At 73.8% G+C, this 56586-nt stretch carries 51 protein-coding genes (1 of these 51 only partly in view); 30 read left to right on the top strand and 21 right to left on the bottom strand.

Features of this window, described 5'->3' with window-relative positions; all coding sequences use genetic code 11:
* From J4557_RS06600 to J4557_RS06585, 4 genes are all read right to left on the bottom strand, one after another.
* A protein-coding gene (locus J4557_RS06600; RefSeq protein WP_208265541.1) for an AraC family transcriptional regulator crosses the window boundary here: on the bottom strand, positions 1 to 142 show its start. The gene continues 953 nt to the left of window position 1, outside the view; 142 of the gene's 1095 nt are visible here — the first part of the coding sequence; the start codon lies at positions 140 to 142; its stop codon lies beyond the left edge, outside the window.
* The gene (locus J4557_RS06595) at positions 139 to 1236 is read right to left on the bottom strand and encodes an LLM class flavin-dependent oxidoreductase (RefSeq protein ID WP_208265540.1); all 1098 of its coding nucleotides are present in this window, start codon (positions 1234 to 1236) and stop codon (positions 139 to 141) included. The genes J4557_RS06600 and J4557_RS06595 overlap by 4 nt, the downstream gene beginning before the upstream one ends.
* Before the next feature lie 90 nt (positions 1237 to 1326).
* Complete coding sequence (locus J4557_RS06590) at positions 1327 to 1674, bottom strand: hypothetical protein (RefSeq protein WP_208265539.1); 348 nt, start codon at positions 1672 to 1674, stop codon at positions 1327 to 1329.
* Between the two features lie 237 nt (positions 1675 to 1911).
* Positions 1912 to 3348, bottom strand: a complete 1437-nt coding sequence (locus J4557_RS06585; RefSeq protein WP_208265538.1) for an MFS transporter — start codon at positions 3346 to 3348, stop codon at positions 1912 to 1914.
* Between the two features lie 71 nt (positions 3349 to 3419).
* Here J4557_RS06585 and J4557_RS06580 point away from each other — a divergent pair, with 71 nt between their 5' ends.
* Both J4557_RS06580 and J4557_RS06575 read left to right on the top strand, forming a co-directional pair.
* On the top strand, positions 3420 to 4403 hold the full coding sequence (locus tag J4557_RS06580; protein WP_208265537.1) for a GlxA family transcriptional regulator: 984 nt from the start codon (positions 3420 to 3422) through the stop codon (positions 4401 to 4403).
* A 147-nt stretch (positions 4404 to 4550) separates the two neighbouring features.
* Complete coding sequence (locus J4557_RS06575; protein WP_208265536.1) at positions 4551 to 5306, top strand: endonuclease/exonuclease/phosphatase family protein; 756 nt, start codon at positions 4551 to 4553, stop codon at positions 5304 to 5306.
* Here the strand turns inward: J4557_RS06575 and J4557_RS06570 are convergent.
* Entirely contained in the window at positions 5276 to 5713 is a 438-nt protein-coding gene (locus J4557_RS06570) for an ATP-binding protein (RefSeq protein ID WP_208265535.1), read from the bottom strand. The two genes, J4557_RS06575 and J4557_RS06570, sit on opposite strands and share 31 nt — an antisense overlap.
* Positions 5714 to 5868: 155 nt before the next feature.
* On the opposite strand from J4557_RS06570, the gene J4557_RS06565 reads away from it, so the two are divergent.
* The 4 genes from J4557_RS06565 (at position 5869) to J4557_RS06550 (ending at position 8540) form a co-directional block, all read left to right on the top strand.
* On the top strand, positions 5869 to 6678 hold the full coding sequence (locus tag J4557_RS06565; RefSeq protein WP_208265534.1) for a helix-turn-helix domain-containing protein: 810 nt from the start codon (positions 5869 to 5871) through the stop codon (positions 6676 to 6678).
* The gene (locus tag J4557_RS06560; RefSeq protein WP_307799477.1) at positions 6675 to 6869 is read left to right on the top strand and encodes a DUF397 domain-containing protein; all 195 of its coding nucleotides are present in this window, start codon (positions 6675 to 6677) and stop codon (positions 6867 to 6869) included. Before J4557_RS06565 ends, J4557_RS06560 begins: the two co-directional genes overlap by 4 nt.
* Before the next feature lie 77 nt (positions 6870 to 6946).
* Complete coding sequence (locus tag J4557_RS06555; protein ID WP_208265533.1) at positions 6947 to 7141, top strand: DUF397 domain-containing protein; 195 nt, start codon at positions 6947 to 6949, stop codon at positions 7139 to 7141.
* A 181-nt stretch (positions 7142 to 7322) separates the two neighbouring features.
* Positions 7323 to 8540: a lipase family protein gene (locus J4557_RS06550; protein ID WP_208265532.1), complete on the top strand. Its 1218-nt coding sequence runs from the start codon at positions 7323 to 7325 to the stop codon at positions 8538 to 8540.
* A 48-nt stretch (positions 8541 to 8588) separates the two neighbouring features.
* Here J4557_RS06550 and J4557_RS06545 read toward each other — a convergent pair whose 3' ends face one another.
* Positions 8589 to 8939 (bottom strand): YidH family protein, encoded by a 351-nt coding sequence (locus tag J4557_RS06545; RefSeq protein WP_208265531.1) that lies wholly within the window; start codon positions 8937 to 8939, stop codon positions 8589 to 8591.
* A 351-nt stretch (positions 8940 to 9290) separates the two neighbouring features.
* On the opposite strand from J4557_RS06545, the gene J4557_RS06540 reads away from it, so the two are divergent.
* The 6 genes from J4557_RS06540 (at position 9291) to J4557_RS06515 (ending at position 14373) form a co-directional block, all read left to right on the top strand.
* Entirely contained in the window at positions 9291 to 9824 is a 534-nt protein-coding gene (locus tag J4557_RS06540; protein WP_208265530.1) for a DinB family protein, read from the top strand.
* A 154-nt stretch (positions 9825 to 9978) separates the two neighbouring features.
* Positions 9979 to 10773: a hypothetical protein gene (locus J4557_RS06535; protein ID WP_208265529.1), complete on the top strand. Its 795-nt coding sequence runs from the start codon at positions 9979 to 9981 to the stop codon at positions 10771 to 10773.
* A gap of 94 nt (positions 10774 to 10867) precedes the next feature.
* A complete protein-coding gene (locus J4557_RS06530) occupies positions 10868 to 11632 on the top strand; it encodes an aminoglycoside phosphotransferase/kinase family protein (RefSeq protein WP_208265528.1) in 765 nt (254 codons plus the stop codon).
* 118 nt (positions 11633 to 11750) lie between these two features.
* Positions 11751 to 12155: a nuclear transport factor 2 family protein gene (locus J4557_RS06525; protein ID WP_208265527.1), complete on the top strand. Its 405-nt coding sequence runs from the start codon at positions 11751 to 11753 to the stop codon at positions 12153 to 12155.
* A gap of 66 nt (positions 12156 to 12221) precedes the next feature.
* Entirely contained in the window at positions 12222 to 13445 is a 1224-nt protein-coding gene (locus J4557_RS06520; protein WP_208265526.1) for an epoxide hydrolase family protein, read from the top strand.
* 181 nt (positions 13446 to 13626) lie between these two features.
* Positions 13627 to 14373 (top strand): GNAT family N-acetyltransferase, encoded by a 747-nt coding sequence (locus J4557_RS06515; RefSeq protein ID WP_208265525.1) that lies wholly within the window; start codon positions 13627 to 13629, stop codon positions 14371 to 14373.
* A gap of 34 nt (positions 14374 to 14407) precedes the next feature.
* Here J4557_RS06515 and J4557_RS06510 read toward each other — a convergent pair whose 3' ends face one another.
* Positions 14408 to 15166 carry a class I SAM-dependent methyltransferase gene (locus tag J4557_RS06510; RefSeq protein WP_208265524.1) on the bottom strand — a complete coding sequence of 253 codons (759 nt, stop codon included), beginning with the start codon at positions 15164 to 15166 and terminating at the stop codon, positions 14408 to 14410.
* 21 nt (positions 15167 to 15187) lie between these two features.
* Entirely contained in the window at positions 15188 to 15847 is a 660-nt protein-coding gene (locus tag J4557_RS06505; protein WP_208265523.1) for a PhzF family phenazine biosynthesis protein, read from the bottom strand.
* A gap of 97 nt (positions 15848 to 15944) precedes the next feature.
* On the opposite strand from J4557_RS06505, the gene J4557_RS06500 reads away from it, so the two are divergent.
* On the top strand, positions 15945 to 16517 hold the full coding sequence (locus J4557_RS06500) for a cysteine hydrolase family protein (RefSeq protein WP_208265522.1): 573 nt from the start codon (positions 15945 to 15947) through the stop codon (positions 16515 to 16517).
* Here the strand turns inward: J4557_RS06500 and J4557_RS06495 are convergent.
* Together J4557_RS06495 and J4557_RS06490 are read right to left on the bottom strand one after the other, a co-directional pair.
* Positions 16511 to 16708: a hypothetical protein gene (locus tag J4557_RS06495; protein ID WP_208265521.1), complete on the bottom strand. Its 198-nt coding sequence runs from the start codon at positions 16706 to 16708 to the stop codon at positions 16511 to 16513. The two genes, J4557_RS06500 and J4557_RS06495, sit on opposite strands and share 7 nt — an antisense overlap.
* 11 nt (positions 16709 to 16719) lie before the next feature.
* On the bottom strand, positions 16720 to 16899 hold the full coding sequence (locus J4557_RS06490; protein ID WP_208265520.1) for a hypothetical protein: 180 nt from the start codon (positions 16897 to 16899) through the stop codon (positions 16720 to 16722).
* A gap of 88 nt (positions 16900 to 16987) precedes the next feature.
* Between J4557_RS06490 and J4557_RS06485 the strand changes: the two genes are divergently transcribed.
* Positions 16988 to 17446, top strand: a complete 459-nt coding sequence (locus J4557_RS06485) for a MarR family winged helix-turn-helix transcriptional regulator (protein WP_307799476.1) — start codon at positions 16988 to 16990, stop codon at positions 17444 to 17446.
* 41 nt (positions 17447 to 17487) lie between these two features.
* On the opposite strand, the gene J4557_RS06480 is transcribed toward J4557_RS06485, so the two are convergent.
* Entirely contained in the window at positions 17488 to 17850 is a 363-nt protein-coding gene (locus J4557_RS06480) for a winged helix-turn-helix transcriptional regulator (RefSeq protein WP_208265519.1), read from the bottom strand.
* A 57-nt stretch (positions 17851 to 17907) separates the two neighbouring features.
* On the opposite strand from J4557_RS06480, the gene J4557_RS06475 reads away from it, so the two are divergent.
* The 3 genes from J4557_RS06475 (at position 17908) to J4557_RS06465 (ending at position 22604) form a co-directional block, all read left to right on the top strand.
* The gene (locus J4557_RS06475; protein WP_208265518.1) at positions 17908 to 18294 is read left to right on the top strand and encodes a YybH family protein; all 387 of its coding nucleotides are present in this window, start codon (positions 17908 to 17910) and stop codon (positions 18292 to 18294) included.
* A gap of 270 nt (positions 18295 to 18564) precedes the next feature.
* Complete coding sequence (locus J4557_RS06470) at positions 18565 to 21360, top strand: ATP-binding protein (protein ID WP_208265517.1); 2796 nt, start codon at positions 18565 to 18567, stop codon at positions 21358 to 21360.
* Between the two features lie 35 nt (positions 21361 to 21395).
* A complete protein-coding gene (locus tag J4557_RS06465) occupies positions 21396 to 22604 on the top strand; it encodes an FAD-dependent monooxygenase (RefSeq protein WP_208265516.1) in 1209 nt (402 codons plus the stop codon).
* On the opposite strand, the gene J4557_RS06460 is transcribed toward J4557_RS06465, so the two are convergent.
* A complete protein-coding gene (locus J4557_RS06460; protein ID WP_208265515.1) occupies positions 22585 to 24354 on the bottom strand; it encodes a protein kinase domain-containing protein in 1770 nt (589 codons plus the stop codon). The two genes, J4557_RS06465 and J4557_RS06460, sit on opposite strands and share 20 nt — an antisense overlap.
* A 134-nt stretch (positions 24355 to 24488) precedes the next feature.
* Here J4557_RS06460 and J4557_RS06455 point away from each other — a divergent pair, with 134 nt between their 5' ends.
* Positions 24489 to 25121 carry a hemerythrin domain-containing protein gene (locus tag J4557_RS06455; RefSeq protein WP_208265514.1) on the top strand — a complete coding sequence of 211 codons (633 nt, stop codon included), beginning with the start codon at positions 24489 to 24491 and terminating at the stop codon, positions 25119 to 25121.
* Here J4557_RS06455 and J4557_RS06450 read toward each other — a convergent pair.
* Genes J4557_RS06450 through J4557_RS06440 form a run of 3 tightly spaced genes read right to left on the bottom strand, consistent with a single transcriptional unit; the run spans position 25118 to position 27471 of the window.
* Positions 25118 to 25816 (bottom strand): hypothetical protein, encoded by a 699-nt coding sequence (locus tag J4557_RS06450; protein WP_208265513.1) that lies wholly within the window; start codon positions 25814 to 25816, stop codon positions 25118 to 25120. The genes J4557_RS06455 and J4557_RS06450 overlap by 4 nt on opposite strands.
* A 3-nt stretch (positions 25817 to 25819) precedes the next feature.
* Entirely contained in the window at positions 25820 to 26104 is a 285-nt protein-coding gene (locus J4557_RS06445) for a chorismate mutase (protein WP_208265512.1), read from the bottom strand.
* Positions 26105 to 26136: 32 nt separating this feature from the next.
* Positions 26137 to 27471 (bottom strand): GH1 family beta-glucosidase, encoded by a 1335-nt coding sequence (locus tag J4557_RS06440; RefSeq protein ID WP_208265511.1) that lies wholly within the window; start codon positions 27469 to 27471, stop codon positions 26137 to 26139.
* 140 nt (positions 27472 to 27611) lie between these two features.
* On the opposite strand from J4557_RS06440, the gene J4557_RS06435 reads away from it, so the two are divergent.
* Complete coding sequence (locus J4557_RS06435) at positions 27612 to 28235, top strand: TetR/AcrR family transcriptional regulator (RefSeq protein ID WP_307799473.1); 624 nt, start codon at positions 27612 to 27614, stop codon at positions 28233 to 28235.
* A 98-nt stretch (positions 28236 to 28333) separates the two neighbouring features.
* Complete coding sequence (locus J4557_RS06430; protein WP_307799471.1) at positions 28334 to 28942, top strand: LURP-one-related family protein; 609 nt, start codon at positions 28334 to 28336, stop codon at positions 28940 to 28942.
* Positions 28943 to 28982: 40 nt separating this feature from the next.
* Here J4557_RS06430 and J4557_RS06425 read toward each other — a convergent pair whose 3' ends face one another.
* Together J4557_RS06425 and J4557_RS06420 are read right to left on the bottom strand one after the other, a co-directional pair.
* Complete coding sequence (locus tag J4557_RS06425) at positions 28983 to 29588, bottom strand: response regulator transcription factor (RefSeq protein WP_208265509.1); 606 nt, start codon at positions 29586 to 29588, stop codon at positions 28983 to 28985.
* A complete protein-coding gene (locus tag J4557_RS06420; RefSeq protein ID WP_208265508.1) occupies positions 29585 to 30760 on the bottom strand; it encodes a sensor histidine kinase in 1176 nt (391 codons plus the stop codon). Before J4557_RS06420 ends, J4557_RS06425 begins: the two co-directional genes overlap by 4 nt.
* 202 nt (positions 30761 to 30962) lie before the next feature.
* On the opposite strand from J4557_RS06420, the gene J4557_RS06415 reads away from it, so the two are divergent.
* From J4557_RS06415 to J4557_RS50750, 3 genes are all read left to right on the top strand, one after another.
* Positions 30963 to 32066 carry a ferritin-like domain-containing protein gene (locus J4557_RS06415; protein ID WP_208265507.1) on the top strand — a complete coding sequence of 368 codons (1104 nt, stop codon included), beginning with the start codon at positions 30963 to 30965 and terminating at the stop codon, positions 32064 to 32066.
* Between the two features lie 245 nt (positions 32067 to 32311).
* Positions 32312 to 33277, top strand: coding sequence for a hypothetical protein (locus tag J4557_RS06410; protein WP_208265506.1), 966 nt, complete (start codon positions 32312 to 32314; stop codon positions 33275 to 33277).
* A gap of 557 nt (positions 33278 to 33834) precedes the next feature.
* Positions 33835 to 34401: a septal ring lytic transglycosylase RlpA family protein gene (locus tag J4557_RS50750; RefSeq protein ID WP_208265505.1), complete on the top strand. Its 567-nt coding sequence runs from the start codon at positions 33835 to 33837 to the stop codon at positions 34399 to 34401.
* 95 nt (positions 34402 to 34496) lie between these two features.
* Here the strand turns inward: J4557_RS50750 and J4557_RS06400 are convergent, their stop codons facing one another.
* Positions 34497 to 35531 carry an alpha/beta hydrolase gene (locus tag J4557_RS06400; RefSeq protein WP_243775397.1) on the bottom strand — a complete coding sequence of 345 codons (1035 nt, stop codon included), beginning with the start codon at positions 35529 to 35531 and terminating at the stop codon, positions 34497 to 34499.
* A gap of 269 nt (positions 35532 to 35800) precedes the next feature.
* Between J4557_RS06400 and J4557_RS51560 the strand changes: the two genes are divergently transcribed.
* Entirely contained in the window at positions 35801 to 36163 is a 363-nt protein-coding gene (locus J4557_RS51560) for a YkvA family protein (RefSeq protein ID WP_208265504.1), read from the top strand.
* Between the two features lie 47 nt (positions 36164 to 36210).
* On the opposite strand, the gene J4557_RS06390 is transcribed toward J4557_RS51560, so the two are convergent.
* Positions 36211 to 36954, bottom strand: coding sequence for an IclR family transcriptional regulator (locus J4557_RS06390; RefSeq protein ID WP_307799469.1), 744 nt, complete (start codon positions 36952 to 36954; stop codon positions 36211 to 36213).
* 178 nt (positions 36955 to 37132) lie between these two features.
* On the opposite strand from J4557_RS06390, the gene J4557_RS06385 reads away from it, so the two are divergent.
* From J4557_RS06385 to J4557_RS06370, 4 genes are all read left to right on the top strand, one after another.
* Positions 37133 to 38881 (top strand): hypothetical protein, encoded by a 1749-nt coding sequence (locus tag J4557_RS06385; RefSeq protein ID WP_208265503.1) that lies wholly within the window; start codon positions 37133 to 37135, stop codon positions 38879 to 38881.
* Positions 38882 to 39023: 142 nt separating this feature from the next.
* Positions 39024 to 39269 carry a TFIIB-type zinc ribbon-containing protein gene (locus tag J4557_RS06380; RefSeq protein WP_243775396.1) on the top strand — a complete coding sequence of 82 codons (246 nt, stop codon included), beginning with the start codon at positions 39024 to 39026 and terminating at the stop codon, positions 39267 to 39269.
* Positions 39270 to 39537: 268 nt separating this feature from the next.
* Positions 39538 to 41334: a fatty acyl-AMP ligase gene (locus J4557_RS06375; RefSeq protein WP_208265502.1), complete on the top strand. Its 1797-nt coding sequence runs from the start codon at positions 39538 to 39540 to the stop codon at positions 41332 to 41334.
* 100 nt (positions 41335 to 41434) lie between these two features.
* A complete protein-coding gene (locus J4557_RS06370) occupies positions 41435 to 44176 on the top strand; it encodes an MMPL family transporter (RefSeq protein WP_208265501.1) in 2742 nt (913 codons plus the stop codon).
* Between the two features lie 3 nt (positions 44177 to 44179).
* Here the strand turns inward: J4557_RS06370 and J4557_RS51555 are convergent, their stop codons facing one another.
* Together J4557_RS51555 and J4557_RS50740 are read right to left on the bottom strand one after the other, a co-directional pair.
* Positions 44180 to 45412 (bottom strand): glycosyltransferase, encoded by a 1233-nt coding sequence (locus tag J4557_RS51555; RefSeq protein ID WP_307799467.1) that lies wholly within the window; start codon positions 45410 to 45412, stop codon positions 44180 to 44182.
* A 9-nt stretch (positions 45413 to 45421) separates the two neighbouring features.
* Positions 45422 to 48208: an MDR family MFS transporter gene (locus J4557_RS50740; protein WP_307799465.1), complete on the bottom strand. Its 2787-nt coding sequence runs from the start codon at positions 48206 to 48208 to the stop codon at positions 45422 to 45424.
* A gap of 291 nt (positions 48209 to 48499) precedes the next feature.
* On the opposite strand from J4557_RS50740, the gene J4557_RS06350 reads away from it, so the two are divergent.
* Both J4557_RS06350 and ccrA read left to right on the top strand, forming a co-directional pair.
* On the top strand, positions 48500 to 55036 hold the full coding sequence (locus tag J4557_RS06350; protein ID WP_208265500.1) for a type I polyketide synthase: 6537 nt from the start codon (positions 48500 to 48502) through the stop codon (positions 55034 to 55036).
* A gap of 39 nt (positions 55037 to 55075) precedes the next feature.
* Entirely contained in the window at positions 55076 to 56395 is a 1320-nt protein-coding gene (ccrA, locus tag J4557_RS06345) for a crotonyl-CoA carboxylase/reductase (RefSeq protein ID WP_208265499.1), read from the top strand.
* Positions 56396 to 56586 lie beyond the last annotated feature (191 nt).

Raw genomic sequence — 56586 nt, 5'->3', positions numbered from 1 at the left:
CGACCCGTTGGTACGGCGACAGCGGCGGCTCGCCCTCCGCGCCGTGCGGCGGTTCGCCCTCCGCGCCGTGCGGCGGCCCGGCCTCGGCGCCCGGGGGCGGTTCGTCTCCCGCGCGCGGGCACGGTCCGGAGGCGGCGGTCATGGCGGGCCGTCCGGCGCGGCGGTCAGCGGCAGGACGCCGCGGGCGCGCAGCCGCGGCATCACCTCGGCGGCGAAGAAGCCCAGCTCGCCGGCGTAGTCGAGGAAGGACAGCGCGATCCCGTCGAAGCCCGCGCGGGCGAACGCGGCGATCCCGGCGGCGACGTCGTCGGGGTCGCCGACCAGCGGGCAGCTGCCGTGGCCCGCGGCGAACCGGTCCCGGTAGATCTGCAGCATCTCCGGCGTGAACGACTGCGCGTGCAGGCCCTGCAGGCGCATCACCTCGTCCACCGCCGGCCAGTCGGCGTGCTCATCGGCGTAGTAGCGCAACCAGTCCTCCGCTTCGGCTCGCGTGGGGCGGCACACGACGTGACCCAGCGTGAAGACGCCGACGTCCCGGCCGTGCGACGCGGCCTCCTTGCGGATGGCCGCGACGACCTCCGCACCGTCCTCGGGGCCCGCGACGACCGTGAACGCGCGGTCGGCGTTGCGGGCGGCGAACGACCGGCCCTGCCGGGACGACCCGGCGTTGATCACCGGCAGGCTCCGCCCGTTGTACGGCTTCGGCGCGCCGACGACCCGCCGGAGGTGGAAGTACGTGCCGTTGTGGTCGAACGGCTCGGGGCTCGACCAGATGCGCCGGACGATGTCCCACCACTCCTGCGCGTAGGCGTACCGGGTGTCGTGGTCGTCCGGGAGCGTGAGGCCGAACATCGCGTACTCGGGGGCGTGCCAGCCCGCGACGATGTTCAGCCCGACGCGTCCCCGGCTGAGGTGGTCGGCGGTCGCGAGCTGCTTGGCGGCGACGATCGGGTGGTGGAACGCGGTGTGGACCGTGGTGAAGACGCGCAGGCGCTCCGTGCCCGCGAGCATTCCGGACGCCCATACCAGCGGGTCGAGGACGCTCTGGTGGAAGTCGGTGCGGGGCCCCCAGTCGGTCCAGCGGGCGACGGGGAGCAGGAAGTCGATCCCGCTCTCGTCGGCGAGGCGGGCGAGGCGCAGATTGTTGTCCCAGGTCGCCCGCCACCTTTCCGGAACCGTGGTTATCGCCAGTCCCGATTCGGTGTTGGGGGAGAACAAGCCAAGCTGGAATCCCATCGAGATTCACCTTCGTCCGGCCTCGTCCGCATGTGTCCGACTTTGCCCAGTATCGGAAGGGCGTCGGCTGCGGGCAACGGCCGCCGGCGTTCATATCGGGATGATCCCGAGCGCGAGCCGGTCGAAGGGGCCGGGCGTTTCGTTCTCCTCGGGGTGGCGGCCCTCCGGCGTCGCGTACACGACGATCCGCCCCGAGTCGCCGGAGCCCGCACGGCACCGGTGGATCATGCCCTGGACGACGTCGGTGAGGTGCCTGCCGCAGGAGTCGCCGGTGCGGGGCGCCGCGTCGCGGCCGGGAGTCCGGGGACTCCGGGCCGGTGCCGGGGCGCCGCCGCCGGTCTCCAGGCGGATCTGGAAGCGGGACGGGCGGCGGCATCCGGGCATGGAGCAGACGTGCCGGTCGTCGCCGAGCGGGGAGCGGGCGGGATCGCTGGGCATCGAAGGGCCTTCCGGCGCGGTCGCGAACGGGTGGTGGCGGGTCCCAGGTCACATATGTCGCGTTCTTCCGGAAAATCGGTGGCCTTTGGCGGGGGCCGGTGGATCTTCTGTCTTGACGGGGAGGAGAAACGCGAGAACGTGCGGGACCCACTATGCCCGAGCTGTCCTTCGTTCGCAACGCTAACCGGATAGTCGGCCGCGCATTCCGGCTAGCGGGCCAGCCCATTTATGGCATTTCTACTGATTATTGTGACCCGTCCGGAAATGCCGGGAAACCAGTGCCGAGAGCAGCGCCGCGACGACCATGAACAGCCAGCCGTGCCGGAAGTCCGCCACCGACGGGCGCGCCGCGTTCCCGAGCAGCACGGTCAGCACCGCGACGCCGAGCGCCGAGCTGATCTGCCGCGCCATCATCAGCACCGCCGAGCCCAGCGACAGCCGCTCCGCGGGCAGCGACGCCGCCGACCCGAACAGCGGCGGCTGCAGCAGCGCCGTGCTCACCCCGACCAGCACCGCGCCCGGGACGAACATCACCAGGTACGACGGCTCGCCGGACGCGAGCACCGCCCACCAGCCGCAGCCCGCCGCGAGCGCCAGCCCGCCCAGCACCGCCGACGCCCGCCCCCCGATCCGGCCGACGATCCGTCCGGAGAACGGCGACATCACCATGCACGACAGCGGGATCGGCGCGATCCCCACGCCCGCCCGGACCACCGGGTAGTGCCACACCCCCGTGAAGAACAGCGTCGCCGCGACCAGCGTCGCCGCGAACACCAGGTAGTAGAGGAAGACCCCGTACACCGCGACCGCGAACGGCCGGTGCCGGAACAGGTCGAGGCCGATCACCGGGTTCGGGTGCCGCCGCATGTGCGCGACCGCCAGCGCCCCGAGCACGGCCGCCGCGACCGCGCACCCGGCCGTCCGCGCCGACCCGTACCCCCAGTCCGACGCCTGGACGAGCAGTGCCGTCAAAGCGGTCGCCGCGCCCAGCACCAGCGCCGAGCCGAGCAGGTCGAGCCGCTGCCGCGCCTTGGGCGGCGTGTCCGGCAGCAGCCGCCGGCCGGCCAGGATCGCCGCCGCCGTCACCGGCACGTTGATCAGGAAGATCCAGCGCCAGCCCGCCATCAGCAGCAGCCCGCCGAGCACCGGCCCGCAGCCGCCGCCGAGCGCGGCCACCGCCGTCCAGATCCCCATCACCGTCGGGTGCTCGCGCCTGGGGAACGCGGGCAGCGCCAGCCCGAGCGACGTCGGGACGAGCACCGCGCCCGCCGCCGCCTGGACGACCCGCGCCGCGACCAGCGCGGGCAGGGTAGGCGCCACCGCGCACGCCACCGACGCGGCCCCGAACAGCGCCATGCCGGCGAGGAAGCTCTTCTTGCGGCTCGTGTCGTCGGCGAGCCGCCCCGCCGGGACGAGCAGCGCCGCGAGCACGATCGTGTAGGCGTTCAGCACCCACGACACCTGAGGCAGCGGCGCGCCGTCGAACGTGCGCCGCAGCGCCGGGAACGCGACGCTCACCGCGAACAGGTCGAGGATCGCCAGGAACTGCGCCGCCGACGCGACCGCGAGCACGAGCCACCGCCGCGCATCCGGTGCGGCGGCCTCTCCGGCGGTCTCTCCCGCGTCCTTCCGGGCCGGGACGCTCGCCGGCCGGGCCTTCATCCGTGCGTTCATGCCGTCAATGATCGAGAGCGGCCGGGCCCGTCACGAGTGGCAGGATTGACAGCATTCGATAGATTACTGACATGACGCGGACCCTGGCGATCCTGGTCGTCCCCGGCGCACCGATCTTCGAGGTCGCCATCCCCTGCCAGCTGTTCGGCTCGCCGCCCCCGTCGCACACCGGCCCCTGGTACGACGTGCGGCTCTGCTCGGAGGGCTCGTCCCGGCTGCGCGGCTCGTCCGGCCAGGACGACATGCCCGGCGCGTTCCAGATCGTCGCCCCGCACGGGCTGGACGCCGTCGACACCGCCGACACGGTGATCGTCCCGGCGACCGGGAACGTGCTGGCCGACCCGTCGCCGCAGGTCGTCGACGCCGTCCGGGCCGCGTACCGGCGCGGCGCCCGCATCGTGTCGCTCTGCTCCGGCGCGTTCGTCCTCGCCGCCGCCGGCCTCCTCGACGGCCGCCGCACCGCGCTGCACTGGAAGCACGCGCCCGTCCTGCGCGAGCGGTTCCCGTCCGTCGAGGCCGACACGTCCGTCCTCTACATCGACGACGGCGACCTGCTCACCGGCGCCGGGAACAGCGCCGGCATCGACCTGTGCCTGCACCTCATCCGCCAGGACCTCGGCGCGGACGTCGCCAACGCCGTCGCCCGGCAGATGGTCGTCCCGCCGCACCGCACGGGCGGCCAGGCCCAGTACGTCGAGACCCCGCTGCCGCCGTCCGGCCGCGACGACGGCCTCGGCCCCGTCCTGCAGTGGGCGCTGGCGCATCTCGACCGCCCCCTCACCACCGCCGACCTCGCGGCCCGCGCCGGGCTGACCGGCCGCACCCTCATCCGCCGCTTCCACGCCGAGACGGGGACGACCCCGCTCCAGTGGCTCCTCGCCCAGCGCGTCATCCGCGCCCGGGAGCTCCTGGAGGAGACCGACCTCTCCATCGACCTCGTCGCCGAGAGATGCGGCCTCGGCACCGCCCCGAACCTCCGCACCCACTTCGCCCGCGAACTCGGCGTCACCCCGAGCGAGTACCGGCGCGCCCACCGCCGCGTCCCGGTCGGCTGATCGACGAATCTTGAACCCGGGCGGCCCTTGCCGCGACGCCGCGGCGCCTATCGTGGCGTCCATGGCCCCTTGGGACGACGTGCGGCGCATCGCCCCCGCACACGGCTGCCCGACGACCGTCGCCGCCCGGTACCTCGCAGGCCGCCGATGAACATCGGCCTGCTGACGTTCAACACCCTCTTCCGGGGCGACTCCCGCGCCCGGATCCGGGCGCTCGCCGGGATCCTGGAGGACTCGCCGTACGACGTGGTCTGCCTTCAGGAAGTGGTATCCCCGCGCAATCTCGCGGCGCTCCGCGCGGCGACGCCGTCGTACCCGCACATCGCGCACGGCCCGTCCTTCCCGCTCGTCCGCGGCGGCCTCGTCACGCTCTCCCGGCGGCCGATCGTCCGCCGCCACTACCGCCCGTACCGGTTCATCGGCCGCCCTCGCCTCGAAGGGCTCCTGCGCAAAGGCGCGCTGCTGACCCGCGTCCAGCTGGGGGACGAGCACGTCACCATCGTCAACACCCACCTGACGGCCAACAAGGACACCGACTGGGACCTCGCCAACCCGTACACCCGGATAGAGGCCGGCGAACTCGCCCAGCTGGCGGACCTGCTCGCCCACCCGGCCCTGACCGACCCCCTGATCGTCGCGGGCGACCTCAACGTCCCGAGGTCGTCGCCCGTCCTCCGCGACTTCCGCGACGCCACCGGCCTCGCGGACGTCCTGGACGGCGACCCCGCGACCACCTTCCGCCCCACGCCGAAGGTGAGCCTCGAACCCATCGACCAGATCCTCGCCACCCCGCCCCTGCGGGCGACCACGACCCTGGTCTTCCAGGACGAGATCCGCCTCGCCGACGGCCGCTCGTGCTACCTGTCCGACCACTACGGCATAGCCGCCGCCTTCTCCACGTAGAGGAACCGGGCCCACACCCACTTCCCGGCAGGCGGCGTGGGCTCCACCCCGCATTCCGACGCGAGGCTCTGCACGATCGGCAGCCCCCACCCGCCGATCCCGGCGTCGTGCCCGTCGTCCAAGGCCAGCGGGTCGGGCGCGACGTCGTCCGGCTCCAGTTCGATCACGGGCCGCGCCACCGGCATCCCCGCCGCCGGATCCCACACGGCCAGCACCACCCCGCGCACCTCCCGGTCGAACCGCACCCGGATCTCGCGGTAAGGCGCCGCCCGGACGGCATTGGCCACCAGTTCCCCGGCGACCAGGCTCACGTCCCCGATCAGCCCGTCCAGCGCCCACCCCACCAACCGGAATTCGACCAGACTCCGCACCAGCCCCGGCACCGTCGGCGCCGCCAGGCACGTCATGTCCAATTGATTCCAAGTAACGGTATTGATCCCCATTGACCGCCCCTTCTTTCAGCTGCTTTCGGGGACAAGAGTGGCCATCGCGAGTTACCTTTTCGGTGCTCCTTCGAACATCCGTGGATGTTGTGGAAGTTGCTGTGGACGGGAGGCTCTGCGTGAACATCAATGAATCACCGGACCCGCGGTCCTCGATGTGGGCCTTCATCGCCTACTACCTGCGCTTCCAGCGTCAGCAGCACGGGCTGACCGCCGCGCGGCTGTCCGAGATCATGGGATGTGCGCAATCCACAACTTCCAGGTTGGAGAACCTCGAGCAGCGGCTGACCCAGGCGTACGCAGAGAGGGTCGACAAGGCGCTGAACACGGGTGGAGTGTTCAGCGTGCTCGTCTACTACGCGCGGCGGGCGTCTGACCCCGACTGGTTCAGAACCTTCGTCGATCAGGAGCGGGACGCGTTCAAGATTCGGATCTTCGCCGGGCAGTTCGTTCCAGGCCTGCTGCAAATAGAGGCTTACGCGCGCGCACTTCTCGCATCAGGTCGGAATCGGGACGTCGAGAGCGCCCTCGCTGTGCGCATGGCGCGGCAGTCCATCCTGTGGAGACCCGAGCCGCCCGAGCTATGGGTGACCTTGTCGGAGAACGTGCTCGACTGGCCGGTCGGCGGTGACAAAGTACTCAAGGAGCAGCTTGCCTACCTGTTGAGCCTTTCGGAGCTTCCGACTGTGAGGGTGCGTATAGTGCCGAGACGGACGGGAGCCTATGAGGGTCTCGATGGCTCCTTCATGATCCTCACCGGTGATCAGGGAGAGGTGGCGTTCGTGGAGGCGCCCAACGCCGGGAGGCTCGTGACCGACGGCTCAGAGGTGCAGGAGTTCAAGGACAGGTTCGAACGGATCGGAGCCCACGCTCTGGACGTGGACTCTTCCAGGGACCTGATCGCGAAGCTGATGGAGGATCTGGCGTGAAGGTGGCCCCCTGGCGTAAGAGCAGTCACTCCAGCGGAGGGACCTCGGGAGAGTGCGTCGAGTTGAAGGACCTCGGCTCGGCGGTGGGGGTGCGGGACAGCAAAGCGCCGGAGGCGGGCCATCTCGCGTTGACGCCCGGGGCGTTCGCCGATCTCGTGGCCCGCGTGAAGCAGGGCGACCTGTCGGCCTGACGCCCGAGCACCTCGCGAGCCTTTGCTGTCGGCAGGCTGCGCCGGCTGTGTTGATCAGGAATGTGTTGGAGGGCGTCATGACCAGGTGGCGTAAGTCCAGCTACAGCGGTGGCGGCGGCTCGGGCGGCCAGGAGTGCGTCGAGGTCGCCGATCTCATGGATGCGGTGGGGGTGCGGGACAGCAAGGCGCCGGAGGCGGGGTATCTCGCGCTGTCCCCTGCTGCTTTCGCTGAGCTGGTCGCTTGGTTGAAGGGCGACGTGCCGATCGCCTGACGCGCGAGGCGGCCCCAACGGGGTGACGGGACGGGGCGGCGGGTTTGGTGCCGGTGCCCACAAACGGTGGGGTGAGTTGCTCAGTCTCGGCCATAAACACGGCGCAAGCGGGCTCTTACAGTGAGTGGACCTTAGCGGAACGCTGCCGTTTCGGCAGGTTCGTCCCCACCCGGAGGCCGTGATGAGACGCTCCCCCCTCCGCGCCGCGGCGACGCTCGCCGCCGCAGGCGCGCTCGCCGCGACCGCCCTGGCCGCACCGGCCTCGGCCGACACCGTGCCGGGTTCCGTCCCGCCGGACAAGGACCCCTTCTACCAGGCGCCCGCGAACATCGGCGGTTACGCGCCGGGCGCGATCGTCGCCTCCCGCGCCTTCACGCCCAAGGCCGGGAACGTGGCCGACACGGCGAACGCCTGGCAGGTCTCGTACCGCACCAACGACTCGCACGGGACGCCGGAGCTCGCGGTCACCACGGTGCTGGTGCCGAAGAAGGCGTGGACCGGGTCGGGCGCGCGGCCGGTCGTGTCGGTGCAGGCCGCCGAGGACTCCACCGGCTCGCAGTGCGCCCCGTCCTACGGCCTGGCCTCCGGCGACCTGTTCGCATCGAGCGCCGCGATCTACGCCGGGCCGATGCTGAGCAAGGGCTGGGCGGTCGTCATGCCCGACTTCGAGGGCCCGAAGTCGGTGTTCATGGCGGGCCTCCAGGCCGGGCACGCCGTCCTCGACGGGATCCGCGCCGTGCGGCGGTTCGCGGACGCGGGGCTTCCCGCGACGGCGCCGTGGGCGCTCGCCGGGTACTCCGGCGGCGCGCAGGCCACCGGCTGGGCGGCGGAGCTCCAGCCGTCCTACGCACCCGAGGTGAAGCTCGCCGGGGCGTCGATGGGCGGCATCCCCGCCGACCCGGAGGCCGTGGCGCGGTCCCTGGACGGCGGCGTCTTCTCCGGCTTCGAGGCCGCCGCCGCCGTCAGCCTCGGCGCCGAGTACCCGGAGATGGACATCGACGCGCTGATGAACGACAAGGGCAAGCAGGCGATGGCGGACGCCTCCGGCAAGTGCCTGACGGACCTGCTCACGTCGTTCCCGTTCAAGAAGCTGGCCGACTACAGCACCGTCCCCGACCCGCTGGCGGTGCCGCGCGTCCGGGCCGTGCTGAAGGCCAACACCCTCGGCTCCGCGGCGCCCGCCGTCCCCGTCTTCGACTACCACGCCAACACCGACGAGATCGTCCCCGTCGCGCAGGACGACGCGATGGTGAAGGCGTGGTGCTCGCGCGGCGCGACCGTGCACGTCGTCCGCGACGCCATCGGCGAGCACGCCCTGGAGATGGTCGTGCGGCAGAACGACGCGGTGAACTTCCTGGACGACCGGTTCGCCGGGAAGGCGCCCGTCAACGACTGCTGATCGGCGCGCCGTGCGGGCGGGCCGGCGCCGGTCCGCCCGCGCGGCGCTTCACCAGAGCAGCAGGGCCAGCGCGGCGGCCATCGCGACGAGCAGCACGCCGGCGGCGGCCAGCGGCCCCGCCGTACGCCCGGCCGGGGACGGCCGCCGCCCGTCGATCGCGGCCGCTCCCGCCCGGTAGCGCACCCCGGCGTAGACCATGCCGGCCACGCCCGTCACGCCGAGGACGACCCCGGCGGCGACGGGCCGCACGCCGCCGCCCTCGACGAGCTTCGCGACCGCGAGGCCGAGCACCATCACCCCGGCCGCCGTCCGCGTCCAGGCGAGGAACGTGCGCTCGTTGGCGAGGTGGTCGCGGGCGAGGTCGGGGTCGCCGCCGTCCTTGGCGGCGGGTTCCTGCATGGCGGGTCCTCCCGGGGAGAGGCGAGCGGCTTCGCTCCTGTATTCCCGGATATCCGCAGGTCATGAGCCGGTGGCCCGCCCCGGCCACGCCCTGTGGACGGCGGCCGGTCCTGGACACGGGCGAGCCTGGGCGGCGGCGACTTCCCGTGAGCGTGCCGGAACCGGCGCGCCGCCCTCGACCTGCCGGCGGGCGACGTCCAGAGCACCGCGCGCGCGTGGCTTCGCAGGCGCCGTCCAGCCCGAGCCGGCCGTCCGCCCGCAGAATCCCGGGCGCTTCCCGGGTGCGTCTTGAATTCGGCCGTCGTTCACTATTCTCGGTGGCTCGGCGTCGGTGCCCAGAAGGGATATCTCATGAACAGCGTCCGGGATTCGATCGGCCGGGCATTCGACGAGGTATGGCGGCGGACCATCGGCCGCCTCGACGGCCTCACCGACGAGGAGTACCTCTGGGAGCCGGCCCCGGACGGCTGGACGATCCGCCCGGACGCCGCGGGGCGCTGGCTCATCGACGCCGAGGGCGGCGGAGGCCCCGCGCCCGACCCCGTTCCGGTCGCGACCCTCGCCTGGCGCATCGGCCATATCGGCCTCACCCTCACCGACTACGGGATCCGGCTTTTCCAGGGCCGCAACATCACGCTGGACGAGGTCGAATTCTCCGGGACGGCGTCGGGTGGGCTCCGGTTCCTCGAGACGGCCTTTCGCGACCATTGGCGCGGGCCTTTCGCCGCGATGCCCGAGGAACGCCTGTGGGAACCGTCCGGCCCCGCCTTCTTCGGCTACGCCGGTTACCCGGTGATCGACACGGCCCTGCACGTGCTGGACGAGTTCACCCACCACTCCGCCGAGCTCGGCGTCCTGCGCGACCTCTACCCGCACCGTCCCTGAGCAGCCCCGGACGGGCGCGAAAGCCCTATTGACACCGGATCTCTTATCCCGTTGGATCGCTCCATACTCGCGAGTAGCCCGGATCGCCTGTCCGGTCGTCTCGGCACGCCCCCCGCCGCGGTACCACCCCAGCGAGAGGATCCCTGTGTCGTCCATGTTCAAGCGGCTGGCCGTGCTGTCCCTGTCGGCGGGCCTCGCCGCCACCGCCCTGTCCGCCGCGTCCGCGGCGCAGGCCGCCCCGAAGCCGCGCACCCAGGCGGCCGCGACCGCCGACGCGCCGCCCGCCTCGCTGGACCTGTCGGACTGCCCCGACGTCCTGCCGGTCGGCGCCGACCCCGCGAACTGGTACTGCAACGTGCTGGTGACCAACGCCGGCCGGATGAAGATCGGCAACATCGACCAGCAGATCACCGCGCCGATGCGGATCACCCTGCTGGCCGGCTCCGACCCGAAGACCGGGGCGGAGATCTCCAAGTTCGTGAAGATGCGCAGCCCGGCGATGACCGTGGCGGGCGGCGCCCTGGGCATCCCCGGCACCGAGAACATCCCGCTGTTCTCGCTGAAGGTGAAGCCCCAGTACGCCGGGAAGATCGACCTCGACATCGTCAACCGCAAGACCCGTCTCGACCTGAAGCTCAAGCTGATCAACCAGCTGCTCGGCGACACGTGCTACGTCGGCTCCAACACGGCGCCGATCTCCCTCGACCTGGACCTGCCGGACATCACCGGGGCCCCCGGCCCGGACGGCACGTTCTGGGTCAAGATCAACGCCACCGACGACACGTTCGCCGTGCCGAAGACGACCGGCTGCGGTCTGACCGCGCCGATCGCCGACTTCCGCGGCGGCCTCCCGTCCGCGTCCGGCAACAACCACGCGCAGCTCACGTCGTACTTCGGCGGCAAGTCGTACGCGGAGATGTACCCGACGATGGCCGTCCGCACGAAGTGACGGCCGTCCGCTGACGGCGGGCCCGCACCGCGCTCCGCGGTGCGGGCTCCGCCGCGTCCACGCCCCCGCCGTGAGGGCGTGCGACAATCCCGCGATGGACGAGGCCCGCCTCGACGGCGGCAACATCGGCGGCGCCGTACGCGTCGGCGACACCGTCCGCCGCGCGACCGGGCCATGGACGCCCGCCGTCCACGCCCTGCTCGCCCACCTCGCCTCCCAGGGCTTCACCGCCGCGCCGCGCCCGCTCGGGATCGACGAGCACGGCCGGGAGATCCTCACGTTCCTGGACGGCGAGACCGTGGGGAGCGCGCTGCCGTGGCCGCCATGGGTGTACGCGGACGGGACGCTCGAACAGGCGGCCCGGTGGATGCGGGGGTTCCACGAGGCCGTCGCCGGGTTCGTCCCGCCGCCGGACGCCGTCTGGCGCGACGGCGGGCGCTGGTCGGAAGGGCTGATCATCGGCCACAACGACGCGGCGCCCTACAACGCCGCCTGGCGTGACGGCGGGCTCGCGGGCTTCTTCGACTGGGACGTCGCCGGGCCCGTCACCCGGGAGTGGGACCTGGCCTTCGCCGCCTTCGGCTGGGTGCCGCTGCATGCGCGGCATGTCGTCGGGCCGCAGGGGTTCACCGCGTTCGAGGCGCGTCCGGAGCGGCTGCGGCGATTCCTCGGCGCCTACGGCTGGGACGGGTCCGCGGCGGAGCTGCTCGACGTGGTGAGGGAGCGCGTCACCGCGCACGCCGAGGGTGTCCGGAGGCTCGCGGCGGCGGGGGAGCCCGCCTTCGTGCGGCTCCGCGACCAGGGCGTTCCGGCCGATCTCGAGCGGGCGCTCGCGGAGCTGGACGCGCTGCGCGCCTGACGCCGGCCTCTGACGGAGAAACCAGAGAAACCCGCGGAACTCCAAGGAACCCTACGGGGGTGCGGTACGTTGCCGTGGAGACGTAAGCGTATGCCGTACTCCTACGAAGGGGCGTCCCATGGCGATCCGTTCCGCGCACGACCTGACCGACTTCCTCATCGGCTACACCCGGGACATGGCCGTCTCCGACGAGGAGCCGGGCGCGATCCTCGACCGGTACTTCGTGTTCGAGTTCGAGTACTGCAACGACGGGCTCGTGATCGACCGGCGGCGGATGGTCGACCATGCCGGGCCGATCCGCAAGAACGTCGACCGGGAGGCGATGGCCGCCGCCGACCGGGCGGGCCTGGAGGTCCACGAGGCGATGGTCTCCGGCGACCGGTTCGCGGCCCGGTACACGCTCCGCACCCGGATGCGGAAGGGCGTGACGTTCGCGGCGGAGATCTACATGTTCGGACGGCTGGCGGCGGACGGCCGCATCGAGCGGATCGACCAGGTCACCCGGGAGCTCGAGGAAAAATAGATCAGAAATTTAAATAAGCGACTGATATATTCTCCTGGTCCGCTCGACCGGCCGCAGGAGGCGACGATGACCGGCTCGTTCCCGCTGGAACCGGCACCGATCCACGTGCCCGACGACGTGCTCGACGACCTGCGGCGGCGGCTGGCGCTGACGCGCTGGCCGGACGACGTCGGCAACGACGACGGCTACTACGGCGTGAAGCGCTCCTACCTGCAAGGGCTCGTCGAGTACTGGCGGGACGGGTACGACTGGCGCAAGGCCGAGGCCGCCATCAACGCCTACGAGCACTACCGCGTGGACGTCGAGGGCGTGCCGGTGCACTTCATGCGCCGGCCGGGCGCCGGCCCGGACCCGACGCCGCTGATCCTCACGCACGGCTGGCCCTGGACGTTCTGGCACTGGGCCAAGGTCGTCGACCCGCTCGCGGACCCGGGCGCGCACGGCGGCGATCCCGCCGAGGCGTTCGACGTGATCGTCCCGTCGTTCCCGGGGTTCGGGTTCTCCGGCCCGCTGCCGGACCACCCGGACATGAACTACTGGAAGGTCGCCGACCTCTGGCACGCCCTCATGACCCGGACGCTCGGGTACGAGCGGTACGCGGCGGCGGGCTGCGACGTCGGCGCCATGGTCGCCGGGCAGCTCGGGCACAAGTACGCCGACGAGCTGTACGGGATCCACATCGGCTCCGGCCAGATGCTCACCCTGTTCAACGGCGACCGGGGGTGGGACATCACCGGCGGGCGCCCGCTCCCGGAGGGCGTGCCCGCCGACGTCCGCGCCCGCGCCATCGAGATGGAGCGGCGGTTCGCCGTGCATCTCGTGGCGCACATGCTGGAGCCGTCCACGCTGGCGTACGGGCTGTCCGACTCGCCCGCCGGGATGCTCGCCTGGATCCTCCAGCGGTGGACGCGGTGGAGCGACGACGGCGGCGACATCGAGACGGTGTTCGGCCGGGACGACCTGCTCACCCACGCGATGATCTTCTGGGTGACCAACTCGATCGGCACGTCCGTCCGCACGTACGCCAACAACAACCGGTACCCGTGGACGCCGTCGCACGACCGGTGGCCCGTGGTCGAGGCGCCGACCGGCATCACGTTCGTCGCCTACGAGAACCCTCCGGGCGTCACCACCGAGCAGCGGGTCGAGCACTTCGCCCGGAGCGAGCGCGGCGCCTGGTACAACCACGTCAACCTCACGGCGCACGACCACGGCGGCCACTTCATCCCGTGGGAGATCCCCGAGGAGTGGGTCGCCGACCTCCGCCGCACGTTCCGCGGCCGCCGCTGACGCGGTAGATTGCCCCCGTCGATCGATCACGGACTCGAGGAGTGAGGCCTGTGCCTGCGACCCGCTGACGGGCCGCTGCGCACCACCGGACGGGACGCCGCGTCCCGCCTCCGGTGCCGGTTCCGGAGCGGCCCGAACACGCCGTTCCCCTTTTCACCTGCCCAGTTGGGGTTTCCTCACCATGTTCGAATCCGACGTGCACGCCTACCTGCGTGCCGCCGCGGGCGACACCGCCGTCCGCGTTCCGCCGTTCCTGGCCCGTTTCGACGAGCACGGCGACGGCCTCTTCTTCAACTACGCCGTCCCGGACGACGGTGCACGGCCCGGTCCGAGCGACGTCCGCGACCTCGTCGGCGCGTTCGCGGACCGGCGCCGGACGCCGCGGCTGGAGTACCTGCCCGCGGCGGCGCCCGCCGTGGAGGCGGCGCTGCTCGCGGCCGGGTTCGCCGTCGAGCGGCGGCTGCCGATCCTCACCTGCGCCGGGACGCCGCCGATGCCCGCCGTGGACGGCGCGTTCGAGATCGTCCGGGCCTCGGACGACGCGCAGCTGTGGCAGGTCGCCCGGGTGCAGAGCGAGGCGTACGGCATGCCGGAGGCCACGGCTCACGACGTGGCGCGCCTGCGCGCGGTCGCCGACCGGGGCGGCCTGGTCGCCCTCGCCGTGGACGCGGCGACCGGCGAGGGCGCCGGCGCCGGCCAGTTCGGGCCGCCGCACGAGGGCGTCAGCGAGCTCGCGGGCGTCGGCGTGCGCGCGTCGCACCGGCGGCGCGGGATCGCGGCGGCGCTGACGGCCTGGCTCACCCGCGAGGGACGCGGCGCCGGCATCAGCACGCCGTTCCTCATGCCGGACAACGACGGCGCGGAGCGCATCTACCGGCGCGCCGGCTACGAGCGCGCGGCCGAGATCCTGCACATCTCGCTGCGGTAGGCGGTGGCGGGGCCCGGTTCCGGCCGGGCCCCGCTCACAGCGGCCTGCGGGCCTCGACGAGGGACCGGGACGAGTGCGCGACGAACGGCCCGTCGCGCCGGATCCGCTCGTCCAGCTCCCGGAGCCGGCCGCGGTGGCGCTCGACGGTGAAGCCGGGGACGATCCAGATCACCTTGCGCAGGAAGTAGACGACCGCGCCGATGTCGAAGAACTCCATGCGGAGCCGCTCCGTGCGCAGGTCGACGATGTCGAGGCCGGCGGCGCGGGCGTCCGCGCTCTCGATCTCCGGGTCGCGCCTGCGGCGCGCCTCGGGCTGCGGGCCGAGGAAGTACTCGGTCACCTCGAAGGCGCTGGCGGGGCCGACGTGCTGGGCGAAGTAGGTGCCGCCGGGCGTGAGGACACGGGCGATCTCCGCCCACTCGACGACGGCGGGGTGGCGGCTGGTGACCAGGTCGAAGGCGCCGTCGGCGAACGGGAGCGGCGGCTCCTCCGGGTGGACGACCACGGCGGCGCCCCGCGGGTGCAGCAGCCGGGTCGCCTTGGCGACGTTCGGCGGCCACGCCTCGGTCGCGACCATCGTCGGCGGGAACGCGGGGGCCTCGGCGAGCACCTCGCCGCCGCCGGTCTGCAGGTCCAGCGCGGCGGTGGCATGGGCGAGCCGCCCGCTCATCAGCCGCTGGTACCCCCACGAGGGGCGCTGCTCGGTCGCCCGGCCGGCGAGCCAGGAGAAGTCCCAGCCGTCGACGGGGGCGGCGGCGGCCTCGTCCACCAGATCATCGAACGTGCGGTCCATGAGGCCATGCTCGCAGCCGGGTCAACCGGTTTGACCGGGCCCGTCCCGCCGGACCCGCCCGGCCACCTCGATGAGGCCGCCGGGCAGCGGCGCCGTCATGATCTGCGAGCCGCGCCCCTGGGTGACGACCAGCGGGCGGCCGAGCCGGGCCGTGAGCAGCAGCGCGGCGGCGCCGGTCGCCTCGTCCTCGTCGATGCCGTCGCCGCGGCCGGGGAAGCCGCGGGCGCGGACCCGGCCGGACGGCTCGTCCTCCCAGGCCCACGCGTAGATCCACTCGCCGGGCGGCGGGACGGGGAGCGCGTCGACCACCCCGGCGGACCCGTACTCGCGCAGCGTGCGGCCGGGCGCCCACTCGGCCCGCCCGGCGATCCAGGTGAGGTCGCCGTCGCGCCGGACGTCCACCGGGCCCGCCGCCGTGACCAGGGCGGGCACGCCGAGCAGCCAGGCGGCGCCGACGCACGGATGCCCGGCGAACGGCAGCCGGGCGGACGGCGTGTAGATGTCGATCGCGCCGCGCCCGGCGTCGTCGATGAAGATCGTCTCGCTGAAGCCGAGCTCCCTGGCGACCGCCTGGCGGCGGGCCTCGCCGGGGACGGCGGCGCCGTCGCGGACGACCCCGAGCCGGTTGCCGTGCGCGCCGTCCGGGCCGCAGAACACGCGCAGCACCTCGTGGTCGATCATCCGGCCAGTCAACCACGCTGCGGCTACAACCGGCCGTTGTCGATCCGGCCGGGCGGCTGTTGGACGCCGCGTCCCGGCGTGCGGTGGGATGTCCGCCGTGAACGCGAGCATGCAGGCCCTTCTGGTGATGGACGTCCAGCGCGTCGTGGCGGCGCAGCTCGGGGACCGGGCGGACCGGTACCTCGCCCGGCTGGCGGAGACGGTGGCGGCGGCCCGCGCGGCGGGCGTCCCGGTGATCCACGTCCGGGTCGTGCACCGCGACGGGCACCCCGAGATCGGGCCGCTGAACAAGCCGTTCCGGGGGCTGGCCGGCACCGACGCCATCACCGAGTCGAACCCGGAGAGCGGGATCCATCCGGCGGTGGCGCCGCTGCCCGGCGAACCCGTCCTCGACAAGCGCTTCTTCAGCCCGTTCGCCGGCACGGACCTCGACGCGCTGCTCCGCGCGCGCGGCGCCGGGACGCTCGTGCTGACCGGCCTGGCGACCAGCGGCGTCGTCATCAGCGCGCTGCGGGACGCGACGGAGCGGCAGTACGCGCAGATCGTCCTGTCGGACGGGTGCGACGACGCCGACGAGGAGATGCACCGGTTCCTGGTGGAGCGGTTCTTCCCGCGCGAGGCCGACGTCATGACGAGCGCGGAGTGGGTCGCCGGACTCCCGGGTCAGTGACCCATCACCAGGAAGACGATCCCGGCGACGACGTGCGCGACCACGGTCACCACGAGCATGACCCAGAACAGGTACTTGGCGGTCGGGTGGTCGAACTGGGAGCCCTTCCCGGCGGTCTGCGCGGAGCGGTCCTGGGCCTGCTGCTCCAGTTCGTCCAGGGACGGCAGGAAGGACGGCCGTCGGAGCGCCATGCGTTCCCCTCTCAGCCCATGACGGCGAACAGGACGCCGCCGATGACGTGTGCGGCCACGGTGACCACCAGCAGCCCGACGAACAGGTACTTGGCGGTGGGGTGGTCGAACTGGCCGCCGCCGCGGGGGCGGGGGCCGAGCTCGGCCTGACGGCGGGCGATGCGCTCTTCCAGGGGTTCCCTGCGGAACATGCGTCCTCCGTTGCCTCACCAACCGTTGGTGCACAAAACGTTGCGGTAGTAACCTTTATAGCCGAAGCCCCCGGCGAGTGGAGGAACCGTGGCACGTGATCTGGACGACGTCCCCGACCCGCTGGCCCTGGAGAACCAGGTCTGCTTCGCGCTGGTGGTGGCCTCGCGCAGCGTGCTCGCGCTCTACCGCCCGATCCTGGAGCCGATGGGGCTGACGCATCCGCAGTACCTGGTGATGCTGGCGCTCTGGGAGCACGGGCAGCTGTCGGTCAAGGAGCTGAGCCGGCTGCTCCAGCTCGACCCGGGCACGCTGTCGCCGCTGCTCAAGCGGCTGGAGTCCGCCGACCTGATCCGCCGGGAGCGCGACAGCCGGGACGAGCGGCTCCTCGCCGTCACCGTCACCGAGACCGGCCGGGCCCTCCGCGAGCAGGCGGAGAAGATCCCCGCCACGATCATGGACCGGCTCGGCATGGGCCTGGACGAGCTGAAGGACCTGCACGGCACCCTCACCCGCGTCATCGCCGCCGCCACCGACGTCGCCCCCTGACGCCGCCCCCCTGACGCCGCCCTCGGAACGGCACGGCCCCGCTATGGCGCCGCGGCGCCCCAGTCCCACAGGGCCTGGAGCACCGGCCCGAGGCGCCGCCCCCGGTCGGTGAGGCTGTAGCGGGTGCGCGGCGGCACCCCCGGCTCGCGGTGCCGGTCGGCCACGCCGGCGCGGACCAGATGAGCGAGCCGGTCGGCGAGCACCTTGTCCGACAGCGCGGGCAGCGCGTCCCGGAGCCCGGTGAAGGAGCGGTCGCCCCGGAGCAGTTCGCGGATCACCAGCGTCGTCCACCGCCCGCGCAGCGCGTCGAGGGCGATCTCCACCGGGCAGGACGGGTCCGGCGCGGCGGCGTCCGCGCGGGGGTCGGCGGGCAGTCCCGGGCGACTGACCGTTTGGTGAGCCATGAACGGGCCTCCTAGCGTTGCCGCGTCTCAACGATCTTGTCTACCGGAAGGATCGGCATGCGGCGGTCGGCGACGCGTCCCGAGGACGTCCCACGGGTGTTCCAGGAGCGGTTCAACAGCGGGGACACCGCGGCGGTGGCGGAACTGTACGAGGACGGCGCGGTGTTCGTGCCCGAGCCGGGCACCGGCCTGCGCGGCGCGGCGGCCCGCGCGGCCAACGAGCGGTTCGTGGCCCTCGGGGTGCCGATCGAGGTCACGCCGCGGCACGTCTACGCGGCGGGCGACGTCGCGCTGCTGATCGTCGACTGGGTGATCGACGGCACGGGCCGGGACGGCGCCCCGGTGCGCATCGAGGGCACCGCGACGGACGTGGCGCGGCGCGGCGCGGACGGGTGCTGGCGGTACGCGGTCGACAACCCGTTCGGGGTCGCCGGGCTGGGATGATCCGGGCATGCGGTTCGGGATCCTGGGCGAGACCCGGGCGTGGCGGGACGGCGGCGAGGAGGTGCCGCTCGGCGGCCCGGCCCGGCGGGCGCTGCTGGCGCTGCTGCTCGTCCGCCCGGGCGCGGCGGTTCCGGCGGACCGGCTGGCGGAGGGCGGGACGGCGGGCCACGCGCTGCACTCCCAGGTGTCGCGGCTGCGGGCGGCGCTCGGCGCGGGCGCGGCGATCGAGCGGCAGGCGGCGGGTACCGGATCGCGGTCGACCCCGGCGACGTGGACGCGGGACGGTTCGAACGGCTCGCGGACGAGGGCCGGGCCGCGCTGCGCGACGGCGATCCCGAACGGGCGGCCGCGCTCCTCGGCGAGGCGCTGGCCCTGTGGCGCGGACCGGCGCTCGCCGACGTGCCGCGGGCCGAGACCGAGGCCGTGCGGCTCGAAGAGCGCGGGCTCGCCGCCCGCGAGGACCGGATCGAGGCCGACCTGGGCCGGGGCCGCCACCGCGACGTGGTGCCCGAGCTGCGGGAACTCCTCGGACGGCATCCGCTGCGCGAGCGGCTCGCCGGGCTGCTGATGCGGGCGCTGCGGGACGGCGGCGGGCGGGCCGAGGCGCTCGTGGTGTTCGAGGAGACGCGGCGCCGGCTCGCCGACGAACTCGGCACGGACCCGTCCGCGGACCTCGCCGCCCTGCACCGGGACCTGCTGCGCGGCGACCCGGCCCCGGCGCCGGTGCGGCCGCCCGCGCCGCTGACCGCGCTCGTCGGCCGCGACGGCGACGTCGAAGGCGTCGCGGACCTGCTCGGCACGGCGCGCCTGGTGACGCTCACCGGGCCCGGCGGGGTCGGGAAGACGCGGCTGGCCGTCGAGGTGGCGGGCCGGACCGGCGGCCGCGGCGCGGCCGGGCCGGCGTGCTTCGCCGAACTGGCGCCGCTGCGGGACGGCGCGTCGCTGCCGCGCGCGCTGCTCGGCGCCCTCGGCCTGCGCGAGTCGGGCCTCCAGGCCCCGGACGCCGCGAAGGACCCGGAGGACCGGCTCGCCGCGGCGCTCGCCGACCGGACGCTGCTGCTCGTCCTGGACAACTGCGAGCACGTCGTGGACGCGGTCGCCGCGCTCGCCGCGCGGCTGCTCGCCGCGTGCCCGGGGCTGCGGATCCTCGCGACCAGCCGCGAACCGCTCGGCATCACCGGCGAGCACCTGTGGCCCGTCCGCCCGCTGGACGGCGACTCGGCCGTCCGGCTGTTCACCGCGCGGGCGTCGGCGGTGCGGCGCGGGTTCGCGGCGGACCCGCGGGCCGTCCGGCGGATCTGCGCGGCGCTGGACGACCTGCCGCTCGCGATCGAGCTGGCGGCGGCGCGGCTGCGCACCATGGACGTCGCCGACCTCGGGGACCGGCTCGGCGACCGGCTCGGCGTCCCGTCGCGCGGCAGCCGCACCGCGGACGAGCGGCACCGCACGCTGCGCGCGGTCGTCGCGTGGAGCTGGGACCTGCTGACCGGCGGCGAGCGGCGCGCCGCGGAGCGGTTCACCGTCTTCGCGGGCGGCGCGACGCCGGACGCGGCGCGGGAGGTGTGCGGCGACGACGGCGACGCGCTGGAGGCGCTCGTCGACAAGTCGCTGCTGGAGCTGTCGGGCGGCCGGTACCGGATGCTGGAGACGATCCGCGCGTACGGGGCGGAGCGCGGCGGCGACCCCGGCGAGGCCGGGGACGCGCACGCGCGCTACTTCCTGGAGCTGGCGCGGACCGCCGACCCGCAGCTGCGCGGCGCCGGCCAGCTCGAATGGCTGCGGGTCCTCGGGGCCGAGCACGGCAACCTGCTGGCCGCGCTGAGCCGGGCCGCCGAGGCGCGGGACGTGCCGACGGGGCTGCGGCTGTCGGCGGCGATGGCGGGCTACCTGTGGATCCGCGGGGTGTCGGTCGCGGCGCAGGCCGCCGCGCTGCTGGACGCCGCGGGCCCCGTCCCGCCGCCCGGCCTGGAGGAGGAGTACGCGACGTGCGTGCTGCACGCCGGGGCGGACGCGGCGGGCCGCGAGGTGTGGCGGCGGCACCGCACGGCGGCGGAGGCGGCGCTCGAAGCGGTGTGGGCGGACGGGAGGACCGGCCGCCACCCGGCCCTCCCGTTCCTGTGGATGATGCGCCGCGCGGACGAGCCGGACGCGCACTCCGCGTACGCGCTGGTCCTCGCCCGGCGCGACGGGCCGGACCCGTGGGCGCGGGCCGCCGCGCACTTCATCGCCGGGTTCGAGCCGCTCGCCACCGGCGACGCCGAGCGGGCCGGGCGGGACTTCGAGGCGGCGGTGCGCGGGTTCCGCGTGCTCGGCGACCGCTGGGGCACCGCCCTCGCGCTGGACGCGCTCGCCGGGCTCGCCGCCCACCGCGGCGACCGCGCCACCGCGGTCGCGCTCACCGACGAGGCCCTCGTCCTCACCGAGCAGCTCGGCGCCCTGGACGACACCGCCGACCTGCTCGTCAACCGCGGCGACCACCGGATCGGCGACGACCGGGACGCGGCCCGCGCCGACTACGAGCGCGCCGCGGCCGTCGCGCGCCGTGCGGGCAGCGCCACCTACCTCGCGGCGGCGCTGCGCGGCCTCGGCGACATCGCGCTCCTCGACGGCGACCTCGGCACCGCCGAGCGGCTGTACTCGGACGCCCTCGACCGGTTCGACCCGCACTGGATCAAGAGCGTCGGCGGGCGCGCGACCGCGCTGATCGGGCTCGGCCGGGTGGCCGCCGCGCGCGGCGACCAGGGCGCGGCCCGGTCCCGGTTCCGGGAGGCGGCCGGGGGCGCGGCGTCCCGGGGCGCGTTCATGGACGCCGCCCGCGCGGTCGACGCCCTCGCCGGGCTGGCGGCGGCGGAGGGCGCGGCGGAGCGGGCGGCCCGGCTGTCGGGCGCGGCGGCGGCGCTGCGCGGCGCCCCGCCCGGCGCCGCACCGGCGGACGGCGTGTCCGCGGACGGCGGCCCGGCGGCCGATGGAGCGGGCGGCGGCCCGGCGGAGGTGCTGAGCAGGGCGGACGCGCTGCGCCTCGCCGGCCTCGACGAGGAGGTCATCGAGGCGGTGAGCCGGCGGTGAGCCTCCGGTGAGCGCGCCCCGGCACGCTCACCGGCATGAAGAACGTCCTGATCTCCGGCGCCTCGATCGCCGGCCCCGCGCTCGCCCACTGGCTCGCCCGCTACGGCTTCGCCACCACGATCGTCGAGAACACCGCCGGCTTCCGCGACGGCGGCTACGCCGTCGACTTCCGCGGCGAGGCGCACCTGACCGTCCTGCGCCGCATGGGCCTCCTCGGCGACGTCCAGCGCGCGAAGACCGGCATGGGCGCGATGGCGTACGTGAACAAGGCCGGCAGGCCCGTCGCGACGATGGCGGCCGACCTGTTCGCCGGGGACGTCGAGATCCTCCGCGGCGACCTCTCGCGCATCCTCCACGACGCCACCCGCGGCACCACCGAGTACATCTTCGGCGACTCCATCGCCTCCCTCGACGAGGACGCCGACGGGGTGGCCGTCGCCTTCGAGCGGTCCGCGCCGCGCCGGTTCGACCTGGTCATCGGCGCGGACGGGCTGCACTCCAACGTCCGCCGCCTCGCGTTCGGGCCGGAGGAGCGGTACGTCCGCGGCCTCGGCGTGCACTGCGCGATCTTCACTGTCCCCAACCACCTCGGCCTCCGGTACACGGGCCACGTCTACCGGACCGGCGGGCAGCTCGCGTCGGTCTACAGCGCCCGCGACAACACCGAGGCCAGGGCCGCGTTCTACTTCGGGTCGCCGGAGACGGAGGTCGACCGCCGCGACGTGGCGGCGCAGCAGCGGATCCTCACCGAGCGGTTCGCCGGCACCGGCTGGGAGTGCGACCGGCTGCTCGCCGAGATGCGGCACGCCCCCGACTTCTACTTCGACTCGGTCGGGCAGGTCCGCGTGGACGGCTGGTCGCGCGGCCGGGTCGCGCTCCTCGGCGACGCCGCCTACTGCCCGTCGTCCCTGTCCGGCATGGGCAGCGGCCTGGCGATGGTCGGCGCCTACGTCCTCGCGGGCGAGCTGGCCGCCGCGCGCGGTGACCACCGGGTCGCCTTCGCGCGCTACGAGGACGTCCTGCGCGACTACGCGGCGGGCTGCCAGAAGATGGGCGACGGCGTCGCCAAGCTGATGATGCCGTCGAGCCGCGCCGCGATCGCGGTCCTGAACCGGTACTACAAGCTGCTGCCGTACCTGCCGGGCAAGAACATGGCCGCCAAGATCGCCCGCAGGACCGCCGAGGGGATCGACCTCCCCGACTACGCCGGGGTGCCGGCCGCGCCTACGCGGCCGACGTCGTGAGGCGCCCGATGGTGATCTTCAGCTTGGGCCTGCCGTCGTCGGCCCCCACGGCGCTGCCGTCCGTGCCGGCCTTCGCCACCTTGTCGATGACGCCCATCCCGGACGTGACGTGCCCGAACACCGTGTAGTCGGCGGGGATGTCCGCCTCGCCGTACACGATGAAGAACTGGCTCCCGTTGGTGTTCGCCCCCGCGTTCGCCATGGCGACGGTCCCGCGCGCGTACTTGGCGCCGGACGCGTTCTCGTTCGCGAAGGCGTAGCCCGGACCGCCCGACCCGGTCCCGGACGGATCGCCGCACTGGAGCACCTTGAGGGCCGCCGACGTCGTGAGCCGGTGGCAGGACGTCCCGTCGTAGAACTTCTTCCCCGCCAGGTACGTGAAGGAGTTCACGGTGCAGGGCGCCTTGGCGCCGTCGAGGTCCATGTCCACGGTGCCGAGGTTCGTCTTCAGCTCGGCGCGGACGGTCGCGGGGAGTTTCGCGGTGGCCGGAGGCGTCCCGACGTCCTTCACGTCGCCGCTGGACGACGGCGTGTAGCGGCAGTTGCCGCTGATGCCGACGGTTCCGCCCGAGGGGGTCGTCCGGCTCGCCGAGGGGCGGCCGCCGTCGCCGCCGCGGTCCTTGAGCAGCACGGCGGCGGTGGCCGTCCCCGCCGCGAGCAGCGCCACGGCGGCGACCGCGCCCACGATGACCAGTGCCCTGCCGCCCTTCCGCGGGCCCGGCCGTCCGGAGGGGACGGTCTGACCCGGCGGGAGGAACGGCGGCCCGGGAGGCGCGCCGGGCGCCGTCCCCATACCGGGCGGCATGGGCGGCGGCCCGGCGGGCGCCACGGGCGGCACAGGCGGCGCGGCGGCGGGCGGCGGGAGCGCCGCGGCGGTCAGCGTCGCCGCCGCCGACGTGCCCTCCTCCAGCAGGTGGTCCTCGCTCCCGTCCTCGCCGAGCAGCCGGACCAGCACCTGGAGCGCCGTCGGGCGCCGCGCCGGGTCCTTCTCCAGGCACGCCGCGACCATCGCGCCGACCTCGCCGCCGAGCACGCCCAGCGCCGGCGGCGCGTACAGCACCCGGTGCATGATCGCCGGGACGGTGTCGGTGCCGAACGGCGGCGCCCCGTTCGCCGCGTAGGCCATGGTGCAGGCCCACGCGAACATGTCCAGCGGCGGCCCGCCCGCCGCCCCCGACACCTGCTCGGGCGCCATGTACGCGGGCGTGCCGACCGCGCCCGTCATCGTCGCGGACGTGGCCTCCAGCGGCCGCGCGATGCCGAAGTCGATGACCTTGGGGCCGTCCGGGCCGAGCAGGACGTTCGCGGGCTTGAAGTCGCGGTGCACGACGCCCGCCTCGTGGATCGCGGCGAGCGCCGTCGCCGTGCCGATGGCGAGGCGCCGCAGCTCGGCCTCCGGCAGCGGCCCGCGCCCGCCGACCAGCTCCCGCAGGGACGGCCCCTCGATGTACTCGCTGACGATGTAGGGCGCGTCGCCGCCGGGCCCGTCCGCCGGGACGCTGGCGGAGAGCACCCGCGCCGTGCAGAACGGCGCGACCCGCCGCACCGCCGACAGCTCCCGCTCGAACAGCGTCCTGGCCCGCTCGTCGCCGTCGAGCGAGGCGCGCAGCACCTTCACCGCGACGCGCTCACCGGTTCCGGACTCGCCCAGGTAGACGGTCCCCTGGGCGCCCTCGCCGATCAGTCCGGTCAGCCGGTACCCGCCGGCTTCGCGCGGGTCGTTCGGACGCAGCGGGCGTGGTTCCGCCATGCGCGGACCTCCAAGGCAAGGGGGAGCTGGAAAGCCTACCGATCCCGCGCGGAATCCCTCCGCCGAGGCGGTCACATCGGCGCCGCGCCGTCCGTCAGTGCTGTGAACGACCCGATCGGCCTGAGGAGAACGCGATGAGCAAGCTGGACATGTCGTCGATGTACACCTTCCACGACGCGCTGCGCCGGGACCTGCGGCACATCGCCGAGGTCACCGCGCGTCCGGACGACGACCCCCGGCGGGTGCTGGCCACCGCCACCGGGTGGGAGCTGTTCAAGAAGGCGCTGCACGCGCACCACACGGCGGAGGACGAGGCGCTGTGGCCGGTGATGCGCGAGGCCCTCGCCGGACGCCCGGACGGGCTGGCCCTGCTGGACGCGATGGAGGCCGAGCACGCGGCGGTGGACCCCGTGATCGAGGCGATCGACGCGGCGCTCGCCGACCGCGAGTCCGGGCCCGCGCGTCTCGGGGAGCTGACGGACACGCTGGCCACCGCGCTGGGCGGGCACCTCAAGCACGAGGAGGACGAGGCGCTCGCGCTGATCGACGCGACCCTGTCCGAGGCGCAGTGGCTGGAGTTCGGCCAGGCCAGCGGCAAGTACGTCGGCCCGGACGGGCCGCGGGTCATCCCGTGGATGCTGGACGGCGCGTCCGAGGCCGCGGCGGCGGCGATGCTGGCGCCGCTTCCCGAGCCCGTCCGCGCGGCCTACGAGAACGAGTGGGTCCCCGCGTACAAGGCCCTCGACCTGTGGGGTGCCCGCTCCTAGGGGAGGCCGCGGAGCGTCGAGTCGATCTCGGCGAGGAGGGCGAGGGCGTCTTCGTCCTCCGCCCGCTCGAAGGCGTCGCCGACCGCGCGGACGGCGGCGCCGTCGAAGAGCCACGAGACGACCTGGTCGTAGGGCCGGCCCGGGCAGGCGATGCGCGGGGCGAGGTGTCCGCGCCTCCAGACCAGGTCATCGGCGGTGAAGTCGTGCAGGTGCCTGATCGCGGCGGGGGACGCCAGCCGGCCCCATGCGGCGAGGTGCGGCGCCACGTCGCCGGTGGCGCAGCCGAGCGCGCACAGGGCCGTCCGGATCCGGAGCGGTCCGGGATGGCCGGTGAGCGAGCGCGTCCAGAAGGCGTCGAGGAACGCGGCGACCGCGCCGCGCTGCGGCCACCGCTCCCAGCCGGCCCGCGAGAGCTTGCCGAAGACGGCCTCCGGGTCGGGGTAGGCGAACGCGTCGTCGGCGGCCAGCTCCAGCAGGCGAGGGGCGAAGTAGCGGAAGTCCTCCTCGTCGCCCCACGTGCCGAGGGCCTTCGCCGCGTACCTCGCGAGGTCTTCCGCGGTGAGGTCGCGCAGGGGGCGGGCGAGCAGCGGCCGGTCCTCGCCGGCGGCGACGCAGCAGGAGCAGCCGTGGACGCGGGCCGGGCGGGGGACGCCGGCGAACGCCTCGTACAGGGCCTCGACCGCCTCCGCGTACATCGGTCAGGGGGCGGTGCGGCGGGCGTGCTCGTCCAGTTCGAGGTCGATGAACGCGCCGATCATCGCCCGCCAGACCGCCTCGGCGACCTCGGGGGACAGGCCGGCGGACGCGGCGCGCTCGCGCGCCAGGGCGACGACCTGCTCGACGCGGCCGGGCGCGCGGACGGCGCCCGCGTCGGCCTTGGACGCGGCGGCGGCACGGACGAGCCCCTGCCGTTCGGCGAGGAGCCGGACGAGGTCGCCGTCGATGGCGTCGATGCGGGCGCGGACGTCCGAGAGGGAATCCATACCGGGATCCTGGCAGGGACGTCCGGTACGCGTCACTTCGGCGGCACGGTGATGAGGTCCCGGTACCAGGCGTACGACCTCTTCGGCGTCCGCTTCTGCGTCTCGTAGTCGACGTGGACGAGCCCGAAGCGCGGGTGGTACCCCTCGGCCCACTCGAAGTTGTCGAGCAGCGACCAGGCGTAGTAGCCGCGGATGTCGATGCCGTCGTCGATGGCGGTCCGCATCGCGGCGATGTGCGCGTCGAGGAACTCGATGCGGGCGGTGTCGTCGACCGTGCCGTCGGGGGCGACCTCGTCGGGGAACGAGCAGCCGTTCTCGGTGACGTAGAGCGGCGGCAGCCCGTTCGAGTACCGCGCGCGCAGCGTCCGCAGCAGGGACAGGAACGCGTCGGGGACGATCGGCCAGCCCATCCCCGTCACGGGGTACTCGGTGATGTCCACCATGTCGAAGGGGAGCGGGCCGCCCGCGGGCGGCGCCTGGAGGCGGGTCGGCTGGTAGTAGTTCACGCCGAGGAAGTCGATCGGCGAGGCGATGACCGACATGTCCAGGTCGTGGACGTACGGCGCGAGGTCGGGGCCGCCGAGCGCGGTGAGGTCGGGGTAGGCGCCGGTCAGGACCGGGTCGGTGAACATCCGGTTCATGAAGGCGTCGAACGCGAGCGCGGCGTCCCGGTCGGCGGCGGACTCCGGATCGGCGGGCCAGGCCGGCGAGTAGTGGTTGGTCAGGCCGACGCGGCGGGCGCCGCCGCCGCGCAGCGCGGTGACGGCGAGGCCGTGGCCGAGGAGCTGGTGGTGGGCGGTCGGCAGCGCGTCCAGCATCAGGGTCCGGCCGGGCGCGTAGACGCCGAACGCGTACCCGTAGGCGGTGACGACGACCGGCTCGTTCAGCGTGATCCACATGCCGACGCGGTCGGCGAGGCGGTCGGCGGCCCGGTAGGCGTACTCGGCGAACCGGTAGGCGGTGTCGCGGTTCATCCAGCCGCCGGCGTCCTCCAGCGGCTGCGGCAGGTCCCAGTGGTAGAGGGTGACGGCGGGCTCGATGCCGGCGGCGAGCAGGGCGTCGACGAGCCGGTCGTAGAAGTCCAGGCCGCGCGGGTTGGCGGCGCCGCTGCCGGACGGCTGGACGCGGGGCCAGGCCAGGGAGAACCGGTAGGAGTTCACGCCGAGCTCCTTCATCAGCGCGACGTCCTCCGGCCACCGGTGATAGTGGTCACAGGCGACGTCACCGGTGTGCCCGTCCCGCACCCGGCCGGGGGTGTGGGCGAAGACGTCCCAGGTCGACGGCCCGCGGCCGTCCTCGTGCACGGCGCCTTCGACCTGGTAGGCGGCGGTCGCGACGCCCCAGCGGAAGCCCTCCGGAAACCCCATCCGTACCTTTCCCCTGAACGCGAATTCCCTTCGGACTTTACGGGGCGGGGTGGTCGCGGCGGAAGGGTCCCGTGACCGCGGGGTGGGGATCGCCGTGCGGGCCATGACCGAGCATGGCGCGTTCGGGTGACAATGGTGGCGTGACCGAGATCCGCACGCCGCTCCGCCGACGTCCCGCCCAGCGCCGCAGCGCCGAACGCGTCCAGCGGATGCTCGACGCGTGCGCGGACATCCTCGACGAGGACGGCTACGACGGCCTGACCACCACGCGGATCGCGCAGCGCGCCGAGGTCGCGATCGGCTCGGTGTACCAGTTCTTCCCGGACAAGCGGGCCGTCGCGCAGGCGCTCGCGCTGCGCAACCTGGAGGTGTTCGGGCAGCGGATCTCGGCCCGGCTCGCCTCCGGCGCGTTCGCCGACTGGTCCGACACCGTCGGCGTGATCATCGAGATCTTCGTCGAGATGCACCGCACCGTGCCGGGGTTCCGGGTGCTGCGCTTCGGCGACGTCGCCGACGTGAACCTGCTCGACTCCGACGCCGACAACAACGCGGTGGTCGCCGACCGGCTGCGCGAGATGATCGTCGAGACGTTCGGCGTGCAGGACACCCCGGGCCTCGCCACCGCGCTGGCCATCGCGGTGGAGGCGGGCGACGCGGTGCTGAAGATGGCCTTCCGCCGCGACCCGGACGGCGACCCGCTGATCGTCGCGGAGGCGGAGCGGCTGATCCACGGGTACCTCGCGGGGCACATCCAGGAGGCCTGACCCGCGCCCCTCGCCGGACACCTTTTCGTATTTCGTCCGGACATCTCCCTCAACTCGTCGTTTGTGGCAGACTCGCGCGAAAACACGACGGGACGAGGGTGATTTCGCTGGACGCAGAGCGGCTCCAGGCGCAGAACCGGCTGCTGATCCGGCAGCGGGTCCGCCTGATGGTCAACCAGTACGAGGTGCACGCCGAGACCCCGGACGGCGGGGAGGGCGAACTGCTCGCGTTCGCGCAGCAGAAGCGGCTGGCGTTCAAGGAGCAGGTCACGCTCTACGCCGACGACTCCAAGACCCGCCCGATCCTCGGCTTCAAGGCGCGCAAGCGCATCGACCTCGCGTCGGCCTACGACATCACCGACGCGAACGGGCAGCCCATCGGGGTCTTCCGCAAGGACTTCAAGAAGTCGCTGATCGCCTCGACCTGGCATCTGGAGCAGCCCGGCCTCGGCGTGACGACGGGCAGCGAGCGCAACAAGTTCGTCGCGGTGCTGCGCCGGCTGTGGAACTTCATCCCGTACGCGGAGAACCTGCCGTTCGCGTGGCCGTACCACTTCGACTTCCACGCGGGCGACCAGGTCGTCTTCTCGGTGGAGAAGAAGTTCGGCCTCCGCGACCGCTACGTGGTCGACATCAAGGACCCGCGCCTGGACCGCCGCCTCGTCGTCGCCCAGGCCGTGGCCCTGGACGCCCTCCAGTCCCGCTAGCCGCGACCGGCCGCCCGGTCCCGCGGGGCGGGCGGCCCGGTCAGAGCCAGCCCTGGGCGCGGGCGGTGTGGACGGCCTCGATGCGGTTGCGGGCGCCGACCTTGTTGATGGCGGACGACAGGTAGTTGCGGACGGTCCCCTCCGACAGGTGCAGCCGGCCCGCGATGTCGGCGATCGTGGAGCCGTCCGCGCCCGCCTCCAAGACGTCGCGCTCGCGCGGCGACAGCGGGTTCGGGCCCGCGCTGAGCGCGGCGGCGGCGAGCGCGGGGTCGATGACGCGCTCGCCCGCGACGACCCGGCGGATCGCGGCGGCCAGCTCCTGCGCCGGGCCGTCCTTCACCAGGAACGCCGACGCGCCGGCCTCCATCGCGCGGCGCAGGTAGCCGGGCCGGCCGAAGGTCGTCAGGATCATGATCTTGCAGTCGGGGGCGGCGGCGCGGATCTCCGGCGCGGCGGCGAGGCCGTCCCGGTCCGGCATCTCGATGTCCAGCAGCACGACGTCCGGCCGGGTCCGGGCCGCGACCGCGACCGCCTCCGTGCCGCCGGACGCCTCGCCGACGACCTCGAGGTCGGCCTCCAGGCCGAGCAGCGCGGCCAGGGCGCCGCGCACCATCCTCTGGTCCTCGGCGAGCATCACGCGGATCACGTGGCGGACTCTACCGCCGCCCTCTCCGCGCCGACCGGGTCGAGCGGGACGCGCACCGCCAGCCGGAAGCCGCCGCCGTCGCGCGGGCCCGCCGCCACGGTCCCGCCCGCGTCCGCGACCCGCTCCGCGAGGCCCTCCAGGCCGTGGCCCGGCGCGTGCCCCTCGCCGGGCTTCCCGCACCCGTCGTCGACGATCTCCAGGGTGGCCGCGCCGCCGTCCCGGCCGACGCTGATCGTGACGCGGCGGGCGCGGGCGTGCCGGACGATGTTGGTGACGCCCTCCCGGACGGCCCAGCCGAACAGCCCGGCGACCGGGTCGGGCAGCGGCGCGCCGGACGTCCGCACGGCGGCCTCGACCTCGGCGGCCGCCAGCACCGCGCGGGCGCCGTCCAGCTCCCCGGCGAGGTCGCGCTGCCGGTAGCCGGAGATCGCGGCGCGGACGTCGGCGAGGGACTGGCGCGCCACCGACTCGATGTCGCGCACCTCCGCCATCGCGCGGGCGGTGTCCTGCTCGCCGAGCCGCCGCGCCAGCTCGCTCTTCAGCACGATCAGCGACAGGCTGTGCCCGAGCAGGTCGTGCAGGTCGCGGGCGATGCGCAGCCGCTCGTCGGCGGCGGCGAGCCGGGCGACCTCGCCGCGCGCCACCCGGAGCTGCTGGACGAGCGTGCGCGCGTGCCGGAACCCGACCATCATCAGCCCGAGCGACAGCGACGTGACGGCGATGACCGGCAGCGCCCCCTCGGCGCCGTCGATCAGCACGCACTGCAGCGAGGCCAGCGCGGTCGCGCCGCCGATGCCCCACAGCACCCGGTCCATCGGCAGCGCCATCGCGCAGATCATCGACAGGTAGACCGGGGTGCCGACCCACTCGTCCCCGAACGCGAACGGCAGCACGGCGCTGACCACCGCGAACGCGGCGAGCAGCGTGCGGGTGAGCGGACCGATCGGGTCGACCCAGCTGCGCATGCTCAGCGGCGTCGCGTAGTACAGGCCGATGAACGCGCCCGATCCGAGCACGGCGAGGGCGAGCTTGATCCCGGTGTAGCCCGCGACGACGTGGGCGAGCGGGATCATGTAGATGAGCCCGAACGTCGACCAGAACGCGCGGCGCCGCCGGGACCGGCCGGGATTGGGCCCGTCCAGATCCTCGCTGTCGAAGAGCCTCATGGTCATGACGCCTGAATCGTATGCCGGTGCCCAGGTCGGAAGGTTAGTGAGCGTTGTCGTGGCTCCGGCATGACTTTTGTCATGGTCGTCTTGCCCGTGCATGGGGTCTGGTCTGCTCGCGCTTTACATGTTACGAAGGTATGTAAAGCGGTGGGCGGAGCACACCCCGCGTCGCGACGGTGCGGCGCCACCCCGAGGAGGATCCCCCGTGAGTTCCTACGACCTCTACTCCACGCCCGTGCCCACGGAGACGTGGAACGTGCCCATGGCAGGCGACGCCCGGTTCACCTGGGAGTACGACGAGGGCCGCGACCGGCTGCTGAGCCTGTACCAGAAGGGCAAGGACAAGCAGTGGGACGCGACGAAGCGCATCGACTGGGACCTTGAGGTCGATCCGGTCAACGTCGCCGGGCTGCCGGAGAACTTCAACCCCCTCATCGGCTCCGACATCTGGGACAAGATGTCGCAGAAGGAGCGGGACGAGTTCGGCCGCCACCAGGGCTCCTGGCTGTTCAGCCAGTTCCTGCACGGCGAGCAGGGCGCGCTGAACGTGTCGGCGCGCATCGTCCAGTCGGTGCCCGACCTGGACTCGAAGTTCTACGCCGCCACGCAGACGATGGACGAGGCGCGGCACGTCGAGCTGTACGCGAAGTTCGTGCACGAGAAGATCGGCATGTACTACCCGATCAACCAGGACCTGGCGAAGCTGCTCGCCGAGTCCCTGGAGGACAGCCGGTGGGACCTGCCCTACCTCGGCATGCAGGTGCTCATCGAGGGCCTCGCCCTCGCCGCGTTCGGGCTGTACCGGGACATGTCGACGAACCCGCTGGTCAAGCAGCTGCTCGCGTACGTCATGCAGGACGAGGCGCGGCACGTCGCGTTCGGCCGGCTGGCGCTCAAGGACTACTACGCGCAGCTGACCGACAAGGAGCGGGCCGAGCGCGAGGAGTTCGTGGTCGAGGGCTGCTACCTGATGCGCGACCGGTTCAAGGGCCGCGAGGTGTTCGAGCAGCTGAACATGCCGGTCGACAAGTGCATGGAATATGTCGACAACTCGGATATGTACACGCTCTATCAGTCGCTGCTCTTCAGCCGTATCGTGCCGTGCGTCCGGGACGTCGGCCTCTGGGGCGACAAGGTGAAGGCCGCCTATGCCGACATGGGCGTCCTCGACAATGCCAAGGCCGACCTCGAAGCGCTGATGCGGCAGGACGAGGAGATCGCCGAGAAGGTCGACGAGGAGAAGTACGCGGCCGAGCTGGCCGCCCGCAAGACCGAGGTCGCCGACGCCATCGCGCTCGGCGCGGAGTGACGCGGGGCCGCCGGAAGGCCCGCGCGCCGGAGTAACGGCGCGGTGAAACGCGGGGGCGCCCACGGGCGCCCCCGCGTCGCATTTCCGTAGATCTTCCCCGTCCGCCCCCGATCGATTTCCGTATTCGGCATGCGCGGCATCCCGGTTGTACTAACGTGCCCGCTCGACGGTGCGCCGGAGAACGCACGCCACGGGCGCACGCACACCGCGCAGAGTCGATCCGAGAATGTCGGGGGAAAACACGCATGAACCGATCCGCCAGAAATCTGCTGGGCCTCTCCGCGGCGGCCCCGCTGGCCGCGGCGCTGGCCCTGTCGGCGTCGCCGGCGAACGCCGTGCAGGGCCCGGTCGCCGACCTCGTCTACGGGACGGTCGGCCAGGTCGGCCCGGCGCTGCCGCCGGTGGCGCCGCCCGCCCCCGCCTCGGACACCGCGAGCCGCACCGTGGAGTCCGCGACCGGCACCGCGGACGGCGCGGTCGCCTCCGCGACCCGTCCGGGGCGCGGCGCGGGCCTGGGCAAGGGCCTGCCCGTGTCTCGCACCGCTTCGGTGCCGGGCGCCGCCGCCCGCGCCTGCCGGACCGACCCGATGAAGACGGTCGACGGCACCCGCGTCACGCGGCTGCTGCCGCACCAGACGATGGCGCTGACGCCCGGCCGGGACGGCGCGCCGATCTCCGCGCCGCGCAGCGGGAGCTGCCTCCCCGCGACGGACCGCGCCGCCTCCGGGCCTGGCGCCGCGTCCGGGCTGCCGGCACCGGTCGGGGAGGCCGCCAAGGTGCCCGGACGGGTCGTCGGGCGCGTCACGTCCGTCCCGAAGCGGGTCGTGCGCAGCAAGGTCGGGAAGGCGCTGCCGAACGGCCGGTCCGCCGCGCCCGGAGCGTCCGGCGGCGGGCCGCTCGGCGACGCGGTGGCCCTCGGCCTGCCGAGCGACGCCGCCTCGCTGCGCTCCGCCGCGCCGATCTCGATGGTGGTCCCGGACGAGGCGGGGCTGCGGCGCGCCGAGCCGGCGCCGCAGAGCCTCACCGGCGAGACCGGCGACACCGTGAACACGATGCAGTCGCAGGTCGGGAGCGTCGTCAACGTGCTGAAGACGCGCGAGCGGCCGTCCGGCACCCGCCGCGCCGGGGACGGCGGGCTGACGGCCGACGGTCTGGTGGACGGGCTGTACGGTCCGCCGGTCTACCTGCCGAGGCTGCCCGCGCTGCGCTGACCGCACCCGTCGAATCACCTCGAAGCGGGGCGTTCCGGAGATGCAAAGTGCATCCCGGAACGCCCCGTTTTGCTGCCTAACGAACGCTTGTTATATGCCCGAGATCACACCTTCCATGGCGAGTAAATTGGATCTTGAAATGCGCTCACCCAGCGAAGTCGATCGGCTTCGCTGGGCAAAAAGAGAGGTGACAAACCCCACATTGTTCGGGCCTGCGCTTGATTCACTCCGGGCGCAACGTACGGTCAAGGACTTGTGCGGCGCTTTCGAGATCAAAAGTGAAGATGCATCGCAGCCGCACCTGCCGGACGCCGATGCCGCGATGACGCGGCCGCGCTCAGCGAGAGCGCGCAGACGGGCCTTGGAGCCCATGGGCGGTGCGGGACTCGGGGGACGAGGAGGTCGCCCCGGCGCGCCGCGAGAACGGCGCTGAGAAACGCCGGGCGTCCGGGGTCCTGTCCCCTACCGAAGGATTCTTCGTGGGCAACCCTGACGAACGACATCGTCTTCACGCGCGCCTTCGGGCCCGCCTTCCGCGGCCCCGACTGCGCACCCTAATGATCGTTTCAGGCGTCGCCGCCGCCGTTCTCGCGGTGGGCGCGTTCGCCGTCGTCAACGGCCGCAAGGCCCCGGCCGACTCGGCCCAGGCCGCGCAGACCGCGCCGGGCGCGGCCGTCCCGAAGGCGGACCCGCCGAGGCCGGAGCCGTCCCGGGCCAGCCGCGGCGGGCCGCGCGAGGCGGACCCGAAGCACCTCGGGAAGAAGGCCAAGAAGAAGGCGCGGTCGGAGGCCGTCGCCGAGCACAAGGCCAGGCCGCAGAAGAAGGCGAAGGTCCTGCAGTCCGGCACCTGCGAGGCGTCCTTCTACGGCGAGGGGCAGATGACCGCGAGCGGCGAGCCCTTCAACCCGAGCGCCCTCACCGCGGCGCACAAGACGCTGCCGATGGGCTCCAAGGTCCGCGTCATCAACAAGAACAACGGCCGTTCGGTCGTCGTCCGCATCAACGACCGGGGCCCGTACGCGGGCGGCCGCTGCCTGGACCTGTCCACCGCGGCGATGAAGAAGGTCGGCGGCACGGGATCGGGCGTCATCCCGGTCCGCTACGAGGTCCTCTCGAAGGGCTGAGCTCCACCACGCGCAACCCGCCTCGCGGGCGCTCGATGCTGCCCGCGAGGCGGACGACGCGTGCCCGCGCGCCGGCCCGCCGGCGCGGCGGCGCGTCAGCGTGTGACGGGAGCCGGGGCCGGATAGGGCGCGGTGTCGGTGTCCACCTGCGCGGCGGCGGGCGCGGCGTCCTGCTCCTGCCCGGACTCCCACTGCTCGGCCTGTGGTTCCTCGGGCCTGACGTCCGCGAGGCGCTCCCGGAACCAGTCGGTGAGCAGGCCGTCGACGCGGACGGCGTCGGTGATCGGCGGGCGCGGCTCGGTGCCGGGCTCGGCGGCGAGCGCGTGGCCCATCCGGAACGCGGCGTGCTCCACCGCGCCCGCGCCGCGCCGCTGCAGCACGTCGCGGAACGCGGTCACCTCGCCGGCCGGGACGACCCGGTCGCGGGCGCCGCCGACCAGCAGCAGCGGCACGTCCCGCGCGGCGATGTCGCCCGCGAGCGCGCCGAGGTCGAGGCGGTCGGCGAGCTCCTGCGCGGCCTCGCTCCACGCCCGGTCGCGCCCGGCGCGCCGCTCCACCGCGCGCGCCGCCCGCGCCGGGGCGACGACGGGCGCGACGGCGGCGGCCGCGCTCACCGCGACCTCGCCGCGCGCGACGGCCAGCAGCGCCGTCGCGGCGCCCGCGCTGAACCCGGCGAGCGCGACGGGCCCGTCCGGCAGCGCCAGGTCGCGGCGCAGCCCGGCGACCGCGGCGGGCAGCCCGGCCGCGGCCTGCTCGACCGCGCGGCCGTACGCCTCGATGGCCTCGGTCTCCAGGATCGCGCCCGAGCCGAGCCCGCCCGGCGAGCGGCCGGGCAGGTCGAGGTAGACGCGCCACACCGGCACGCCCGTCATCGGGATCGCCGCCGCGAGCGCGGCCGCGGTCCGCGGCGGGTCGAAGCCGGGCCAGGCGAGCATCAGCCGGGTCGGCCCGGACGCGGTCGCGTCGACCGCGGTGGGCGGCAGCGCCACGTAGGCGGCGCCCGCCACGGTGCCGTGGACGGGTCTGTTCAGATGGTCGCCGCTCATGTCGTGGATCAGCTCCTGCGTGCTCGACGGGCGGTGCCGGTCGTGCCCCGGGGAGGCGGCGCCCCTCCCTCGAGGACCTCTCATGCTCGCAGCGGCCGCCGGATCTTGCGCCGCAATCACCGCACGTTGGCCGCGAGAGTGACGAAGACCTCACCTGAGGTAACCCGATCGGTGCCGTGCGGCCATCGTTCCGCCGCCCGTTGACGATCATTACGGCGACCGCCGCGGCGCGCCGGTTGTGATCCGGGCCTCATGATCCGCACAAGGGAACAAAACCGGCATGAGTCGCGTCATAGAGGGACGTGGGCGCTGCGGGGGCGCGCCCTCACGACCCCTGACCGAGGAGCACACCTGTGGACAGGAAGCGCAGGACGGCCGCCGCCGGGCAGGCCTGGCAGATCTACAGCGAGACCCTCCAGCCCGAGGTGCCCGGTTTCTGGGAGCGGTTCCGGGCCGTGCCGCGCATGCTGAAGTCGGTCCTGCGCGGCCAGTACAAGGGCATGTCCTTCGGGACGCTCGGCCTGCTCGCGCTCGGGCTCGTGTACATCATCTCCCCGATCGACGCGATCCCGGACGTCATCCCGATCGCCGGCATCGCCGACGACACCGGGCTCGCGCTGTGGCTCGCGGCGGTGCTCGTCAAGTCCGCCGGCGACTTCGTGATGTGGGAGCGCAGCGGCCGCCCGACCGTCATCGTGGGCGAGCCGATCGACTAGCCGCCCTGGCTCCGGGCGGCGTCAGGCGCCGCCCGGGACGGGACGCGTCAGGCGCCGCCGAGCTCCTTGGCGAAGCGGTCCGCCGCGTCCCGCACGATCGGGACCACGTCGGCGACCGCCTCGTGCGTCATCCGGCCGGACGGCCCCGACACCGACAGCGCCGTCAGCGCGGGGGCGCCCCGCAACGGCACGGCGACGCACCGGACCCCGATCTCCTGCTCCTCGTCGTCCACCGCGAAGCCCTGCTCGCGGACGCGGCGCAGCTCGGCCAGCAGCGCGTCCTGGTCGGTGAACGTGTTCGGCGTGTGCGCGGCCATTCCCGTCCGGCCGAGGATCTCGCGGACCCGCTCGTCCGGCAGCTGCGACAGCAGCGCCTTCCCCACGCCCGTGCAGTGCGGCTGCACCCGCCGCCCCACCTCGGTGAACATCCGCATCGAGTGCTTGGACGGCACCTGCGCCACGTACACGGCCTCGTCGCCCTCCAGCACGGCCATGTTCGCGGTCTCGCCCACGTCGTCCACCAGCCGTGCCAGGACGGGGCGCGCCCACGTCCCCAGCAGCCGGTTCGCGCCCTCGCCGAGCCGGATGAGCCGCGGGCCCAGCGCGTACCGCTTCGACGGCTCCTGCCGCACGTACCCGTGGTTCACCAGCGTCCGCATCAACCGGTAGATGGTCGGCATCGGCAGCCCGGACACCTCGGTCAGCTCCGACAGCGCCATCTCGCCGCCCGCGTCCGCCAGATGCTCCAGCAGCTCGAACGCGCGCTCCAGCGACCGTACGGCCTCCGCCACCCGCGTCTCCTCTCCTCGCGAATCCCCCGATTCTACGGAGATCTGATTTCACTACGCGAAAGAGGGGGTCGGTCGGGTTACTCATGGCCACACTCTGGCAATGAATGACTACGGACTGCGATGAGTCGGCCGCCCCCCTGGACGCCAGAGAGACAGTGAATCCGCGAAAGGGGACCCCGTGCGAACCGGTGGCAGCAGGACACGCAGCAGGGCGCGCGTCGGTGCGATCATGGCGGGCGGCGCGCTCGCCGTCCCGCCGATGATGCTCTCCGGGGCGTCCGCGAACGCCGACCCGTCCGACGTCCGGCTGCTCACCGAGACCTCGACGTCCGCGGGCGCCGTCGCCTGGCCCGCCTACGCGCTCGGGCACACCGTCCGCGTCCGCGCCGAAGGCGGCGTCGCGCACCACGCCGTCCTGCGCCTCCTCGCCGCCGACCCGCTCAGCTGGGCGGACCGCCCGCCGGGCTGCGCCCGGCTGGACTCCGGCCACGAACTGCGCTGCGACCTCGGCGACGTGGGCGGCGCGACGGTGACGAGGACCGCCACCGTCTCCGTCCCGGCCTCCGCCGTGGAGCGCCCGCCGGATGTGCGGCCGTCTATCGTCACCGTCACCGCGGCCGACAACGCCGGACCCCGCACGTCCCGCGCCGTCCTCGACCTCCCGTCCGGCGGCGGCCAGTCCGCCACGGCCGACGCCCCGCCCGCCCAGCCCCAGCCCGCACCCAACGAGGGCGACGCGCACTGCACCGCCGACGCACCGGGCGCGGGCAGGCCCTGCCAGGACGCAGCCCCCGGCGGCAACGCCGCCCCGCCCCAGGGCGCGCCGCAGGGCCAGAGCGCCCGTCCGCAGGAGGCCGCACCCGCCTCGCCCTGCGCCAAGCCCCCGGCGACGACCGGTCCCGACCGGCCCCACCCCGCGAACCAGGGTCGGCCTGAGCACCAGCGGCCGCCGTCGCATCAGGGGCGGCCGGTGCACCATGCCGGACCGCCGCAGCCACCTCGCCCGAAGCCGCGTGCCCACCCCGTCCAGCCGATGCCGCCGGTTCAAGCGCCCACCGATGCCCAGGCCCCCGCACACGGGAAGCCGCCTGCGCACGGTCGACCACCCGCGCACGGTCAGCCGTCCGGGCATGGGAAGCGGCCGCATCACGGGACGCCGGCCGACCAGGGCGCCGCGGCTTACGACATGCCGAGCCACCACGCGGCCCCGAAGCAGCACGCCGCGCCGAGCCAGCAGGCCCCGCTGAGCCAGCACACCGTGCCGAAGCAGTACACCGTGCCGAAGCAGCACAGCGCGACCGTTGACGGGGGCGTGCCGGGCGGTACCGCCGGCGGGAGCGGCGCGCACGGCCATCACACCTGGTCGTACGGCGATGACGCGCCGTCCGAGGTCGGTGCGCCGTGGGACGACGACGCCCCCGCCGCCGGCGGGAAGCACGGGCATCACGGCGGGGCGTCCGCCTGGAGCGATCCGTCGACCGAGGACGGATACCCGGCCGGAGACTGGGCGGGGACGCACGGCGGTGCGGGCTACGGCGGCACCGCCGGAGGCGGGCACGTGAAGCAGGGCCAGGTGCCGGACCTGCCGGTCGTGCCGTCCCCGGGGCGGCCGGGCGTCGCGCTGCCGCCGCTGAACGCGCCGGGCGCGATGCCGGTGCCGAACAGCCAGGCCATGGCGGGCACGACGAGCGACGGCACCGACCGCGGCGACGGCCGGATGACGCTGGTGTCGCCGGTCGGGATGGAGCAGGGCGACGGTGCCGACTGGGCGGTGGTGCTCGGTGTCGCGATCGTCGCGGAGATCGGGCTGCTGTGGGGCGCCGCGTGCTTCGGCCTCTGGCGGCGCCGGATCGCGCTGTACCGCGCGGAGACCCGCGCGGCCGAGGCGAGGGCGGAGGCCGCCGCCCGAGGCGGCGCCTACATCTGACATCCGGCATCTGACACCCGGCATCTGACGCCCGGCCGCAGGCGATTCGTTCGCGAACGTCCCGCACGGTGCCAAATAGGAGATCGTGTCAGTAAGCTGATTCGCTGACAGTAAAGCTGCGGTCACGGACAGGGGATCCGGTATGTCAGACGCGACGATGCAGTGTCCGAAGTGCGCGTCCGCGCTCGACACCCACGAACGGCACGGCGTGGTCATCGAGGAATGCCCGGGATGCAAGGGCGTGTTCCTCGACCGCGGCGAACTGGAGCAGCTGATCGACGCGGAGAGCCGCTACCTGGCCGAACTCCCCGAGGTCGAGAACCCCGACACCACCTACCAGGGACGGCACCGGCGTGGGATCATGCAGCAGATCTTCGCGGACCACTAGCGGTGGACCACTACTGCGCACACGGTCGGTAACGGTGTCGGCGCCCAGACGTGAAAAGGCATTTCCTCTTGTCACGGGGGTGACAAACCCGGCCGCGGCGAATGTGGTGCGCAGCTAATATCGCGCGCTGCCTACCATCCGGTAGCTTCACGATCATCGCCGCATGCCGGGGGGCGCCAGACGAGTCGTCCGGCCGACCGCACGCACCGCCGACGGCGCCCACCCCCCACGATGGCCCGCCCGGCCCGTCCCCTCGGGAGATTGATCAATGGCATTGGGCTCGCTGCTTCCCGAACTCCTCCCCGGCGGTTCCGGCCGCACCCCGCTGATCGAGCGGGTCGCGCGGTGGGCGCGGGAGAAGCCGGACGCCCCGGCCTTCACCTTCGTCGACTACTCGCTGGACCCGTCCGGCAAGCACATCACCCTCACCTGGGCCGAGACCGACCGGCGCGCCCGCGCGACGGCGACCGCGCTGCGGCAGGTGACCGGCCCCGGCGAGCGGGCCGCGCTGCTGCTGCCGCAGACCCTCGAGTACATGATGACGATGCTCGGCGCGATGTACGCGCACGTCATCGCGGTGCCGCTGTTCTCGCCCGACCTGCCGGGGCACGCCGACCGGCTGATCGGCGCGTACGCCGACAGCGAGCCCGCGGTGATCGTCACGACCCGGAACGCGCTGCCGCACGTGGAGAAGTTCCTCGCCGACCACGACGTCCCGCAGCCGAAGGAGATCCTCTTCGCCGAGGAGGTCGACCTGGGGCTCGCCGCGTCCTGGGAGGACGAGCCGATCGGGTTCGACGACCTGGCGTACCTGCAGTACACCTCGGGGTCGACGCGCCGTCCCGCCGGCGTCGAGATCACGCACGGGAACGTGACGGCGAACGCGGCGCAGCTGTGGGCCGGGTGGGCGCCGGAGAAGCCGGACCCTGAGCTGGTGAGCTGGCTGCCGCTGTTCCACGACATGGGCCTCATCGCGACGATGGCGCTGCCGCTGGTGCGCGGTGACCACGCGATCTACACCGACCCGGTGTCGTTCATCATGAACCCGATGCGCTGGCTCCAGCTGATCGCGCAGCGGCCGGGCAAGAACGTGTACACGGCGGGCCCGAACTTCGCGTACGAGTACGTGGCGTCGATGGCGTCCCCGGAGAAGCTGGCGGGCCTGGACCTGTCCGGGCTGACGACGTGCCTGAACGGCGCGGAGCCGATCCGCACGTCGACGCTGTCGACGTTCGCGGAGGCGCTCGCGCCGGCGGGCCTGCGCCCGGGCGCGCAGGCCCCCGGGTACGGGCTGGCGGAGGCGACGGTGTTCGTCACCGCCGCGGCCGAGGACGTCCCTCCGAAGATCATCTCGGTGGACCGGGACGTCCTCACCCAGGGCGAGGTGCGGCTCTGCGACCCCGGCGCGGACCGGGCCAGCACGCTGGTGTCGTGCGGCCGGCCGTCCGGGCAGATCGTCGCGATCGTCGACCCCGACGCGCGCGCGGAGCAGCCCGACGGGCACGTCGGCGAGATCTGGGTGCACGGCCCGAACACCGCCGCCGGGTACTGGCGCAACTCCGAGCGCAGCCAGGACACCTTCGGCGGCGAGCTCGCCGAGCCGGGCGACCTGCCCGCCGGGCCGTGGATGAAGACCGGCGACTACGGCGTGGTCCACGAGGGCGAGCTGTACGTCACCGGCCGCATCAAGGACCTCATCATCGTCGACGGCCGGAACCACTACCCGCAGGACATCGAGGTCACCGCGCAGGAGGCGCACCCGGCGATCCGGCCCGACTTCGTCGCCGCGTTCGCGCTGCCCGGCGAGGAGACCGAGCGGCTCGTCGTGGTCGCCGAGCGGAACCGGCGGGTGCCGCTCGGCCGGCTGGACCTGGACGAGGTCGAGTCGGCGGTGCGCGGCGCCGTGAACGTCGAGCACGAGATGAGCGTGCACGCGTTCCTGCTCGTCGAGCCGGGCGGGGTGTCCCGCACGTCCAGCGGCAAGATCGCCCGCGCGGCGACGCGGCAGCGGTACCTGGACGGCGCGCTGCCGACGACGGCGGCGCGGCTGGCGTCCCGCAAGTAGTCTCGGCCTCGCACGCACGGGGCGAGGCCGCCGCACGGCATCGGCTCGACAGGGGGCCGCGGGGCGCCGCGCCCCGCGGCCGCGACGACACAGGAGGACCATGCTCTCGGGGCTGGGGCGTCTCATCCACCGCCGGCGGTGGATCAGCCTCGTCTGCATCCTGCTGCTGACCGGTGTGGCCGGCGCCTGGGGGCTCGGCGTCTTCGCGAAGTTCAAGGCGGGCGGCTTCGAGGACCCCAACGCGTCCTCGACCCTCGTCGCACGGCTCGGCGCCACCTACTTCGGCAGCACGAACCCCGACGTCCTCGTCCTCTACAAGAGCGACACGATGACGGTGGACGACCCGCGCTACGAGGCCGGCGTCATCAGCACCGTCGCGCGGCTCCCCAAGGACCGCGTCGAGGAGATCATCTCCTACTGGGCGCTGGACGAGAAGGACGCGGTGTCGTTCGCGTCCCGCGACAAGCACGAGACGTTCGTCGCGCTGAAGCTGAAGGGCGACGACCCGACCAAGCTGAAGAACTACCAGGACATCAAGGAGCGGTTGAAGGCGCCGGGGCTGACCGTGCGGTTCGGCGGCGCCGTCCCGCTCGGGCAGGAGTTCGGCGAGCAGGTCACCGCCGACATCGTCCGCGCGGAGACGATCACCGCGCTGCCGCTGCTGATCCTGCTGATCCTGCTGTTCGGCGCGGTCGTCGCGGCGTCGCTCCCGCTGCTGGTCGCGCTGTTCTCGATGGTCGGCGGCCTCGCCGTCCTGCACATCGTCACCTACGCCGCCGACGTGACGTCCTTCGCGCTCGAGGTCGTCACGATGATGGGCGTCGGCCTCGCGATCGACTACTCGCTGTTCATCATCAGCCGGTTCCGGGAGGAACTGCAGCGCGGCATGGCCGCGCAGGGGGTGCCGCCAGGCAAACCCTGGAAGCGGGAACGGGGGAAACAGGCGCGCAAGGCCGCGAAGAAGGCGCACCGGGAGGCGATGCGGCCGCTCCGCGAGGACGCGCTCGCCGCGACGCTCGCGACCGCCGGCCGCACCATCATGGTCTCCGGCGTCACCGTGTCCGCCGCGCTCGCGGGCCTGCTGCTGTTCCCGCAGATGTTCCTGCGCACGATCGGGCTCGCCGGAATCGCCACCGTCATGGTCGCCGTGTTCGGCGCGACCGTGCTGCTCCCCACGCTCCTCGCCATCCTCGGGCCGCGCGTCGAGGGCGGCCGGATGCCGTGGCGGCGCCCCACGTCCAAGCGCGTGCAGCGCGACCACGACAGCGGCTTCTGGTACCGGCTCGGCCACAGCGTCATGAAGCACCCGCTGCCGTACTTCGCGGTGGTGCTGGTGATCCTCGGCGTCATGTTCGGGCCGTTCCTGCACGTCCAGTTCGGCAGCATCGACGCCCGCGTCCTGCCGAAGGACAGCCCGACCCGCGCCGTCGTCGAGAACGTCAAGGCCGACTTCCCGAACGGCACCGCCGAACCCATCGACGTCGTCATCTCCGGCGACCTCATCCCGCGCGACTGGAAGCCGTCCAAGTCGGGCGACAACATCCCGCCCTACCTGGAGGACTTCCGCAAGAAGCTCGCCGCGCTCCCGGGCGTCACCGAGGCGAAGTTCACCGGCTACTCCGGCGCGTACGGCGGCGTCCGCGTCTCCGTGACGCACAAGTACGAGCCGATGGACGAGCACGCCCAGGACCTCGTCAAACGGATCCGCGGCATGAGCCTCGTCAAGGACGGCTACCCGATGCACATCGACGTCGGGGGCAGCACCGCCGCGCAGATGGACCTGATGTCCAGCCTCATGCGCAGCCTGCCGAAGATGGCGATCGCCGTCGGCCTCGCCACGTTCCTCCTGCTGTTCATGTTCTTCGGCTCGGTCGTGCTGCCGCTCAAGGCCATCGTCATGAACGTCCTGTCGATCGGCGCGTCGTTCGGCGCGATCGTCTGGGGCTTCCAGTACGGGCACCTCGCGGGCGTCCTGAACTTCACCCCGACCGGCGGCGTCGAGGCCACCAGCATGATCCTCATCCTCGCGGTCGTGTTCGGCCTGTCGATGGACTACGAGGTCTTCCTGCTCAGCCGCATCCGCGAGGAATGGGACCGCACCCACGACAACCGCGCCGCCGTCGCCCGCGGCATGCAGCACACCGGCGGGATCATCACGAGCGCCGCGCTGCTGTTCCTCGTCGTCATCGGCGCGTTCAGCATGGCCGGCATCACCGTCGTGAAGCTGATCGGCGTCGGCATGTTCGTCGCCGTCGTCGTGGACGCCGCGCTCGTCCGGTCCCTGCTCGTCCCCGCCACCATGCGGTTCATGGGCAAGGCGAACTGGTGGCTGCCGGGCCCGCTCGCGTTCCTGCACGCCAAGATCGACCTGCGCGAGCACAGCGTGGCCGCCGGTGCGGGGGCCGCGGCCGTCGCCGTCCCGCCGCCCCTGCCGGAGGAGCAGCCGTACCCGTACCGGATGCACTGGGAACAGGGCACGGCCGAGACCCCTGCGCCCCCGGCTCCCGTAGCACCTTCACTTGCGGCTCCGCCCGCGCCCGCTACGCCGCCTGCGCCCGCCGCGCCTCCGGCGGCACCGGTGCTGGACGCGAACGGCGCCCTCCAGCCGGCCCTGCAGCCCACCCCGAGCGGACCGCCCGACGGCGAACGCCCGCAGCTGGTGTTCCGCGACCCGCACCCGTCGGCCGCCCGCTCCTCGGCGGCGCGCACGGAGCAGCCGCAGGCGCCCTGGGCCCCGTGGGCGAACGGCCAGCCGCAGCCCCGCCCCGTCCGGCCCCCGCGCGTCAGGCGCCGGATCGTCCCGTCGCCCGACGGGGACGGCTGGACGTGGAGCTCCGACTGACCCTCAGCGCAGCAGCCCGTCGATGACGTCCCGGGCGCGGCCCACGCCGTCCTCCGCCCGGATCCGCCGGCCCACCTCGTAGGCCCGGTCGGCCATCTCCTGGTCCTCGGCGACGCGCCGCAGCTTCCGCGCGAGGCGCGGCACCGTCATCGCGCGGAACGGAAGCGGCGCGGGCCCCGCGCCGAGCGCGGCGACACGCTCCCCCCAGTACGGCTGGTCGCCGAAGAACGGGCACACGACCGTCGGCACCCCGGCCCGCAGGCCCGCCGCAGTCGTCCCGGCACCGCCGTGGTGCACGACCGCCGACATCCGGGGGAACAGCCACGAGTGCGGGACGTCCCGCACCGCGAGGACCTCGTCGTCCGACGTGTCCGGGTCGCCCTGCACCACGCCGCGCACACCGGCCAGCCGCAGCGCCGCCCGGACGGCCCGCCCGGTCATGTCCGCGTCCTTCGGCACCATGCTCCCGAACCCGACGTAGACGGGCGCGGGGCCCGCCTCCAGGAACGCCGCGACCTCCTTCGGCGGCTCCCACTCCGGCTCGTCCAGGAACCAGTACCCGGTCATGTGCACGCTCGCCGGCCAGTCCCTCGGACGCGGCACCACGGCCTCGCTGAAGCACGCGAGCACCGTCGTGCCGTCCCGGCGCAGGCCCCGCAGCGGAAGCCGCGGCAGTCCCAGCCGCTCGTCCCGCCACGGGTTGATGAACGGCCGCGACAGCTGCCACGCGATCTGGTCGACCGCCCCGAAGCTCGCCCGGTTCCCCCACCGGCCCAGCATCCGCGCCTGCGGCACGAACGGATGCGGGAACGCCCCCGTCGGCTGGCTCGGCTGGAAATGGATCAGCGCCCGCGGCACGCCGAGATGCGCGCCGATGTGCTCCGGCAGGAAACCCAGCGTCGGACCCAGGATCAGGTCGGCGCCCTTGCACGCGTCCAGGCACTCGCCCAGCAGCAACTCGGCCATCGGCCCGAGGATGCGCCGGAACCCGCCGAGGAACCTCACCGGATTCCGCCCGCCCGCCAGCAGATCCTGGCCCGCGTCCGACTCCAGGATCTCCGTCGGATCGGCCGTCAGCGGCGCGAGCTCCAGCCCCGCCGCCATCGCCATCGGTGCGTACCGGGCGCTCGCGACGAGCCGGACCTCGTCACCCCGCTCCCGCAGCGCCCGGCCGAGCGCCACGCACGGCTGGACGTCCCCCCGCGAACCCGCGGCGAAGATCACGATTCGGCTCACGGCAGCTCCCTACCAGGCGTCGCTACGCGGACTGGCCGACGGCTCGCCGGACGGGTCCTCGTCCTCGGGCGCGTACGGCGTGTACAGCCATCCGTCCGGCGGCGGCGGGGGCCACCCCGGTCCTCCGACCTCCGGACCCTCCTCGGCGGCGGCCCCGTCCCCCTCGCGCTCGGCCACGGCCACGGCCTCGGCCTCGGCCTCGGCCTCGGCCACGGCCGCCGCGCCTCCGCGCCCGGCCACCCAGGCGTCCCCGGGCTCCCCGCCCGGAACGCCCGCCTCGCGAGGCCCGTCCTCCTGGAGCTCCGCCGGTCCGGGCCGCTCCGCGCCGTCCGCAGGCGCGCCACCAGGCTCAGAACCCCGGGCAGGCGCCGTCGCCTCGCCGGGGTCGTCGGCTGGACGCTCGGGCGTCTCCGGAGGCGCGTCCGTCGTCGTGGTGCCGAGCGGGTCGGCGCCCTCCAGGGTCAACGCGACCGGCGGTGGCGGCACGGCGCTCGCGGCCTCCGGACGTGACGTCCCGAGTGCCGCGTCGGGCTCGGCGCCCTGGGCGGCCGAGGGCACCGGCGGGGCGTCGTGCCCGCCGTTCGCGACCTGGCCGGGGCCGCCCGCGGGCCGGTCTTCCCCGGCCTGGTCGAGAGTGCTGCCGTCCTCGGGCTCGGTGGGGCCCGTGGGTCCGGCGTCCCCGCCGCTCGCCGCCGAGGCGCCCGCCAGGTCGGGGGCCTCCGCGTCAGGCGCGAGGGGGGCGGTTGCCGCGCCGGAGTGCTGGGCGTGAACGGACGGTGCCGTGCCGGGCGCCTCGGCCTGAGGTGCGGTCGCCTCCGGGGACCCGGCGGTCGAGGGGCTCTTGCCGCGGGACGCCAGCTCCTGAAGGAGGGCGGCGGCGATGGGCTCCGAGCTGGGAGTGGGTGCCGCGAGTGGGGAGCCGCCGGGCGTCCAGCGGTCGGGGAGGGTGGAGAGGGGGTCGTCGTCGGGCGGGAGGGTGCCGCGGGAGCGGGCGGCGGATTCGTCGTCGAACCACTTGCTGGTGGGCGGCGGCGGTGGCTCCTCGGCGGGGGTGGTCCAGGTGGGGATGGCGGTGTCGGCCCAGTCCTGCCAGGGGGACGTCGCGTCGGGCGGGGTGGGCCGCCAGGTGGCGGGCGCGTCGTCGTCGGGGGTGTCGCTCCACCAGTGGGGGCCGGGGGTGCGCGGTGCGGCCATGGGATCCGTTTCCGTCCGGAGGGGGATGGGCGCGGGGACGGGGTCGGCGGAGGGGACGGCGCCGACGGGGTCCGGGCCCGGGACGACGGGGAGCGGGTCGCGGGGGGTCGCGGTGGCGGTGGCGGTGACCGTGGCGTTGGCGGTGACCGTGGCGAGGGCGGGTTCGGGGCGGGCGGCGGCGGGTTCGGCGACGAGGGGGGCCTGCTTGCCGTGCTTGGGGCCGATCCAGCCGCGCCGGCTGGGCAGGGTGAGGGCGCTGATGACGCCGCCGACGAGGACGAGGGCGGCGCCGAGGACGAGCCCGGAGGAGGTGCCCTGCCGGAAGGACTCGAGGGCCTTGGCGCTCGCGCCCTCGTCGGGGACGGTCTGGATGAGGAGGCCGACGATGGCGATGCCGAACGCGCCGGACGCCTCGCGGATGACGTTGATGACGCCGCTCGCGACGCCGGCGCGCTTCTCGGGGACCGCCTTGAGGACGTACATGACGAGCGGCATGGCGAGGGCGGCGCCGACGCCGACGAGGAGGACCCCGGGCATGAGGTCGGCGTACCCGTCGCCGATCTCGAGGGTGGAGAACAGGACCATGCCGACGCCCATGAGGGCCATGCCGGCGCCGATGGCGGGGCGCGGGCCGATCTTGGTGGCGAGGAGGAACGCGACCGGGGTCAGCACCATGATCGTGAGGGCGGGGGGCAGCATGACGAGGCCGGCCTCGGGCGGCGAGAAGCCGAGGAAGCGCTGCAGGAACGGCTGGGAGTAGAACATCATGCCGTTGAAGCCGATGCCGTAGAGCATCTGCGAGACCAGCCCGCCGGTGAAGACGCGGTTCCGGAAGAACCGCAGGTCGATCATCGGGTCGGGGGCCCAGCTCTCGACGACGATGAAGCACGCGAGCGCGATGGCGCCGAGGGCGAAGGTGCTGAGGACGGACGGGTCGGACCAGCCGTGCTTGTTGCCGTCCTCCAGGCCGTAGATGAAGGCGAACAGCATCGTCGCGGAGATCAGCACGCCGGGCAGGTCGATGCGGGCGTGCGGGTTCTTGCTGCGGCCGGTGAGGACGACCGCGCCGAGCAGGATGACGAGAATTCCGGGGACGATGTTGATGAGGAAGATCCAGCCCCAGTGGAAGTGCTCGACGATGATGCCGCCGATGGTGGGGCCGAGCGCGGTGGCGCTGGACGCGGCGCCGATGAAGACGATGTTGCCGATGGAGCGCTGCTTGTCGTTGCGCCCGACGGTGACCATGACCTGCGTGGCGGGAAGGACGAGCGCGGCGCCGCCGCCCTGGACGATGCGGGCGAGGATGAGCACCTCGGAGGTGTGGGCGAGGCCGCAGACCGCCGAGGCGGAGGTGAAGACGATCATGCCGGTGGTGAAGGTGACGCGGCAGCCGTAGATGTCGGTGAGCCGCCCGCCGGTGATCATCAGGCAGGAGAACATGAGGATGTAGCCGGTGGCGACCCAGTCCTTGGCGGAGGACGACATGCCGAGGTCGGCCATGATCCTGGGCAGCGCGGTGAAGACCACCGTGTTGTCCATGGTGGTCATGAACGCGCTGACGGCCACCACCGCCAGCGCCCATCGGTATCGGCCCCGGGTCACCTGATCCTGCGGCGGGGGTCCCGTGCCACCGGGAAATCCGCCGCTTCCCCCTAAAAGCGTTCGTGGCTATTGTTACTATTGGTTGGCATCCGGTCACTCGGCCCACTGTTAGGGCAGAGTCCCTCAACTATCCCATCAGGCCACATTGGTTACCGCCGAGTCTTGTCATCGCCGTGACAAGTGGCGGGGGAGAAAAGTGGTCTGGATGCGCATCGTGAGCCGGTCACCGTAGGACAAAGTGGTCCCTCCGCTTCGATGAACGATCCCGGTTTCATGGGGGGAACCCACCGCATGCAGAGCAACGATCGTTCCGGAGCCGCGCGGGACAACGCGGAGGGCGACCCCAGGATCGGCGAGGACGAGATTCGCCGCCACCTGATCGAGCAGATCGCGCGGCGTTCCAGGATCGCCGAGGCCGAGGTCGACCCGGACCGTCCGCTGGAGGAGTTCGGGCTGGCGTCGCGGGACGCGGTGGCGATCGCGGGCGACCTCGAGCAGATGCTGGGCCGGGCGCTTCCCGCGACGCTGGTGTGGGAGCACCCGACGATCAACAAGCTCTCCCGCGCGCTCGCGGGCGGCGCCGGCGCCGCCGAGGCGGAGCCCCCGGCGGCGCCGGCGCGGGCGGCGGCGCGGGACGACGAGCCGATCGCGGTGGTCGGGATCGGCTGCCGGTTCCCCGGCGGCGACCGCGACCTGACCGGGCCGGCGGAGTACTGGCGGTTCCTGACGGGCCGGGGCGATGCGATCCGGGAGGTGCCGGACGGCCGCTGGGACGCGTTCGACGACGGTTCCCCCGAGGTCGGCGACCTGCTGGCGCGGACGACGCGGCTCGGCGGGTTCCTGGACGACGTGGCGGAGTTCGACGCGGGTTTCTTCGGGATCACGCCGCGCGAGGCGGCGGTGATGGACCCGCAGCAGCGCCTCGTCCTCGAGGTGGCATGGGAGGCGTTCGAGCACGCGGGGATCGGGCCGGCGTCGCTGCGCGGCAGCCGCACCGGCGTGTTCGTGGGCGTCTCGGCGCCGGAGTACGCCGCGTTCACCGCGTCGGACCTGGCGTCGCTGGAGCCGTTCACGGCGACGGGCGCGGCGCTGAGCATCATCGCGAACCGGCTGTCGTACCTGCTGGACCTGCGCGGCCCGAGCATGATCGTGGACACGGCGTGCTCGTCGTCGCTGGTGTCGACGCACCTGGCGGTGCAGGCGCTGCGCAGCGGCGAGGCGGACGTGGCGCTCGCGGGCGGCGTGAACGTGCTGCTGTCGCCGACGGTGACGATGACGTTCGACCTGGCGGACGCGACGGCCGAGGACGGGCACTGCAAGGCGTTCGACGCGTCGGCGGACGGGATGGTCCGCGCGGAGGGCTGCGGCGCGGTGGTGCTGAAGCGGCTGTCGGACGCGGTCCGCGACGGCGACCGGATCCTCGCGGTGATCAGGGGGTCGGGCGTCAACTCCGACGGGCGGTCCAACGGCCTGGTGGCGCCGAACTCGGACGCGCAGCGGGCGCTGCTGCGGGACGTGTACGCGGCGGCGGGCGTCGCGACCGGCGAGGTCGACTACGTCGAGGCGCACGGGACGGGCACGTTCCTCGGCGACCCGATCGAGGCGAAGGCCGTCGGGGAGGTGCTGGGCGCGGGCCGCGCGGCGGACGAGCCGCTGCTGATCGGGTCCGCGAAGAGCAACCTCGGCCACATGGAGTCGGCGGCGGGCATCGCGGGGCTGATCAAGACCGTCCTGGCGCTGCACCACGGGCTGATCCCGGCGAGCGCGCACTACAAGGAGCCGAACCCGCACATCCCGTTCGACGAGCTGCGCCTCCGGGTGGTCGCGGACGAGACGCCGTGGCCGGAGCGGAGCCACCCGGCGCGGGCGGGCGTGTCGGGTTTCGGGTTCGGCGGGACGAACGCGCACGTGCTGCTGGAGGAGGCTCCGGAGCAGGAGGCCGTGAGCCATCCCGCGGTCGTGCGGACGTTCCCGCTGTCGGACACGAGCGACGACCGCGTCCGCGACCATGCCGCGCTCCTCGCGGAGTGGGTCGCGGACCGCGATGACGTGAAGCTCGCCGACGTGGCGCGGACGCTGCACCGGCGCGGCGGCCGCGGCCGGTCCCGCGCGGCGGTGTCGGCCCGCGACCGCGCCGGACTGGTCGAGGGACTGAAGGCGCTCGCGGAGGGCCGCCCGCACCCCGGCGTGGTGACGGGGTCGGCGCTCGGCGTCCCGGGACGTCCGGTCTGGGTGTTCTCCGGGTACGGGGCGCAGCGCGCGGGCATGGCGCAGCGGCTGCTGGAGGAGGAGCCGGCGTTCGCCGAGGCGATCGACGACCTGGACGGCCTGTTCGCCGAGGAGGGCGGCCCGGACCTGTGGTCGCTGCTCGAGGAGGGCCGCAAGCCGGACGGCCCCGCCGACACGATGCCGGTGCTGTTCGCGATCCAGCTCGGCCTGGCGCGGATGTGGGCGTCGTACGGCGTCGTGCCGGGCGCGGTGATCGGGCATTCGATGGGCGAGGTCGCGGCGGCGGTCGTCGCGGGCGCGCTCACCCCGCAGGACGGCGTGCGGGTGATCGTGCGCCGGTCGAAGCTGCTGACGCGGCTGGTCGGCGGCGGCGCGATGGCGGTGCTCGGCGCGTCGGCGCAGGAGGTCGAGCGGCTGGCGGACGGCCTGCCCGAGGTGTACGCGGCGGTGCACTCGTCGCCGAAGCAGACGGTCGTGACGGGCGACGCCGGCCAGGTCGAGGAGATCGTCAGGCGGGCGGAGGCGGAGGGCCGCCTCGCCCGGATGGTGCAGGCGGAGGGCGCCGGGCACTCCCCGCAGGTCGACCCGCTGCTGCCCGACCTGCGCGAGCGGCTCGCCGAGGTCGGCCTCGAACCCGGCACGCCGCTCGCCGACGGCATCAGGCTCTACACGACGGCGCTGCCCGACCCGCGCGCGTTCGACGGCGAGGACGCCCGCCTGGACGTCGGGTACTGGGCGGCGAACCTGCGCAACCCGGTCCGGCTGACGGACGCGGTGTCGGCGGCGGCCGAGGACGGGTTCCGGACGTTCGTCGAGGTCAACGCGCACCCGATCCTCGCGCACGCGGTCGGTGAGACGCTCGGCGGCAGCGGCGCCCTGGTCACGCACACGCTGAAGCGCGCGCCGAAGGGGCAAGAGACCGACGACACCCTGACGTTCCACGCGCAGCTCGCGACGCTCGCCGCGCACGGCCTCGCCGTCGCGCCCCCCGCGGACGGCCGGATCGTGGACGTCCCGCAGTCGCCGTGGCGGCACGAGCGCCACTGGGTCGACCTGTCGGCGCGCGACCGCGGCGGCCGCGACGAGCACCCGCTGCTCGGCGCGCACGTCGAGCTGCCCGGCGAGGACCGGCACGCCTGGCGCGCCGACGTCGGCCTGGACGCGCAGCCGTGGTTGGCCGGCCTGCCCGTGCACGGCCTGCCCGTGCTCCCGGTCGCGGCGCTCGCGGAGATGGCGCTCGCGGCGGGCGCGACGGCGCTCGGCAGCGACGCCGTCCGTGTCAACAGCCTGTGGATGGAGCGCCCGCTCGCGCTCGCCGGGCACACGACCGTCACGACGACGTTCGCCGAGACCGAGCAGCGCGTCGAGGTGCACGCGCTGACGCCCGCGGGCACGTGGACGCGGCTGGCCAGCGCGGACGTCGGCGAGGACGCCCGTCCCGCCCCCGCGGCGGAGCACGGCCCGGCGACCGAGGTCGCGGGTGCCGAGCGCGGGTCGCGGCACTACCGGCTGCACCCCGAGGTGTTCGACCGCTGCCTGGCCGCGCTGTCGGCGGAGGCGGCGGCGGTCGCGGGCGGCGGCGTCTGGCTCGCCGAGACGATCGGGAGCCTGCGCGTGCACGGGCCCTCCCATCGCGGCGGGCACGTCCGCGTGGCGGCGGCCCAGGACGACGGCGAGATGACCGGTTCCGTCCTCCTGCTCGGCGCGGACGGCGAGATCCTCGTGGAGGCGACCGGCATCGTGCTGCGCCGCACCGAGCGCCACGACGTCCCCGTCCCCGTCGCGGACAAGCTGGTCGAGCCGGTGTGGGACGAGTCCGAGGCCGCCGAGCCCGGCGAGGGCGGCGGCGCCTGGCTGATCCTCGCCGAGGACGGCGACGCCCTCGCCGCGGCGACCGCCGCCGGGCTGGAGGAGCGCGGCCGCCGCGCCGTCCGCCGCGGCCTCGCCGGCTTCACCGACCTGGGCGACGTCTCCGAGGTCGAGGGCGTCGTGCTCGTCCCGTCCGCCGACCTCGTCGACGAGGACCTCGTGCTGGCCATCGCGGAGACGAGCCGCTCGCTGCCCGACGGCCCGCGCCTGTACGTCGCGACGCACCGCGCCGTCCCCGTCCTGGGCGGCGAGGCCGGCGAGCCCGGGCACGGGTTCGCCGCCGCGCTGACCCGCGTCCTGGCGTTCGAGCGGACCGTCCAGCGGGCGACGCTCGTGGACGTCGACCGCCCGGCGGACCTCGTCGGCGAACTGCTCGGCGGCGGCGACGCCCGCGAGGTCGCCTGGCGCGGCGGGAAACGGTACGTCGCGCGCCTCGCGCAGGCCGCCCTTCCCGCCGGGGAGGCGAAGCCCAAGAAGATCGTCCGGCGCGGCGGCGCCTACGTCATCACCGGCGGGTACGGCGGGATCGGCCTGGTCACCGCGCGGCTGCTGGCCGAGCGCGGCGCCGGGCGCGTCGTGCTGTCCGGCCGGAGCGGGCCCGGCCCCGACGCCGAGAAGGCGATCGCGAACCTGCGCGACGGCGGCGTGGACGTCCGCGTCGTCCTCGGCGACATCGCCGCGCCCGGCACCGCCGAGCGCCTCCTGGAGGCCGCGCGGGAGGGCGGCCTGACGCTGCGCGGCGTCGTGCACGGCGCCGGCGCGATCGACGACCGGCTGATCGCCGACCTCGGCGCCGAGGATCTCCACAGGGTGTGGACGGCGAAGGTCGAGGGCGCGCGGCGGCTCAGCGACGCCACCTGGGACGCGGACCTCGACTGGTTCATCCTGCACTCGTCGGCGGCGGCGCTGCTCGGCTCGCCCGGCCAGGCCGCGTACGCGGCGGCGAACGCGGCGATCGACGCGCTGGCCGCGCACCGCCGGGCGCACGGCCGCCCCGGCACCGCGATCGACTGGGGGACCTGGTCGCGCGTCGGCGGCGCCGCCGAGACCGCGGTGACCGTCATCGACCCGATCAGCCCCGAGGAGGGCGCCGAGGCCCTCGAAGCGGTCCTCGCGCACGGCCTGACCGCGACCGGTGTGCTGCGGTTCGACCCGGTCACGGCCGTCGAGCTGTTCCCCGAGATCCGCTCCATGCCGTACTTCGCGGCGCTGACCGAGGCCGCCGCCGAGCGCGGCGCCGACGACGCGGGCGACTGGCCCGGCGTCGGCGCGCTCGAGGAGCTCGACCCCGCCGAGGCCCGCGCGCTGATCGCCGCGCGGATCCGGTACCGGATCGCGTCCGTCCTCGGGTTCGACCCCGAGCGCCTCGACCCCGCCGTCCCGCTCACCGACCTCGGCCTGGACTCCCTCGTCGCCGTCCGGATCAAGAGCGGCGTCGAGCACGACCTCGGCCTGACCGTCCCGCCGTCCGTGCTGCTGCAGGGCGCGAGCGTGAACGTGTTCGAGGAGTGGGCGTCGGGCGAGCTGGGCCTCGCCGGCGCCGCCGCCCCCACCGCCGTCTCCAACGCCGAGTCGGGCTACGTGATGCCGCGCGACGCCGCCGAGCGCCTCGCCGTCCGGATCTTCGAGGACGTCCTCGGCCTCGACCGGGTCGGCGTCACCGCCGACTTCTTCGCCGACCTCGGCGGGCAGGAGCACCAGGCGGACCAGGTCGTCGCGATGGTCGCCGCGGAACTGGGCGGCGAGGTCACGCGCGGCGAGCTGTTCGAGGTCCCCACGGCGGAGAACGTCGCCGAGGTCATCCGGGCCGCCGACGAGGAGGCCGCCAGGCAGACCGTCCGGCCGCTCAAGCCGACCGGGGACCGCCGTCCGATCTTCATCGCGCACCCCGCGGGCGGCACCACCGCCTGCTACCGGCAGCTCATCGACCTGCTCGGCGACGACCAGCCGGTCTACGGCCTGGAGCGGTTCGAGGACGCGCCGCCCGTCGAGGAGCGCGCCGCCCGCTACGTCCGGCACCTGCTGGAGGCGCAGCCCGAGGGCGCGTTCCGGCTCGGCGGCTGGTCGTTCGGCGGGGTCCTCGCCTACGAGACCGCCCGGCAGCTCCGGGCGGCGGGACGCGAGGTCGAGTTCGTCGCGCTGTTCGACGCGGGCATCCCCCTCGCGGTGGACGACGAGTCCGACACCCTCGCCCGCCGGTTCTCCGCGTTCGCCGACTACATCAACGAGACGTACGGCCTGGATGTCACGCTCGGCTATGACGAGCTGTCCGGGCTGGACGAGGAGGCGCAGTTCGCGCTGGTCATGGAGCGGGCGGCGCCGCTGGTGGACTACATCCCGCCGGCGGCCCTCACCCACCAGCTCACGTCCCACCAGGACACCCGATCCCTGGAGGCGTACCAGCCCCGGCCCTACGACGGCCGGGTCATCCTCTACTACGCGCCCGAAGAGACCCCCTGGGCGGTGCGCGACGCGCGTTACGTGCTCGACGGAACCAACGGTTTCGGCGGGCTCTGCTCCGACCTGGAGATCGTCACGATCCCCGGGGTGCACCACCTGAACCTGCTGGACCCGCCGGGCGTGGAGATCCTCGCCGCGCACCTGGAGGGCCGGCTCGCCGGACGCGCCGCGGGCGCGGACGGCGCAACCCGGCGGCCCGCGGGCGGCCCGGACGCGCGGGACGCGTCCGGCCGCGCCCGGACCGCGGCACGGTCAACTCTGGCCCGCTGAGGGCCGCGCCCCCCACCCGTCGTTCCACGGAGGACACCCATGGCCCACGACCTGCTCGACGCCGTCCGGTCCGGAGCGAGCGGACCCGAGCTGCAGGAGATCGACCTGCCGACCCGGTTCCGCGCCGCGTTCACCCGCAAGGACGAGGTCGGCATCTTCGACGGGCAGACCGACAAGGACGTGCGCAAGTCCCTGCACGTCGGCGAGGTCGACATGCCGGAGCTGGCGCCCGACGAGTGCGTGGTCGCGGTGATGGCGGCGGCGATCAACTTCAACACGGTCTGGTCGGCGATCTTCGAGCCGGTGCCGACGTTCGCGTTCCTGGAGAAGTTCGGCCGGCAGGGCTGGTACGGCGCCCGCCACGACCTGCCGTACCACATCCTCGGCTCCGACGGCTCCGGCGTCGTCGTCCGCACCGGCGCCGGCGTGAAGAACTGGAAGGTCGGCGACAAGGTCGTCCTGTCCCCGTCCTACGTGGACGAGGAGGACCACGGCTCCTACGACGACGGCATGATGTCGGAGTCGCAGCTCGCCTGGGGCTTCGAGACCAACTTCGGGTCGCTCGGCGAGTACTGCATCGTCAAGGCGAACCAGCTCATCAAGAAGCCCGCGCACCTCACCTGGGAGGAGGCGGGCTCCAACACGCTGTGCGCCGCGACCGCGTACCGGATGCTCGTCGGCACCCACGGCGCCCGCATGAAGCAGGGCGACGTCGTGCTGATCTGGGGCGCGACCGGCGGGCTCGGCTCGTTCGCGACGCAGCTGGTGCGCAACGGCGGCGGCATCCCGGTCGGCGTCGTCTCCTCCGAGGAGAAGGCGGAGATCGTCCGGGCGCAGGGCTGCGAGCACATCATCAACCGCAACGAGCTGAACCTCGGCGAGCAGGGCCTGCGCAACCCGAAGGCGGGCCGCATCCTCGGCGAGGCCATCCGCAGCCGCGTCGGCGAGGACCCCGGCATCGTGTTCGAGTACCTCGGCCGCGAGACGTTCGGCGCGTCCGTGTACGTCGCCAAGCGCGGCGGCAAGATCGTCACCTGCGGCTCGTCCACCGGCTACAAGCACGAGTACGACAACCGGTTCCTGTGGATGCGGCTGAAGAGCATCATCGGCTCGCACGGCTTCAACTACCACGAGGCCGTCGAGGTGAACCGGCTGTTCTCGCTCGGCATGATTCACCCGACGCTGTCGACGTCGTTCCCGCTGGACGAGGCGGGCGAGGCGACCCGCGCCGTCCAGACGAACCAGCACATCGGCAAGGTCGCCGTCCTCTGCGGCGCCACCGGCGAGGGCCAGGGCGTCGACGACCCGGCGCTGCGCGAGCGCATCGGCGAGGACAAGTTCAACCTCTACCGCCGCTGACCGCCCCGCCGCCTCGCGGCGTGCCGCCGTTCCGGGAACGCCGGCACGCCGCGAGCCGACTAGCTGTACTCGGTCACGAGGTTGGTGACACGCCGGGTTGGTGGTTGATCAAAGCGAAGACCTCCGAGTGCGGTGGAGATAGCCGTCTTCACCCGTCTCGGAGGTCTTCATGGCCCACGCTAATGCACGGT

It is taken from the genome of Actinomadura nitritigenes, assembly GCF_017573545.1.
In the GTDB taxonomy this organism is placed as follows: Bacteria; Actinomycetota; Actinomycetes; order Streptosporangiales; family Streptosporangiaceae; genus Spirillospora; species Spirillospora nitritigenes.
This window is presented reverse-complemented; position numbering and strand designations above follow the sequence as displayed.

Excerpts from the sequence above, each read along its gene's own strand:
- J4557_RS06465 (WP_208265516.1), top strand. The coding sequence starts at position 21,396 with ATGAAGAACGTCCTGATCTCCGGCGCCTCGATCGCCGGCCCCGCGCTC.
- J4557_RS06370 (WP_208265501.1), top strand. The coding sequence starts at position 41,435 with ATGCTCTCGGGGCTGGGGCGTCTCATCCACCGCCGGCGGTGGATCAGC.
- J4557_RS06540 (WP_208265530.1), top strand. The coding sequence starts at position 9,291 with ATGAACAGCGTCCGGGATTCGATCGGCCGGGCATTCGACGAGGTATGG.
- J4557_RS06440 (WP_208265511.1), bottom strand. The coding sequence starts at position 27,471 with ATGGGGTTTCCGGAGGGCTTCCGCTGGGGCGTCGCGACCGCCGCCTAC.
- J4557_RS06585 (WP_208265538.1), bottom strand. The coding sequence starts at position 3,348 with ATGAACGCACGGATGAAGGCCCGGCCGGCGAGCGTCCCGGCCCGGAAG.
- J4557_RS06520 (WP_208265526.1), top strand. The coding sequence starts at position 12,222 with ATGACCGGCTCGTTCCCGCTGGAACCGGCACCGATCCACGTGCCCGAC.
- J4557_RS06460 (WP_208265515.1), bottom strand. The coding sequence starts at position 24,354 with ATGGCGGAACCACGCCCGCTGCGTCCGAACGACCCGCGCGAAGCCGGC.
- J4557_RS06510 (WP_208265524.1), bottom strand. The coding sequence starts at position 15,166 with ATGGACCGCACGTTCGATGATCTGGTGGACGAGGCCGCCGCCGCCCCC.
- J4557_RS06480 (WP_208265519.1), bottom strand. The coding sequence starts at position 17,850 with ATGGCTCACCAAACGGTCAGTCGCCCGGGACTGCCCGCCGACCCCCGC.
- J4557_RS06400 (WP_243775397.1), bottom strand. The coding sequence starts at position 35,531 with ATGAGAGGTCCTCGAGGGAGGGGCGCCGCCTCCCCGGGGCACGACCGG.
- J4557_RS06595 (WP_208265540.1), bottom strand. The coding sequence starts at position 1,236 with ATGGGATTCCAGCTTGGCTTGTTCTCCCCCAACACCGAATCGGGACTG.
- J4557_RS06375 (WP_208265502.1), top strand. The coding sequence starts at position 39,538 with ATGGCATTGGGCTCGCTGCTTCCCGAACTCCTCCCCGGCGGTTCCGGC.
- J4557_RS06350 (WP_208265500.1), top strand. The coding sequence starts at position 48,500 with ATGCAGAGCAACGATCGTTCCGGAGCCGCGCGGGACAACGCGGAGGGC.
- J4557_RS06410 (WP_208265506.1), top strand. The coding sequence starts at position 32,312 with ATGAACCGATCCGCCAGAAATCTGCTGGGCCTCTCCGCGGCGGCCCCG.
- J4557_RS06575 (WP_208265536.1), top strand. The coding sequence starts at position 4,551 with ATGAACATCGGCCTGCTGACGTTCAACACCCTCTTCCGGGGCGACTCC.
- J4557_RS06380 (WP_243775396.1), top strand. The coding sequence starts at position 39,024 with ATGTCAGACGCGACGATGCAGTGTCCGAAGTGCGCGTCCGCGCTCGAC.
- J4557_RS06535 (WP_208265529.1), top strand. The coding sequence starts at position 9,979 with ATGTTCAAGCGGCTGGCCGTGCTGTCCCTGTCGGCGGGCCTCGCCGCC.
- J4557_RS06525 (WP_208265527.1), top strand. The coding sequence starts at position 11,751 with ATGGCGATCCGTTCCGCGCACGACCTGACCGACTTCCTCATCGGCTAC.
- J4557_RS06550 (WP_208265532.1), top strand. The coding sequence starts at position 7,323 with ATGAGACGCTCCCCCCTCCGCGCCGCGGCGACGCTCGCCGCCGCAGGC.
- J4557_RS06450 (WP_208265513.1), bottom strand. The coding sequence starts at position 25,816 with ATGTACGCGGAGGCGGTCGAGGCCCTGTACGAGGCGTTCGCCGGCGTC.
- J4557_RS06580 (WP_208265537.1), top strand. The coding sequence starts at position 3,420 with ATGACGCGGACCCTGGCGATCCTGGTCGTCCCCGGCGCACCGATCTTC.
- J4557_RS06530 (WP_208265528.1), top strand. The coding sequence starts at position 10,868 with ATGGACGAGGCCCGCCTCGACGGCGGCAACATCGGCGGCGCCGTACGC.
- J4557_RS06555 (WP_208265533.1), top strand. The coding sequence starts at position 6,947 with ATGACCAGGTGGCGTAAGTCCAGCTACAGCGGTGGCGGCGGCTCGGGC.
- J4557_RS06515 (WP_208265525.1), top strand. The coding sequence starts at position 13,627 with ATGTTCGAATCCGACGTGCACGCCTACCTGCGTGCCGCCGCGGGCGAC.
- J4557_RS06590 (WP_208265539.1), bottom strand. The coding sequence starts at position 1,674 with ATGCCCAGCGATCCCGCCCGCTCCCCGCTCGGCGACGACCGGCACGTC.
- J4557_RS06545 (WP_208265531.1), bottom strand. The coding sequence starts at position 8,939 with ATGCAGGAACCCGCCGCCAAGGACGGCGGCGACCCCGACCTCGCCCGC.
- J4557_RS06495 (WP_208265521.1), bottom strand. The coding sequence starts at position 16,708 with ATGGCGCTCCGACGGCCGTCCTTCCTGCCGTCCCTGGACGAACTGGAG.
- J4557_RS06445 (WP_208265512.1), bottom strand. The coding sequence starts at position 26,104 with ATGGATTCCCTCTCGGACGTCCGCGCCCGCATCGACGCCATCGACGGC.
- J4557_RS06505 (WP_208265523.1), bottom strand. The coding sequence starts at position 15,847 with ATGATCGACCACGAGGTGCTGCGCGTGTTCTGCGGCCCGGACGGCGCG.
- J4557_RS06490 (WP_208265520.1), bottom strand. The coding sequence starts at position 16,899 with ATGTTCCGCAGGGAACCCCTGGAAGAGCGCATCGCCCGCCGTCAGGCC.
- J4557_RS06420 (WP_208265508.1), bottom strand. The coding sequence starts at position 30,760 with ATGACCATGAGGCTCTTCGACAGCGAGGATCTGGACGGGCCCAATCCC.
- J4557_RS50750 (WP_208265505.1), top strand. The coding sequence starts at position 33,835 with ATGATCGTTTCAGGCGTCGCCGCCGCCGTTCTCGCGGTGGGCGCGTTC.
- J4557_RS06455 (WP_208265514.1), top strand. The coding sequence starts at position 24,489 with ATGAGCAAGCTGGACATGTCGTCGATGTACACCTTCCACGACGCGCTG.
- ccrA (WP_208265499.1), top strand. The coding sequence starts at position 55,076 with ATGGCCCACGACCTGCTCGACGCCGTCCGGTCCGGAGCGAGCGGACCC.
- J4557_RS06475 (WP_208265518.1), top strand. The coding sequence starts at position 17,908 with ATGCGGCGGTCGGCGACGCGTCCCGAGGACGTCCCACGGGTGTTCCAG.
- J4557_RS06570 (WP_208265535.1), bottom strand. The coding sequence starts at position 5,713 with ATGACGTGCCTGGCGGCGCCGACGGTGCCGGGGCTGGTGCGGAGTCTG.